This is a genomic window from Rhizobium sp. CRRU65, assembly GCF_048551595.1.
GTDB lineage: Bacteria > Pseudomonadota > Alphaproteobacteria > Rhizobiales > Rhizobiaceae > Rhizobium > Rhizobium leguminosarum_J.
In genome coordinates, this window is record NZ_JBLYZH010000028.1 from 1 (window position 1) to 55010 (window position 55010).

Sequence of the window (55010 nt, forward strand, 5' to 3'; positions counted from 1 at the left end):
GCCTTATAAAGTGGCAGGGCTGATAGCTATTGCGGTGTCGCGTCAGATGTCGACGACGAGGCCCTTGGCTTTCAGCACCGGTTCGAGATTGCTGACCTCGATGACCGATTTGCCCTGCTTATATGCTGCGATATAGCCGGCCTCGGCATCTTCGCGGGTCTGTGACAGCCTGGCGACTTCCTGCGCTTCCTGGCGACGCACGACCACCAGGCCGTCGGCATCACCGGCGATGATGTCGCCGGGATGGATGATTTCGCCGCCGACGATGATCGTGTCGTTCACCGCCGCGATGGTTTCCTTCACCGTCCCCTTGATGCAGACGCTGAGCGAGAAGACCGGGAAACCGAGTTCTCTCAGCTGAAGCGTGTCGCGCACGCCGGTGTCGGTCACCAGGCCGCCGATGCCCTTTGCCAGGCAGGCATTGGCAAGCACATCGCCGAAGGATCCGGCCTCTTCGTATTCGCCCGCCGATACGACGATGATATCGCCCGGCTTTGCGTAGTTGATGGCAAGCTGCAGCATGATGTTGTCACGCGGCGCGCATTTCACCGTGAAGGCCGGACCGCAGAGTTTCATGCGGTAGTCGACGGGCTTCAGACGGGAGGAAAGCGCTCCGCGGCGCCCTTGGGCTTCGTGGATCGTCGCTGGCGAAAATTTGGAAACGGCGTCGATATCGGCTTTGCTTGGCCGTTCGGCAATATCTTTAATATGGATCATGGATGCCTCCCATTTTTGGCTGACGGCGGGCATGTCCCGCCGTCTGATTTCGTTTGGATATCGTCATTGGAAGACGCCGAAGTCTTAAGGGATCGGGTCGAACTTCAGCTCCGAGAGCGATACGACCTTGTCGGTGCGTGTCATCTTGTATTCGGTATCCGGGCCGAGCCACTTGTCCCAGATCTTGTTGATCTCGCCCGATGTGTCGAGCTTGCGAAGGATCTCGTTGATCTTGGCGGTCAGCGCCGGCTGATCCTTGGCCATGCCGATGCCGATCGGCTGGTACAGCATCGGCTCCTCGATCATCCGCATTGCTTTGCCCTTGCTCTTCGATTCATTGACGAACTTGGTCGTCGTCATGGTGTTGGCCACCATGCCCCGCGCCTTGCCCTGCTGGACGGCGAGATAGGCCGAGGCGGTATCCTGGAAGGTCAGCGGGTCGGATTTGTTGAGCTTGATCGACATCTCGGAGGTCGAACCCTTGGTCGAAGCGATGCGCTGGCCTGCGTAGTCGGCCTTCGTCTTGCCGGCATCGTCCGCCGGTACGATCAGCATTTCCTTGGCGAGATAGTAGGGATCGCTGAACTGGATCTGCTCGGCGCGGCTCAGAGTATAGGCGAGGTTGGCAACGGTGATGTCGACGCGGCCGAGCTTGACCTCGGGCACGCGCGCCTCGACCGAAACCGGCTTGATCTCAGCCTTGACGCCCAGCTCCTTGGCGATGGCGCCGCAGAGATCGACGTCGAAACCGGCCATTTCGCGGGTCTTCGGATCGGGCGAAGCGAAGGGAGGAACGTCGGCGAAAGTCGCGCAGCGCAGGGTTTTCGCCGACATGATGTTGTCGAGCTGATCGGCTTGTGCGGGCAAGGCGGCCGCCATGCCGGCAAATGCGGCGGTGAGAGTTAGGCATTTCCAGTTCATTGCTGTTCTCCTTTGTTTTTGGTGGTTGGTATCAATGCCTGAGATCAGCGAGGAAACGCTGCGCCCGGGGATGGCTTGGATTGTTGAAGAAGTCCTCGGGGGTCGCCATTTCGAGGATCTGGCCGGCATCGATGAACCAGACCCGATCGGCGACGTCGCGCGCGAAACCCATTTCGTGGGTGACGCAGAGCATGGTCATGCCTTCCGACGCCAGGCTCTTCATGACGGCCAGCACTTCGCCGACCATTTCGGGATCGAGCGCGCTGGTCGGCTCGTCGAACAGCATCACCGGCGGTTCCATGGCAAGGGCGCGGGCGATTGCCACCCGCTGCTGCTGGCCGCCCGAGAGTTGGCCGGGATAGGCCCGCGCCTTGTCGGCAAGACCGACCCGATCGAGAAGCTTGAGGGCCTTGTCCTCTGCGACGTCTGGCGCCACGCCTTTCACACGGATCGGCGACATCGAGACGTTTTCGACCACCGAAAGGTGCGGAAACAGGTTGAAGTTCTGAAATACGAAGCCGATCCTGCTGCGCAGCGCATTGAGTTCCTTTGCCCGCATGGCGGCGTGGATGTTTTGCCCGTCGAGCGTGATCGATCCGCTGTTGATCTCCTCGAGGCGATTGATCGTGCGGATCAGCGTCGATTTTCCCGAACCGGACGGCCCGCAGATGACCACGACTTCGCCGCGCGAGACCTGCGCATCGATATCCTTCAGGACCGGATAGTCGCCGTAGCTCTTGCAGACCTGCGAAAGCCGGATCGTCTGCAATTCCTGTGCTGAAACTGACATGGTCATGGCTGCTCCGATATGATTTTCGATGGCGCGACCAAGGCGGCGGCAGGAAGGTTGGAAAGTCCCGCACGTCGCCGCGTGATGCTCCGCTCGAGGCGATTTGCGAAGTAGGTGAGCGTCCAGCAGATGGCGAAGTAGACGATCGCCAGAATGAGGAAGACCTGGAAAGGCTGCGTCAGGAGCTGGTTGTTGACCTGGCTTGCGGCAAAGGTCAGGTCCGGCACGTTGATCACGTAGCCGAGCGTCGTGTCCTTGATCGTCGAGACGAATGTCGAGATGATGCTGGGGATCATGTTGTAGAGCGCCTGCGGCAGGATGATGAAGCGCATCGCACCTAAATAACCGTGACCAAGCGCACGTCCCGCGTCCATCTGGCCCGGTCCGAGCGCAACGATGCCGGCACGCACGACTTCGCTCAGGAACGCGCTTTGATAGACCACGAGCGTCGTCAGCATCGTCACGAAGCTCGGCACATCGGCGCCGGTCAGCAGCGGAACGAGGAAATAGCTCCACAGGATGAGCATCAAGAGCGGCACGCCCCTGGTGAAATAGACGAGCGCGGTGACCGGCCAGCGCAGCAGCGGCGACCTGGAGAGCCGCGCCAATGCGAAGAGGATACTGACCGGAAAGGCGAGAGCGATGCTGAGTGCAGAAAGGATCAGCGTGTTGGCGAGCCCGCCAAGTGGCCCGTTCGGATATTGGCCGATCAGCAGCAGCAGCCAGTAGTCTTGGACGATGGCGATCATATCGTGGATCATGCTCGCGCACTCCTGGCAGGATCGGTGCGCATCGACAGATAGGCGCCGATGCTCATGATCACGAGCGAGAAGAAGAGGTAGAGAACCGTGCCGATCAGGTAGATCTCGAAGGTCCGGAAGCTGAGGTTCTCGATTTCCTTGACGGCATGCGTCAGTTCCGAGGCTCCGATGACGACAGCGAGACTGCTGTTCTTGAAAAGCGAAACGCTGTGATTGATGAGCGGCGGCAGCGCGTTGCGCACGCCTTGCGGCATGATGACGAAACGCATCGCCGAGACATAGCCGTGGCCAAGTGCGCGGGCCGCCTGCATCTGGCCGGGGCCGACCGAGCGCACGCCCGAACGAAGATCTTCGCTGAAATAGGCCGCCTGGCAGAGCCCGAGCCCGATCACCGCGAAGATGGCCTCGGCATTATGGACGGCCAACCATGCCGCTACCCCGTTCGGCATCAGGGTGAAAATCCCGAAATACCACAGCATCAGCTGAACCAGTGTGGGGACATTCCGGTGGTAGGAGACGTAAGCGGCGACTAACGGATCACCGAAGCGAAAGGGCGACAAACGCAAAGCCAGCAGCAGAAGTGCCAGCGCCATCGCCATCGACCAAGAGCCGGCGTAGATGATGAAGGTCATCTCGATGCCATGCAGCAGCATGGCGGTATATTCCGGATTTCCCAGGATTGCCGAAAGGTCGAAACCGCTCACGGGTTTGGCTCCCCGGATTGATCCGTCTTCACCGAAGGCTGGGGCTTTGCCGTCTGCAGGCCACCCATGACCTGCAGCGTCGGCGTGATCTCCATGTGCCCGATGTTGACGGCGACGGGGGCTGCTATCGCGAAGGCAATCGCGTCGGCGATATCGGCCGCCTGCGGCAGTTCGAAGCCGTCGATGAACCGTTCGCGGATGCTGGGGTCATCGCCGTGGACGTGATTGAAAATGTCAGTGGCGACCCGGCCGGGGCAGATTTCCGTGACCCGTACCCGCTTGCCGAAAGCGTCGATGCGCAGCTGGTTGGACAGCATGCTCACCCCTGCCTTGGTGGCGTGATAGGATGAGTTGCCGCCGAAATTATAGGCGCCGGCGATCGACGAGATGTTGATGACGTGCCCGCGGTCTCGCGCCACCATACCGGGCACGACCAGCCGGCAGATGTGCAGGACCGCCCGGAGATTGACGTCGACGATGAGATCGATATCGCCCTCGTCGGCTTCCAGGAATTTCTTTGGCCGGTCGACACCGGCATTGTTGACGAGAATATCGAACTCCACCCGACGTGTGAGCTCTGCCACGGCCTGACGGTCGGTCACATCGATGACGTGGGCGACGCAGCCCGTCCGCGTAGCCAGCTGCTGCAGCGCTTCGGCACTGCGGGCAACGGCATGGACCTCGATGTTTTCCCGGCGGAACCGCTCCACCACGGCTGCGCCGATACCGGAAGATGCGCCGGTCACCAGTGCGGTCTTGTAGTCGGAGAATGGCATTGTCGTTCCCTTGTTGTTGATTGAAACAGTAGCGAAGCTTAAACCCCTTGCCTAAGACCGATTATCTCTGGAGCAATAAGCAACGGTTATGGAGCCGGCGCAGGCTGCTGAAGAAGAAAAGAGCTGGTGCTGGGCATCACCTCGCGGCTTCCGGGCGTCAGGAAAGCAGCGACGGCGTCGCGTTGCAAAAGCAATGCGTGTCTGCAAATGTAAGCCGCGCAGATCAGAACGGTACCCCGATCCTCATGGACATCAGACGCCTCAAATCTTTCATCGTGATCGTCGACAGCGGCAGCATCACGCGAGCGGCGGACCTTTTGCATATCGCCCAGCCGGCGCTCAGCCAGCAGCTTGCCGCACTTGAGGAGCATTTCGGCCACAAGCTGCTGATCCGCAGCCAGCAGGGCGTCAGCATGACCGATGCGGGACATGCGGTGTATCGTCATGCGCAGATTATCCTTCGGCAGATGGAGCAGGCGCAAGCGGATGCCTCGGCAGCCGGCAATTCGCTTGCCGGCCGTGTGTCCGTCGGCCTTGTGCCATTCAGCAGTGCCGCCACGCTGTCGGTCGACCTCCTGGCGGAGACCCGGAAACGGCATCCCGGTATCCTGCTGCACCTGACCGAAAGCGTCGGCCAGACCTATAGCCAGATGATCATGAACGGCCGGCTGGAGATGGCGCTTCTCCATGGAACCGGACCGATCAAGGGTGTCCGGTTCGAGCCGATCCTGAGCGAAGAGTTTTTCCTTGTCGCGCATCGGGACTTTGCGATCGAGGCGGATGCGAAACCCGTTTCGGTCAATACTCTCGACGGGATACCGCTGCTGTTGCCGCCGGCCTATAATTTCGTGCGCCGCGCGGTCGATACCGCCTTCACGCGCACCCGCACCAATTTGAAAGTCGTGGCGGAAGTCGAAATCGTCCGCACGCTCGCCCGCGCGGTGGGCAGCGGTCTCGGCGCGACGATCATGCCCAAAGCCATCGCCGACCGCATCGTATCGGAATCGAGCGAGCCGCTGATCTGCCGGCTCGTCTCGCCGCGGATCGAAGAAACCCTGTCGCTGTGTGTGTCCGATCAGAATCCCTTGTCCGAACCGGCCCTTGCCGTCCGCGACATCCTTCTCGAGCTGACGGCGCGGTTGAAACGCTAGAGCATGATGCCGAAAAGTGTGAGCGGTTTTCGGACGACATCATGCTCCATTTCTTTGCTTTAGATCCGAATTCAGATCTAAAGCGCGTTGCCGATCAGCGCATATCCCTGCAGAACTGGGCTATGTGCGCGCATCCTTCGCCGAGTTTCTCCATGCTCGTGGCGTAAGAAATGCGAAAGAAGGGGCTCATTCCGTAAGCCGCCCCTTGCACGGTCGCGACATGATGCTCGTCGACGAGCGCCATGACGAAATCGACATCGGTCTCGATCTTTCGCCCGCCCTTGCTGGTCTTGCCGATCAGCCCCGAGATATTGGGATAGATGTAGAAGGCGCCTTCGGGCCTATGGCAGCGCAGCCCTTCCACCTCTGACAATCGGTCGAGAACGAAGTCGCGTCTTTCCTTGTAGATCGCGGCACGCTCCTTCAAGAGATCCTGAGGCCCATCGAGCGCCGCGGTCGCCGCAGCCTGCGTCAGCGTCGCGATGCCGCCACCATTCTGTCCGTTAACGTTGCTGATGGCGGAGATCAAGTCTTTCGGCCCGGCACAAAAGCCGAGCCGCCAGCCTGTCATCGCGTAAGCCTTGGAGACGCCGTTCATCGTCAGGACGCGATCATAGAGCCTGGGCTCGACTTCGGCGATCGTGCAGAACTGGAAGTCGTCATAGACCAGGTGTTCGTAGATATCGTCGGTCATGATCCAGACATTGGGATGTCGCAGCATGACCTCAGCGATGGCAGCCATCTCCGCCCGGGAGCAGGCGGCTCCGGTCGGATTGTTCGGGAAGTTCAGGAAGAGCCATTTGGTGCGCGGCGTGATCGCCGCCTCCAGATCCTCGGGATGCAGCTTGAAGCCGGTCTGCTCGTGGCACGGGACGGCGACCGGGACACCGCCGGCGAACTTGACGATATCCGCATAGCTGACCCAGGAGGGCGTCGGAATGACCACCTCGTCGCCGGGATTGCAGGTTGCCAGCATGGCATTGAAGATCACCTGCTTGCCGCCGCCCGAGACGACGATCTGGCTGGCATCATAGTCGAGATTGTTGTCCCGTTTGAACTTCCGGATGATGGCCGACTTGAGCACCGGCGTACCGTCCATCGGAGGATATTTCGTATCGCCTGCAAGAGCTGCCGCATAGGCCGCCTCGATCGCGTGCGCCGGAGTGGGGAAATCCGGCTCGCCCGACGAGAGGCTGACAACTTTGATGCCTTTGGCGGCCAGTTCCCTGGCGCGCTGGGTCATGGCGGCGGATGCGGAGATGGAGACGTTTTTCAGGCGGTCAGCGATAACGGACATCGACATGGTCCTTCGATGGGAGATGGGAACGGGAAACGCCCGCGGGCGATCGGGATTGCGTCAGTCGGCGAGTTCGGCGGCAGGCGCGAGCGCAGCACCCGTGGCTTCGATCTCGCCGCGCACGATGCCGGCAAGCTCGAGAGCGCCGGGCGTGTCGCTATGGACGAGAATGGAGCGGGCCGGCATTGCGATCACCGCTCCGTCGATCGTCTCGACAGTTCCTTCGAGCAGAAATTTCCGTACGCGCGCACGCACCGATGCCTCGTCCTTGATGACGGCGCCAGCGAGCCCGCGCGCGACAAGTCTGCCGCCAGCGTCATAAGCCCGGTCCGCAAGGAAAAGCGCCAGCGTCTTCAAACGCGCGCGCCGAGCTGCCTGCTGGATCTCGCTGCCTGAAGTGACGAAGACGACGAGGCCCGCATCGACCGTGGCGATCGCATCCATCATCAGATCGGCCAGCACAGGATCGCGGTTGACCATATTGCCCATAGCCGCGTGGAAGCTGATATGGGAGACAGTGACACCCTCGGCTTTGGCGATCGCCATCAGTGCGCCGAGCTGATAGAGCATCTGCTGGCGAAGCTCGTCTGCCGGAAACGGTATTTCGCGCCGGCCGAAACCCGGCCGATCAGGCAAACCGGGGTGCGCGCCGATGCCGACGCCGTTCAGTTTCGCAAGCCGGACCATGCGTCCCATCGTATCCGGGTCGCCGCCATGGAAACCGCAGGCGATGTTGGCCGACGAGACAAGTTTCATCATCGCTTCGTCGTCGCACAGCCGGTAGGGACCGAATCCTTCGCCCATGTCGGAATTCAGATCGATCTTCATCAGTTCCTCCTTTTGACGGCCTTTTGGGCGACACGCATTAGGCCATCGCCTTCAAGGCGCGCTTGACCAGTCGGGATGTCTGCCTGACGTCTTCGACATAGCCGGCGACAGCCTGTTCAACTGAGCGCGCCTCCGCATGCGTCGAGCGAACGAACTTCAGGCGGGCGCCGATCCGGGCTTGGCCGAGCCGCCAGAGATCGCATTCGATCACGCCGGCGATCTTCGGATATCCGCCGGCGGTGTTGGCATCGCTCATCTGCACGATCGGTTCGCCGCCGGGCGGAACCTGGATCACGCCGGGCACGACACCGTGGGAGCGCATCTCGATGGACGCTGTCGGCTTGATCGGCTCGCCGGACAGGCGATAGCCCGTCCGGTCGCTTCGCGAGGAAATCCTCCAGGTCTGGCTCCAGAAGGCTTCGCCATCTCCGGCGAAAAGATCATGCTCGCCGGCCGGTAGGCCGCGGATCGGCAGTGTGCCGTCGACAGCAGCCGGGAAGACTTCGCGCAGCGCCACGGCCGGTTCGACGACGGCGAGCCCGGAGGCCGGCAGCATAATCATTTCTGCGTCCTCCCCGACCGCGATCCGATCGCCCTTCGCCAGAGGCCGGCCTGCATTGCCCCCGAAGCTGCCGCGCAGCGACGTGCTTTGCGAACCCATGACAACGGGGATGTCCAGCCCGCCTCCGAGCGAAATATAGGAGCGCGCCAGTAGCGGCGGCTGTTTCAGTTCGAGAAGCTGTCCGGGCTCCGCGATATAAGCGCACCAGGCAAGCAGTTCCGATCCGTCGAGATGAGAATTGCCGTCCGCGCCGGTCACGGCAAAGGCGATGCGCCGTTCGAAACGCAGGCTGAACGGGAAGGTCTGCACCTCTACCGCGGCTGCGTTTTCGTCGTTGCCGACGAGAATGTTGCCGATCCGGACCGCAAGCGGATCCATCGCGCCGCTCGCCGATACGCCGATGTCGCGATAGCCGGGGCGCCCAAGATCCTGCACTGTGTTGAACGGACCGCTTTCCATGATCTCGATCATAGCTCGATCCTTTCCGGCAGGAACCGCACCGTATCTCCCGGCGCCATCATGGCGGGGCTCGGCAACATGGGGTCGAACATCTCAAGTGCCGCGAAGCCGATGGAATTCCAGCCGTTGGGACCTGTGAGCATGGCGACGCCGGTCTGCATACCGCCGATGGTCACGCAGCCCTTCGGCATCTTCAGCGAGGGCACGGTCTTTCGCGGCATGTAGATACGCGGATCGAGACCATGCAGATAACCGAAACCGGGAGCGCTGCCCAAGGCGAAGACACGGTAGGTCGCTTCATGATGGATGCGGACGACCTCGCGGTCGCTCAAGCCCGAGAGATTACAAAGGGCCGGAAGATCCGTCGCAAATTCGCCGCCATAATGGACAGGGATCTCGATGGTCTTGCCGTTGAGATCGATGCTGCGGGCATTCTCCCATGCCTCCAGCAGCCGGGCGACCACCGCATCAGGATCCTCGGGCGTCTCCTTGAAGATCACCAGCAGATTGGTCATGCCCGGAATGTTTTCCGCAAGGTCCGCCCAACCTTTCACGGTCTGGGACAGAGCCCAGATCCGCCGCTGCGCGATGAGATCGAAGTCGCCGGGCGCCTCGAGCAGGAAGGATCTGGCGCCGATCGAGGAAACCCGCGCCAGGCTTTTGGTGGCCGGAACGATCTCGCGTTGCGATGCATGTCTGTTCGTCGTGACGATCATGACTGGAGCTCGATTTCGAACAGAGGATCACCGAAGCTAACCAGCGCACCAGGCTCGGCGAGCAGCCTGGTCAAAACACCGGAACGTCCGGCGCGAAGGGGAAGCAGGATGTGCCCTACCCCGACAAAGCCGACGATATCCGCATCGGATACGGAGCGCGGCAGATCTTGCGGCACGGCGGAGGCGGCCGGGTGCTCGACACAGAAGCGGCCGGCCATCGGCGCCTTCACGACGGCCGATGCGGAGCCGGGAGCCAAACCGGGAGCAGGAGACGTCGCCCCGGTCGAGCTGATCCGGGAGCCGCCTTTTCCGGCGACGACGATGCGAAGCTGCCCGCCCGGCCGGGAGATTTCGAGACCGTCCACACCGGCGGCCGTCAACGCCTCGGTGAGCAATGCAATCGTCGCCGGATCGCTGAAATCGATCGCGCTCATGCCCCCCTCCGCAGTTTCAGCCATTGTTCGAGATAATGGATATCCGTCTCGCCGCGCGCGAACGCGCCATCCTCGAACAGGGCGCGCAGGAAGGGGATGTTGGTGGAAATCCCCTCGACCTCAGTGCCCGCAAGCGCCTCGCGCATTCTTGCCATCGCTTCCGCCCGCGTCGGCGCATGGACGATCAGCTTGGCGATCAGCGAGTCGTAATAGGGCGAGACCTTGTAGCCGGCATGAATATGCGTATCGACGCGGATGCCTGGTCCCGTCGGCAACGCCAGATGGGTGACGACACCCGCCGACGGCAGGAAATTTTCCGGATCCTCGGCGTTGATGCGGCATTCGAAGGAGTGGCCCTCGCATGTCACATCGCCTTGGGTGAGATCGAGAACGTGGCCCTGCGCCGCCCTTATCTGCGCCTGGACGATATCGACACCACTCGTCAGCTCGGTGACGGGATGCTCGACCTGAAGTCGCGTGTTCATCTCGATGAAATAGAAAGCGCCGTCCTCATAGAGGAATTCGAAGGTTCCGACGCCCCGGTAGCCGATCTGAAGGCAGGCCTTTACGCAAGCCAGACCGACCGGCTGGATGATGTCGGGTGCGATCCCCGGCGCCGGCGCCTCCTCCACCACTTTCTGATGGCGGCGCTGCATCGAGCAATCCCGGTGGCCCAGCCACACGGCATTGCCGTGATCGTCGCAAATAACCTGGATCTCGATGTGGCGCGGATGCTCTAAGAATTTCTCTATGTAGAGCGAGGGGGAACCGAAGGCCTTGCGGGCCTCCTCCCGTGTCAGCGCAATTGCTTCATGCAGCAAATCGGCCTTGGGCACGACACGCATGCCGCGCCCGCCACCGCCGGCGGCTGCCTTGATGATGACGGGATACCCGATTTCCAGCGCTATGCGCTCGATCGTGGCGGGGTCATCGGGCAGCGCCGTGTCCGGACCAGGAACGCAGGGCACGCCGGCCGCCATCATCGCGCGCTTTGCCGCGATCTTGTCGCCCATAATCGCAATCGATGACGCGGTCGGACCAATGAAGGTCAGCCCCGCCTTTTCGATGGCGTCGGCGAAGGCGGCGTTTTCAGACAGAAAACCGTAACCTGGATGGATGGCGCCTGCACCGGCAAGACGCGCCGCCAGAAGGATGGCATCCTGATTGAGATAACTCTTGGCGGCGGTCGATGGGCCGATGCAAAGAAAGCTGTCGGCGGTGCTGCCGTAAGGCGCTTGCCTGTCGGCCTCGGAGCAAATGGCGACCGTCTTCAGGCCGAGCTCATGGCAGGCGCGCTGGATCCGGGCTGCGATCTCGCCACGATTGGCGATCAGAACAGTATCGAAGCGGTCGGTCGCGGATTGTTCAGTCGTTTCCGGCATCAGGCAATCTCCGCCAGCAGGTCGCCGGTCTCGACCTCGCCCTCGTCGATTTCGGTAAGGTGCGTAATGCGCCCTGACCGCGGCGCAGCGATCGTGTTGAAGACCTTCATCGCCTCGATGATGAAAAGCGTCTGCCCCTCCTCCACCTCGTCACCGATTGCAATGAATGGCGGTTCCCCGGGTGCCGGGGTCCGGTGCAGAACGCCGAAGACAGGCGCCTTCACCGCATAGGAAGTTTTCTCGAGCCTCGACGACGCATCGGAGCCGGCATCATCGGCAAAGCTCGTCGTCGATCCTGCCTTTTGCGCGGGCTCGGCAGCAGCCTCCTGACCCGGCGACGTGCGGAAAATCCGAACCGTCACGTCCTTTTCGGTCACGGTCAGCTCGGCAATGTTCGATCGTCCGACAAAGTCGATCAGCGTCTTGATCTTCGAGAGGTCCATATGCGTGCTCTGAATTTCAAAATTCCACCGCGCAGACCCGAAGTTTCAAGTCGCCCGGTGTTGTGATTTTTCGTAGCACGACGCGTCGACTGATGGGGTCAGACGAAGTTTTGATGGAGTGCAATCGGCACCCACTACGATATATCGCCGAACGTTAGCGACCTTCCCTCGACGGCAGCCGGAAGTGGCAGAATCCCCGCAATGGATTCAATGAAGGGACAATGTTTGTTGGCCGAAAGTGCTATATGTAGGTAAATACCTACATGAGGCAGCCAACTATGACCATTACGACACTTTCCAGCCGTGAACTCAATCACGACGTCAGCAATGCCAAGAAAGCCGCCAGAAAAGGGCCAGTCATCATCACTGACCGCGGCAAACCTTCCCATGTCCTTCTGACATACGAGGAATTTCAGCGTCTTTCCGGTAGGAGCCAAAGCTTGGTCGATGGGCTTTCCATGCCGGGCCTGTCGGAAATTAATTTCATGCCGTCGCGGGTCGAGATCAAAACCCGCGGAGTTGACCTGTCTTGAGTTATCTGCTGGATACGAATGTCATTTCCGAACTGCGCAAGATTGGTGACGGTAAGGTTGATCCGGAAGTCGTGGCATGGATCAAAACGGCAAACGCTTCTGATTTTTATCTCTCTGCAATGACCATTCTCGAATTGGAACGGGGCGTGCTTGCTGTCCAACGACGCGATGCCCGGCAGGGTTCACGCCTGCGTACATGGCTTGATGATCACGTGCGTCCGCAGTTCGCCGGCCGGATACTGCCGATCGATGATGCCATCGCCACGCGCTGCGCGCATCTGCATATTTCCGACCGGCGCAACGAGGCAGATGCGCTAATTGCTGCCACTGCACTGGTGCACAATCTTACCGTGGTCACGCGAAACGTGAGAGATTTCGACGGCACCGGTGTGGTCATTGTCGATCCTTGGCAGGGTCAAGCAATGTAGGCGCCTTAAATGGATGCAAGTCGCAGCGTCCATTACAACGTCGGCGTTTCCACACGGATGCGCGGCCGGCTTCCGTCATCGTCAGCTCTTCGTGGGGCCGATGCTCTCCCGCAAGATCAGGCTGCTTCGGATGACGGTGCGAACCGCCGCCGTATTCTGCCGCTGGTCAATGGCGTCGAGCAGAAGATCCACCGCTGCGCGCCCCATCTCTTCCACCGGCTGCTTGATCGTCGAGAGCGGCGGCGAGCAGAATTCGCAGACCGGGGAGCCGTCGAAAGAGACGACGGACAGATCACCGGGAATGCGCACGCCTGTCCGCTGGACACGGCTGACGAATGAAATGGCCATGTCGTCGCTGGTCGCGATGACGGCTGTCGGTTTCTCGGTCAACTCGGCGAAATCATCCGCCGCCTGGACACCAATGTCGAAGCCGTGCTGATAATCGAGATGACCACCCGAGCGATGCACCGCCTCCTCGGACAATCCTGCCGCCTCGAGCGCCTCGAGCACGCCGCCGTAACGCTCGACATCGTGATAATTGCCTTCAGGCCCTGCAAGATAGAAAAACCGCCGATGACCCAATCGGATCAGTTCGGCAGTAACGTCGCGCACGGCTTCGCGGTCGTTCGTCACGACGCTCTGCAGGCCGGCATCGCTCATGTCGAGCAGCATCGACACGATCGGCAGACCGGAATTGGCCAGCGACCGCCCGTCGACCTCCGGAAGCTTCGACGACAGGATGATGGCCCCGCGTACGCTGCCGCCGAAGGCGAGGTCGAGGATATGCCGTTCGGAAATCTCGTCGCGATCGAGGTTGGCAATCATCAGGTTGTAGCCGCCCTGGATCAGCGATTGATTGATACTCTGCAGCACCTGCGGAATGACCTGGGAAGCACCATAGTAGAGCGATCCCGGCAGAATGATCATGATGATGTTGGATTTGCCGACCCTGAGGCCGCGCGCCATCGCGTTCGGCGTATAGCCCAGTTGCCTGGCTGCGGCATTGATCCTGGCGCGCGTCTTCTCGTTGACTCGGCCGGGATTCGCGAGCGCCCGGCTGACTGTCGATATCGCAACGCCGGCGAGCCGCGCGACATCGGCCATCAATGCACCCGATGGCTCCTCTCCCACCACATCCTTGTTTTTATTCATGTTTATTTCGGTCTCCCGGATGCTTCGATTTGCAACTCTAAGGCAGGGAGCGGTTTATAGCAAACGTTTGCCAAAAATCGCTTGCTTAAAAAACCGGCTTGGCTATTATCTAGCCATGGCAAACGATTGCCATTTCTTAATGCGTTGAAAACCCATGTTTTATTGGATGCGGAACGGCACTTCCGCACGCTGGTAGGTCATGCCTCGAGAAATGGACAAATTATGGCTACTGACAGGCTGCGCTTCGGTGTCGATCTCGTGACATTCTTTCATCCCGGCTTCTGGGGCGTCGACAGCCATGAGGCGATCGTCGGCTACGCCCGCGCCGAGCCCCGTGCCTTCTGGGACAAGATACTCGACAGCGTCCAGGCCTCCGGCGTTGCCGGTGTCGAGCTGACGTTCTCTCCCTTCAACTGGCAGGACGCCATCAAGACCTATGGTTCCGTCGACGCCTTTGCAGCCGAACTGGCAAGACGCGGCCTGACGCTCTGCAGTGGCTTCTTCGCGGAACTGGAGGCGGCCGGCGATTTCGCTGAGCCCGAGGCCCAGCGCGCGCTGATCGACAAGGCGGAACGATATGCCGACTTCCTGAAAGCCTGCGGCAGCGACATCATGGTGATCGGCGCGCCGCTGCGCCAGACGCTCGGCGCCCAGCCGGTGCAATTCTACGATTTCGACCGCGCCAAAGTGATTGCCGATTTTCTGAACCGGCTTGGTGCGACCCTCTATGCCAGGGGCGTGCGGCTGGCGCTGCACACCGAGGCGCACTCGATCTTTGCCGCCGCGCGCGACGTCGATCTGATGATGCTTTTGACCGACCCGGCCTACGTGCACATGTGCCCGGACACGGCCCATATCATCGTTGCCGGCTCCGATCCCGTCCAACTCGTCGATCGCCATCACGAGCGCATGATCATCGCTCACTGGAAGGATGCGATCGGCCCGATGCCCGCCGATACGCCGATCGACAAGCACATCCATGAACGCCACCAGCCCTATTTCTGCAGCTTCGGCCTCGGACGGGTCGACTGGCCATCCTGGATCCGGCTGCTGCGCGACCGGGCCTATGAAGGCTGGGCGATCCTCGAACTCGATGCCGCGCCCGATCCCGTCCGCGACATCGCCAACGGGCTCACGCTCGTCCGGCAGGCGCTCCTGCCGATCTATCGCTGACAGTCATCCCTAAGACAACGAACGCCCCGCAAAGAGGGCATTTTCAAGAGGTGGAACAATGAAGACCATGATGAAGCTTTTTCTTGCCGGCGTGGCATTCGCCGGTCTCTTCGCCTCGGCCCATGCCGAGGACAAGCCAACGATCGAGATCATGTCGTCCTGGACGTCGGGCGGCGAAGCTGCCGCCCTCAACGTCATCAAGACCGAGTTCGAAAAGCGCGGCGGCGTCTGGAAGGATTCCTCGATCGCCGGCTTCGGTGCGGCCGATGCCGCCTTCCAAAACCGGATCGTCGCCGGTGATGCGCCCGGCGCCAAGCAGGGCGTCATCGGTCTCGCTGCCGCCGATTTCATCAACCAGGGCCTGTTCAATCCGATCGACGACGTGGCGGCCGCCGGCAAATGGGCTGACGCCCTGCCGAAATCGATCCATGATCTCATCACCTATGACGGCAAGGTCTACCTTGCGCCGACCGGCGCCCATGGTGAAAGCTGGCTCTTCTATTCCAAGGAAGCCTTCGAGAAGGCCGGTATTTCGCAAGAGCCCAAGACCTGGGACGAGCTCTTTGCCGATCTCGACAAGCTGAAGGCTGCCGGCATGGTTCCGGTCGCCTGGGGTGGCCAGCCCTGGCAGCAAACCAAGGTCTTCAACATGATCCTGCTTTCGCAGGTCGGGATCGACGGCTTCCTGAAGATCTATGTCGATAAGGACAAGAGCCCGGCATCCGTCGAAGGCGTGAAGAAGACCCTCGAAATCCTCGGCAAGCTGCGTGGTTATGTCGATGCCGGTGCCGCCGGCCGCAACTGGAACGACGCGACCGCCATGCTGATCACCGCCAAGGCCGGCGTGCAGTTCATGGGCGATTGGGCCAAGGGCGAATTCACCGTTGCCGGCAAGGAGCCGGGCAAGGATTATGGCTGCATGATCGTGCCGGAATCGAAGGGCATGGTTTATATCGCCGACTCCCTCTGGTTCCCCAAGACCGGCAAGGCCGAGACCGACAAGGCGCAGAAACTTCTCGCCGAAGTCGTCATGGATCCGGCCGTCCAGGTCGAATTCGCCCTCAAGAAGGGTTCGGTTCCGATGCGCGCCGACGTCGACAAGTCGAAGCTGGACGTCTGCGCCCAGAAGGGTGTCGAGCTGATGGCAGCCGGTGCGATCGTGCCGGACCAGGCGATCGTGCTGACGCCCCAGCAGGTTGGCACGCTCGATGACTTCGTCGACGAATACTGGAGCGGCGGCTCGGACGATACGGCCTCCACAGCTGGGAATTTCTTCGCCATCTTCGAGTAGGATAGTAGCCCGTGGCGTCGACCTGATGTCGGCGCCACGGCTGCCAGCCGCCGCCTCGCGCGGCGGCGCGCCCTGCTTTCCACTCCGTCAACGAGCTGGCCGATGTCCATCAAACGCAAGCCCAATCTTTCCGCGACCATCGCGCTTTTGCCGACATGGTTCGTCGCGGTCGTGGTCTTTATCGGCACCATGGCCTGGTCGATCCGCCTGTCCTTCACCAATTCGACGCTTTTTCCATCCTCGACCTATGTCGGCTTGGCGCAGTATTCGAAGCTCTTCTCTTCTGCCAAGTGGCTGGCCTCGCTGCAAAACGTGTTGATCTTCGGCGTCCTATACGTCGCAGGCTGTTTGCTGCTGGGCTTCCTGCTGGCTGCGGCGCTGGACCGCAAGATCCGCTTCGAAAGCGCCTTCAGGACCATATTCCTCTATCCCTACGCCATGTCCTTCGTGGTGACCGGGCTGATCTGGCAATGGATGCTCAATCCGACGCTCGGCATCCAGGCGAGCGTGCGTTCGCTCGGCTGGGAAAGCTTCGTCCTCGACTGGGTGGTCAATCGCGACATGGCGATCTATGCGCTGGTGCTTGCCGGCGTATGGCAGGGCGCGGGGCTCGTCATGGTCATTGCGCTCGCCGGCATGCGCGGCATCGAAGGCGAGCAATGGAAGGCGGCGCGGATCGACGGTATCCCTGTCTGGCGGATCTATGTCTCGATCATCCTACCCCAGCTCGGGCCGGCGCTGGCCGCGGCCGGCATGCTGCTCGCCATGGGCGTGATCAAGACCTATGACATCGTCGTTGCCATGACCAATGGCGGCCCCGGCAATGCGACGGAGGTGCCGGCGAAATTCATCATGGACAATCTGTTCGGGCGCCAGAACCTCGGCCTCGCCACAGCCGGCGCGACGGTGCTTGTCCTCGGCGTGATCATCGCAGTCGCCCCGTTCCGCTACATCATGCACATGCGTGACAAAGCCAAGGGAGCCGCGTGATGGCACGTCTTCATCCGAACGGCCCGAAGCCGGCACAGATCACCGCCGGGCGCATCGGCCTCTATGCCTTCCTTGTCGTCGCAGCGCTTTTCTTCCTTTTGCCGCTCTACACCATGGTCGTTACCTCGCTGAAATCGATGCCCGAAATCCGGCTCGGCCAGATCTTTGCCCTGCCGGCGACGCTCGATTTTTCTGCCTGGGCAACCGCCTGGTCGGGGGCCTGCATGGGAACCGTCTGCGTCGGCATTCGCAGCGGCTTCTGGAATTCGGTGGCGATCACCCTCCCCTCGGTCGCGCTCTCGGTCTTCATCGGCGCCGTCAACGGCTATGCGCTGTCGCTCTGGCGGCCGCGCGGGGCAAACCTGCTCTTCGGCCTGCTGATGGCCGGCGGCCTCATCCCCTACCAGATCTTCCTCTATCCGATGGTCCGGGCGATGGCGAATATCGACCTTTATAATTCGCTGGCTGGCATCATTCTCGTGCATGTCATCTTCGGTCTGCCGCTGGTGACGCTTCTTTTCCGCAACTATTTCCTCAGCGTGCCGGAGGAGCTCTGCAAGGCGGCGCGCGTCGACGGCGCGGGCTTCTGGCGCATCTTTTTCGAGATCATGCTGCCGATTGCCGTGCCGATGGTCGTGGTGGTCTCCATGCTGCAGTTCACCGGCATCTGGAACGACTTCCTGCTCGGTCTCGTCTTTGCCGGCCGCGACAACCTGCCGATGACCGTGCAACTCAACAATATCGTCAACACCACGATGGGCGAGCGGACCTACAACGTGAACATGGCGGCGACGATCCTCACTGCCATCGTTCCGCTCGCCATCTATTTCCTGTCCGGCCGCTGGTTCGTGCGCGGCATCGCGGCCGGCGCAGTCAAGGGGTAACACTTCCATGCAATCTGCCGTCTCCGTCAAGGACCTGAAGATCGCCTACGGCGACCATACGGTGATCGAGAAGATGTCGATCGACATCGCGTCGCGAGAGTTCCTGGTGCTGCTCGGCCCTTCCGGCTGCGGCAAGTCCACGCTTCTGAACGCCATTGCCGGTCTCCAGGACATCACATCAGGCGAGGTCTGGATCTCGGGCAGGAACGTCAGCTGGGAGGAGCCGAAGGACCGCGGCATCGGCATGGTCTTCCAGTCCTACGCGCTCTATCCGCGTATGTCGGTCCGCAAGAACCTCTCCTTCGGGCTTCGCGTCGCCGGCCTGCCGAAGGCCGAAATCGAGGCCCGTGTTTCCCGCACCGCCGCCCTTCTCCAACTCGACAAGCTGCTCGACCGGCGTCCGGCCGAGCTTTCCGGCGGCCAGCGCCAGCGCGTCGCCATCGGCCGGGCGCTGGTGCGTGAAGTCGATGTCTTCCTGTTCGACGAACCACTGTCGAACCTCGATGCCAAGCTGCGCAACGAATTGCGCGTCGAGATCAAGAAGCTGCACCAGCGCCTCGGCAATACGATGATCTATGTCACCCACGACCAGGTCGAGGCCCTGACGCTGGCCGACCGGATCGCCATCATGCGCGACGGCGTCATCCAGCAACTCGCCTCGCCGGCCGAGATCTACCGCCGCCCGGCCAATCTCTTCGTTGCCGGCTTCATCGGCGCTCCGGCGATGAATTTCATCGAGGGCCGGATCGAGCCCGGCAACGGCGCGCCGCTCTTCCGGAGCAAGGAGTTCACTGTCGATCTCTCCGGTTATTCCTTCCGAGCGGACGCAGCAGAAGGGCCTGCTACTCTCGGCTTTCGCCCGGAACACCTTGTGCTCGATGGCGCCACGAGCGGCCTGCCAACCATTCCGGGGCGCGTTTCCGTCGTCGAGCCGATGGGTTCGGACGCCGTCGTCTGGTTCGACTGGGCAGACCAGAGCCTATCGCTCCGGCTGATGGGCGATGTCACGCTTGAGCCTGGCGATCCCGTGGCTCCCGGGCTCGATATCGCCAAGGCGTCCCTCTTCGGCACTGACGGATCGCGGCTGTGACGCGCCACCCCTTTGTTTCCCCGCAATTCCTGGCGCTTTTCGTGCCGTTTTGAGGATTGCTCAAGGACAGGATTAGAAAAGACATGTCTGAGATCGTCTATGATGCGCTGGTGATCGGTTCCGGCGCGGCGGGTTCATTCGCGGTAAAGGAACTGACGGCACAGGGATTGTCGGTGCTGCTGCTCGAGGCCGGCCCCGCCGTCGGACCGAAGGATTTCGATCCCGTCCGCAAGAAGGCGCCGGCAAGCAGCATCAATATCTGGGAGCGTGCGCGGGCCACTCTCAAGGGCCAGCCGATCCAGGCGCGCGCGGCGTTTTTCACCGAGCGCTTCAGCCACTTCTTCGTCAACGACCGCAAGAACCCCTATACGACGCCGAAGGGCGAACCCTTCCTCTGGATCCGCGGCCGCCAGGGCGGCGGGCGCCTCCACAGTTTCGGCCGGGTGCTGCTGCGCTGGACCGACGACGATTTCAAGATCCGCTCACGTGCCGGAAAGGGTGTGGACTGGCCGGTCTCCTATGATGAGTTGGCGCCTTTCTACGACGAGGTCGAGGCCTATCTCGGGCTCTATGGCAACAAGGACAACGTGGCCACGCTGCCGGATGGCATCTATGCGAAGCCGGCAAGCCTGACGCCCGCCGAACAGATCTTCAAGCAGGCGGTCGAAAACCGCTGGCCGGAGAGGCACGTCGTCTCCTGGCGCTACATCGCGCCTGACGCCGACCGGATGCCGCGACCGCTGCGAGATGCAAACGCGACCGGTGAGCTGACCATCCGCTACGACGCCGTCGTTCGCCGCATCACCACGGACGAGAAGACCGGCCGCGCTACCGGCGCCGAATATATCGATCGCAACACCGGTGCGGTATCGACGGTTCGCGCCGCGACGGTGGTGCTTTCGGCCTCGCCGATAGAGAGCGTGCGGCTGCTCTTGAATTCGGCGTCGGCGAAACATCCTGATGGGCTCGGTAACAGTTCGGGCGCTCTCGGCCGCTATTTCATGGACCAGCTTCCATGCCTCGCCTTCGGCTCCTTCTCCAAGGCAAAGGGTTGGGCGCCCGACGAGTCCGCGCCGACCGACCCGTTCTATAATCCGTCGGGCGGGATCTTCATTCCCCGCTTCGGCGAGAGCGACGCGGCCCGCGGCGATTTCGACTACCAGGGAAGCGTCGGCCGCGCGCCGGTCTCCGTGGACACGGATGCACGTCTCGCCTTCTTCGGCTTCGGCCGCATGCTGCCCTATGCCGACAATCGCATCACGCTCGATGTCAGGCGTAGGGATGCCTGGAACATTCCCGTGCCGCATATCCGCTGCGTCATGCAGGAGGAGGAGCAGGCGCTGCTCAGAAGGCAGGAAGAAACGCTGATCGCATTGATCAAGGAGGTCGGCGGCGACCTCGAATTCATCGGCTCGCCGACCGGCCTCAAGGAGATGGGCAAGGGCGCATTTCCCGAAGCCGATGTCTTCAGCCGCTTCATGTTCCGCAAATGGTTTCGCAAGACCATGTGCATGGGAGCGGCAATCCATGAGACGGGCGGCGCGCGCATGGGCGAAACCCGTGAGGCTTCGGTTCTCAACCCCTATAATCAGCTCTGGGATGCCCCGAACCTCATCGTCACCGACGCCAGCGCCTTCCCCGGCAGCGGCATCGCCGGCACCACACTCACCGTCATGGTCCTGACGATCCGCGCCTGCCGGAATCTTGTCGACCAGTACCGGACAGGACGGCTGTAGGCGCCCGCAACGGCTGAACTGCTAGATCGTTCACGCCGCTTTGGTGTTTCGGCGCTCGGCAAGGATCTGTTCGAGGAGGTACATCGTCACCACGGGACCGACAGCTGTGCCTGCCGCAGATGCATGCGCAAGATGAGCGACCGCATTATCCGCATTGCCAACGGCAAACACGCCCGACCTGCTGGTCCGGCCATCCTTGTCGGTCCTGGCGAGACCGATCTCATCGACCTCGCAGAGGGATGCGGCGAGGCCCGATGCAGCCCGAATCTCCGCCGCGATCCATGTCGCATCGCAGGCGATTTCCCCGCCGCCGCTCGCCGTCGAAACGCCAACAAGCTTGCCGTCTCGATGGACGAGCCCGGTGATTTCGTCCGGAATGATGTTGATATCGAGAAGCCGCAAGCGTTCCGCGTCGGCTTCATTGAACCTGTGCCGTGAGACGATAGTGACATCACGCGACCACATCCAGACCCAGGACGCCATATGCGCCAGGCGTTCCGGCAATCCGAACACCACGAAACGCTTGCCTCGAACTTCATAGCCGTCAAAACAGGGGCAGACACGCACGTCACGCCCCCACGCTTCCGGCAAGCCTGACAGTGGTGGAAGGTCGTCTATCACTCCCGTTGCCAAGACGATCGTGCGTGCTGCGACTCTGGATCCCGTGGCTTCGACCCAGAACAATCCGTCCTCACGAGGCACGATGGAATGGACGTGCTCGGATCTGATGTCCGCACCGTAACGGACGGCTTCCGCACGCGCTTGCGCCATGAACGCTGCTGTCGGCATGCCGTCGAAGCCCAGATGCTCCCGCACCTCTTCAACGCTGAAAATGCGCGATTTACCGCCGTCGAATACAAGCGTCGATCGGCCGGCTCTTCCCAAAAAAAGGGCGGCGCTGAGCCCCGCGGCCCCGCCGCCGACCACCACCGTATCGACTACATCATTCATAACCTTGGCCTTCGATACCCGTGTGATTTCCATGACACTGACACGATTGGTAACATATCCCGTTATTCGACACAACAAAAGTTACGAATAGCGCTTTGTGCAGAACTAAAGGTCCGGATGTGCGTTCTTTGCCGAGAATTTGAAGGACGACGCATTCTCGCCCCGTTGATTACACCTGATGTAATTGAGGGCATTCCCTGTCCCGCGATATTAGTGAACGGCCTTCCTGCAGGAGGAACAATCCTGTCAACAGAAGCGGCCGACAACCGATGTCGATGGCTCAACTGCCGTCACCCGTACAAAGCGGCCGAGGAGAACGACGATGACGACCATGAATTTTACCAAACGAGAACCCCCTGAATGGCTGTTGGCCTTCTGGAAGGAGATCGATGACAAGACCTTTGGCGGAGGCTTTGACTGCCTGGCACAGGATGCGACCTGCAATCTAGGCGTCGCCGACTGGAAGGGGCGAGACTCCATTCGTGAGAACCTGCGCGCCTTCATCGACACGGGTTTCTCAGCGCTTCACGACGTCGCGGAATATTGGGACGGCGGCTCGCTGAAAATCTTTCGCGGGACTGTCACAATGACGCCCGACGACGAGGCTCAACCGGTTGTCAAACCGGTGATGACACACTTCTTCTATATGGATGAACGAGAGCCGACCAAAGTTGGCCGCTGGTACGGATCGGTTGGCCCGGTTGCTTTCTGATCGATATCGCAGCTGGCGGGAGCGTTATTGCCCCCGCCGGCCATTAGCCGCACAGACGGAGATCGCTATAAGATGAGCTCGACGCACAGTCATTCAAGCGCAGTATCGAACGAGCTTGGCATCCAGTTGCGCGCCTGGCGCGACACGCGCGGCAAGAGCCAACTGGATCTCTCACTCGACACCGGCATATCGCAGCGTCAGATCAGCTTCATCGAAAGTGGCCGAAGCACGCCCGGCCGCCACAATCTGCTGCATCTCGCCGACGCCCTTGATGTGCCGTTGCGAGAGCGCAATACGTTATTGCTCGCCGCCGGTTACGCCCCGATTTACGCCGAAGGCGGTATCGACGATGTTGAAATGAAAGGCGTCACGGACGCGTTAAGGCGCATGCTTGTTCAGCACGAGCCGTTTCCGGCAGTTGTCATGGATCGGTATTGGAACGTCGTCATGACGAACGACGCGACGCAGGGCTTCTTCAATAACTTCATTGACATGGCGGCACGGGAAAAACCGCGCAATCTGCTGCATCTGATGTTCGATCCGGCCGGTTTGCGGCCCTTCATCCCAAACTGGGAGGAAACTGCAAAAAGTCTGATGGCGCGGGTATTCAGAGAGTCCGTGGGCCGCGTCATTGACATGCACACGAAGGCGCTGATCGATGCGCTCCTCGCCTATCCGGATGTGAACAGTGCCTGGAAGGTCTCGACGACAGCGGACAGCACACCCGTCATCCCCTTGTCCTTCGTCAAGGACGGGCAGGTTCTGAGCTTCTTCTCGCTGGTGACCACGGTCGGCACTGCGCAGACGATAACGACCCAGGAATTGAGGATCGAGTGCATGTTCCCGTTGGATGATGCCACGGAGGTGGAATACGCCAAGCTGATGAAGCAGGCTGCCGCGCGTTGGCGCCAGACCGGGAAGTGAGACATCGCCGTCAAGGCCGTGGCGTAGGACATCCAGCTTTCCGTACCTGAACCGTCACACAAACTTCGCAGTGACATGCTCCTGTCAAAAAAAGCAGGAAGGGAAAGCCCATGTCTCAAACACCTCAGGACCAACTCAGCCGTATAAAGGCCGAAATCGCCGACAGCTTCGATGAAGAGCTGGAAATGCAGATGGAGGAAGACCGGCTCGACGATCTGGTCGCCGAAGGAATGTCGGAACCGGCAGAGCAGACGCTCGAGCGAAAGATCTACTTCCGGGAACTTTTCCGTCTGCAGCACGAACTGGTGCGGCTGCAGGATTGGGTTCAGCACAAGAAGCTGAAGGTGGTTGTGCTTTTCGAAGGCCGGGATTCGGCCGGAAAGGGAGGCGCGATAAAGCGCGTGACCCAGCGGCTCAATCCGCGCGTCTGCCGGACGGTCGCGCTGCCCGCTCCTACAGAGCGGGAACGCCATCAATGGTATTTTCAGCGTTATGTCCCGCATCTTCCGACCGCTGGCGAAATGGTCCTCTTCGACCGAAGCTGGTACAATCGCGCCGGTGTCGAGCGCGTGATGGGTTTCTGCACCGACGAAGAACTCGAGGAGTTCTTCCGCTCGGTGCCTGAATTCGAGCGGATGCTGGTCCGTTCTGGTATCGTGTTGATCAAATACTGGTTTTCGATCACCGACGAGGAGCAGGAATTTCGCTTCAAGATGCGTATCCACGATCCGCTGAAGCAATGGAAGCTCTCACCGATGGATATGGAAAGCCGGGTCCATTGGGAGGAATACACCAAAGCCAAGGAAGAGATGCTGGCGCGGACACACACGGAGGATGCACCTTGGTGGGTGGTGCAGGCGGTAGACAAGAAACGGGCGCGTTTGAATTGCATCGCCCATCTTCTCGAGCAGATCCCTTACGAGGATGTTCCAAAACCCGAGATCCAGTTGCCGGACCGCATCCGTCACGCCGATTACAACAGGGCGCCGGTTCCGCCTGAAATGCTCGTGCCGGAGCGCTATTGAAAGCATGGCATTCGCCGCGCCCTGATCTTCAGGGGGCGGCTCTCGCGGCGTGCTGCCTCTGGACCATTCCCCGCCCGACACTAGGTTCCGCTTCAAGAGTGAGGTTCCGTCGACCGTGCCTCAGAGTGGACGAGTGAGGGAAATGCTTGCTTTCCAGTAGCCGATTTTACGCCGATAGACGTGCCACGTGGGGATACGAACTAAGTTTCGACGGCGCCCTCATCGCATGGTGGGGCTCCAAACGCGGCGCTCGCGCCGTCTTCGTCGGAGAATTTTCCGGCGGAGAACTCAACATCATCGCCACGTTCAAAGGTGCCCTTTCCCACTTTGGCTGGCGGCAATACGCTGACCTTTTGGTTCTCACCGAGAAAGACCGTCTGTGGGAAGTAGATCCCAGGCGACCCGGGGCACGCACCGACGTTACTCCACGAGATTTCCAAACGTGGCAGGTGATCGTCGACCCTCGACACGCCGCAGACAACCAATTCCTGGTTTCCTACGATCGCAGCCCCGCTGTCGCCGATCTCTATGCAACCAGTGCGGATGGACGCGACAAGCGGCTCTTGGAACAAAACAACGGCTCGACCGAAAGCTGGTTGTTGAATGAGGCGCAGGTTCCATGCATTCGCGTCGAGCTGACTGCCTCGGGAATGAGGCGATACCTTCACCGAATTAACGCCGACACGCCGTGGCGAGAGATGGCGGCACTCGAGCCGGATGACACGCTGGTCATCTGGCGTACGGACAGGTCAGGCAATGCCTTCGAGGCGCTTTCCAACCGTCAGCGGGACAAGATCGCGTTAGTTTCGCTGGACCCGGTTACCGGTAGAGAAACCGTGCTGGTCGAGGACGGCGATGTCGATGTTTCAGACGCGCTGCGCTTCACGCCCACCGAACCGGCTGACGTCGCCGTCATTCGCGACGGCTATCCACGATATATCGCCCTTTCGGAAAGAGGAACGATCTTCACTGAGCTGGTTCTGGATCGCAACGGGCATGCCGACGTCGAAATCTCAGGTTCTTCCAAGGCTGGTGCGCTGCTCACGGTCGCGATCTCCTATGATGAACGACCCTACCAGCACTATCTGTTAAACTTGGCGGATAAGAGCAAGACGCTGCTTTCCGCGCCGGCGGAAAAGCGCAAGTCGGCATTTTCGGCAGTTACGAAGCCTGTCTACTTCACGGCCGGAGATGGTGAGGAGATACCAGCATTGTTGACGCTTCCGGCTGGCTCACCTCATCCTGTGCCGACCGTCGTAATGGCTCACGGCGGCCCGGCGCGCCACGACAGCTGGGGTTACAACATCGAGAAGAGCTTCCTCGCAAGCCGCGGATACGCGACCCTGTCAGTCAACTATCGCGGCTCGACCGGCTTCGGGAAGAGGTACCAATCTCTGGGCTATCGGCAGTTTGGGCGAAAGATGCAGGACGATATCGCCGATGCCGGGCGATGGCTGCTCGCCCAAGGCATCGCGGCTGAAGGCAAGCTTGCGGTCGCCGGCGAAAGCTACGGAGGTTTCATGGCCGCGCTGGCAATGGCCGACGACAAGCTCTTTTCCGCGGCAATCATCGACTACGCAATCCTGGATCTGCCCTACCAGATGCAGAACAACCCGGTCGGCTGGGGGTTGTTCCTCGGCCAGGTCATCCGCTACTTCGGCAATCCTGATGATCCCGGCGATCTCACGCAGATGCAGGAATTCTCGCCGCTCCACAATGCAAAGAAATTGCGCGGATCGTTTCTGCTCACCGCCGGAATGGAAGATCCGGTCGTCGGTTGCCAACAGACGAAAGCCTTCGAGAAGGCGTTGCGCGAGACGGGTCGCGATGTCACGGCGCTATACTTCGATCGGGAGGGCCATGGCTATGCCGGCTGGCAAACCAAACTGGTGCGCGCCCGCGAAATCGAGCTATTTCTCAGCCGCAAACTCGGCGGCAAGGCAAAAAAAATCGATCCGCTGGCCTTCTTGTCAAAGCACTGGATTCAGGGGCGTTTCGGCAATGGCGCGCGAAATATGCTCGCTCGCCGAGTATAAACCGCGAGAACAAAGCCTTGATACTCTCCCTGATTGCTCTAACCTCCCCTTGGCGCGCCGGATATGGCGGGTTTTGGCTTTACCTCGGAGGCACCTATGGTTGACGTTCAGAGTGTTAATGCAGATACCAGCGGATATTACATCCATCCCCTTGAAGATTTTGAAATCGACGCCGTGAACGGTGCCGGCTCATGGGTCGGCCATGTCGATCGTGGGCTGATAGGCGGAACATACGCAGCCGGCGGCACTTTTGCGACCACCGGAAGTCTGGGCAAAGCCGGGATTGCCGGCACTGCAGGGTTCGCAGCAGGGGCGTCGGGCAGCATATATAATGGCGGCCTCTCCGGCGGCGGCAATAGCAGCGGTCGTGTCATCTGCACGCATTTCTTCCGACGCGGCATGCTTGACCGCGATCTTTGGCGGGCGGATCTGGAATTCACCTATCAGTCTCTGTCGCAAACGACGGTTCGTGGATATCAATATTGGGCGATCCCCTATGTCCACCTGATGCGCCGAAGCCCGCTCGCGGAAAAAATCATGTATCCTCTCGCCAGAGCGCGGGCTCTGGAGATTGCCTACCAGGCCGGGCGCCGTCCGAAGGGCTCGCTTGGCGGCAAGGTGGTGCGCCTTATCGGCGAGCCGCTATGCTTCCTGATCGGCAGCGTGGTGAAGCAGAAGGACTGGGCTCCGCTTTGGGTGGAGAAGACCGAGGCGACAGGAGGTCAATCATGACAGCCTTCTCAAAATTGATCGTGCAGGAAGTTGCGTTATCGGCGGTCTTGGCGGCAGGCGCCGTCATCGGCATTCCCAAGCTGACCGACCCGAATGCCGCTGCCAATTATCCGCTGGCGATCGGGGTTTTCCTGGCAATGGTCGCGACCTTTGTCGCCTACGAGCTTTTCGTCAAGAAATCATCCTGATGTTATCGTCTGGCTTGAAAGGCCTGTGACGTTTTCAACGGCCGGGAGGCGTAAATCTCCCGGCCGTTATGATTGAATCCTATATTTAATCCTGTCCCGGTCTTCAAAAGTCATCGTCTGCAGGTTGACGCTTTCTTGATGCTACCTAATTTTCCCGTGCACGTAGTGTTTTCGACTACCTTCCCGAAACAAGCAAATGGTGAGTTAAGTGCAGGGTATCAAAGAACTTTCCAGCGCCGAGATGGAACACGTATCCGGCGGTGGCGTCAGCTCCGGTGTTCGGGGCGCAATCGACGGGGCAGCCGCACTCGCAGGTGGTGGCGCTCTCGGGTACGCCGCGGCGATCGGCGCGGGCGTGGGCATTTCCGCCTTCGGCGTCGGAGCGCTTGCGGTCGGTGGCGCTGCCCTTGGCGTCTACGGTGTCTACAGACTGGCGAGAGCCTTTGCCTAAGCTTTAAAACATGGGGCTCCGCCGCAATGGCGGGGCACCCTTCCTTCCCCTAACGACCATATCTGATCTCAATGAGCCTGTTTCGCCGAGAAGCCCTCGAACGGCAGTCCCAGCGTTTAACGGGAACGGTGTCGATGGCGGTACCAATGGGGTGGCACGTCACCGGCTATCTGATGGCCGGCGTCCTCATCGTTGTTCTGATCTTTCTTTCCATCGCAAGCTATTCCCGCATTGTCACCGCAACCGGCATTATCCAGCCGGACAAGGGCGTGGCGGTCGTCATGCCCTCGCGCCCGGGCGTCATCATGAAGATGATGGTCGCAGACGGCGATCAAGTCGAAGAAGGCCAGGAACTGGTGGCCGTGCGCTCCGAGGACTACCTGGTCAGCGGTGAATCAGCCTCCGAAAAAGTCGCCGAAATGCTCGACCGGCAGAATGCGAGCATCAGCGAGCAGCTGGCGGAAGTCAAAAATGATGAAATTGCCCAAACGGCGCAATTTAGCGCCCAGATATCCGGCTACCAGACGCAGATCGACAAGCTTCAAAGCCAGATCGCCTTGCAAAAGGAACTGATCACCTCGATCGAGAAAGATGTCGAGCGCATTCGCGGCCTGGTCGACAAGGGTATCGTTCCACGACGAGACGTGACTTTGAGAGAAGATTCGCTCACCGAGCGGCGCCAGCAAATGGCGGTGCTGGAAAGCACGTTGACGGAACGGCGGTCGGATCTCTCCGATGCCGAACGAATGCTCGATCAGGTCAAGGCGCGCTCAAACGAGAAGGTCGCAGCACTCCAGTCGCAGCGTGAGGATATCAATCGCGGCCTCGCCACCAATGAACAGTCCCGTGCCTATGTGATCAGATCGCCGATCGGCGGTACGGTTTCTGCCCTCACGGCCAAGATCGGCGAGCCGCTGAACACGCAGCAGGCGCTCATGAGCGTCGTGCCGCTGAATGCAACATTGCATGCGCAACTGGACGTGCCCAACGCCGCCGTCGGTTTTGTCGAGGTCGGGCAGGAGGTACGGCTGGCGATCGATACCTTCCCTTACCAGAGCTTCGGGACGATCGCAGGTCGCGTCAAGAGCCTGTCGAAAAGCCCGATCAACCGTGGCAGCGGCGCGAGCACCAACCTGAACTATCTCGTGACGGTCGACCTTGAGCGACAGAGCATCACGGCCTTCGGAAAGCAGCAGGCGCTGTTTCCCGGCATGACCTTGTCCGCCCGGATTGCGACCGCGCGCCAATCTCTACTGGAATGGCTGTTCGAGCCGTTGTTCGCCCTTCAACGACGATAGGACCTGCGATTGTCTTCCAAAGCACTTCAGGCCGGGTTCTTTTCAAATTCACGAATTCGTCTCATTCGTCAGAATGAGGTCAGCGAATGCGGTCTGGCCTGTCTGGCAATGATGGCGAGCTTTTACGGGCACGACGTTGATCTGGCGACGATGCGCCGACGTTTCACCCCGTCATTTCGGGGAGCCCCGCTGTCGAGCCTGATCAAGATCGCAGACCAGGTCGGCCTCCTGCCTCGCGCCGTCAAGCTGCCGCTGGAAGAGCTGCCCAATCTCGCATTGCCGGCGATCCTCCACTGGAACATGAACCATTATGTCGTCATCGAGCGGGTTTCGGGTGACAAGGCGCTGATCCACGATCCGGCTGGTCGCAGTGAATGGCTTCAAATGTCTGAGGTATCGGACCACTTTACCGGCGTTGCGCTGGAGTTGAGGCCAAACGAAGCATTCGAGAAGAAAACGGAGCGTACGGTGTTGCGCTGGTCGCAGCTCTGGACGCGGATCAACGGGCTCGGAAGCTCGTTCCTTCAGGTCATCGTCCTCAGCGTCGTGCTCCAGATCTACGTGCTTGCCCTGCCCTACTACCTGCAGGTCGGCATAGACAACGCGCTGCCGGCGCTCGACCACGATCTGCTTGCGGTGCTTGCGCTTGGTTTCGGGCTCTTCACCGCCTTCAATACCAGCGCGAGTTTCCTTCGCTCCTTCGTGATCCTGGCGGCGGGCTCCGCGTTAGGTTTCGGCATCGCCTCGAATATCGCCAGGAAACTGTTCCGGCTGCCGCTCGACTGGTTCCAGAAGCGGGAGGTCGGCGACATCCTGTCCCGCTTCCAGTCGGTGACGCCGATACAGAAGATGCTGACGGAAGGCGTTGCGGGAACGCTGGTGGATGGACTGCTTGCGCTGACGACACTGGCAATCATGTTCTTCTACAGTGCCAAGCTCGCAGTGATCGCCTTGACCGCCTTCTTTCTCTATTTCGTCGTTCGCCTGATATCCTTCTCGTTCGAACGCCGCGCGCAGGAAGGCAGTATCATCGCCCACGGCAAGGAGCAGACAGCCCTTATCGAAACGATACGCGGCATCCAGACCTTTCGTCTCTACAATAGTGAAACGATGCGGCATGCCATGTGGCAGACGTTGTTGACGGATGCCGTCAACGCCAACATCCGCTCCTCGCGCATAGGCATCTGGCAAACGACCGGCAATGCCTTGTTGTTCGGCCTGGAGAATGTCGTCACCATCTATCTGGCAATCGGCTTCATCATGAATGGCGGCTTCAGCGTCGGCATGGTTTTCGCCTACCTCGCCTATAAAGGTCAGTTCCTCGACAAGGCCGGCAATCTCGTCGATCAGGGCATGGCGTTCTTGATGTTGCGGCTGCATCTGGAACGCTTGGCCGATATCGCCCTGGAGGAGGATGACAGAAGCTTTGCCGCCGGTTCCATGGCCGTCACGGAATTAAAAGGACGCATGGAGCTCAAAAGCGTTTCCTACCGCTATTCCCCAACCGACCCCTTCGTTCTCCAGGAGATCGACCTTTCCGTCGAAGCCGGCGAACATGTGGCCATCACCGGGCCGTCAGGCATGGGTAAATCGACGCTCCTGAAGGTGATGCTCGGGCTGCTGTTGCCTCAATCCGGCGAGGTGGCCGTTGACGGTCTCCCCCTCCAGCAGTTCGGTCACAAGAGCTTTCGGGATCAGATCGCAGCCGTCCTGCAGGACGACAATCTCTTCGCCGGGTCGATAGCGGACAATATCACGCTGTTTGCCGAGCAGGCCGATCCCGCAGCCATCGCCGATGCCGCACGCGCTTCGGCAATCCACGACGAGATCATGAAAATGCCGATGCAATATGAAACCCTCGTCGGCGACATGGGATCGAGCCTCTCCGGCGGCCAGAAGCAGCGCGTGCTGCTGGCGCGCGCGCTTTATCGAAAGCCGAAAATGCTTTTCCTGGATGAAGGCACGTCTCACATGGACGCCGCCAACGAGGCGCGCGTCAATCATTCCATACGCTCACTCGGCATTACGCGCATCGTCGTCGCTCACCGGCAGGAAACTATCGCTGCCGCCGACAGGGTTCTTTACATGGACGGCGAGGGCCTGCGACCTCTCGCTCCACCAACGGAAGTCATCAGCCTGCAACTGGGCGAAAGCCTGAGCACGCGTTAAGAGCGTGACGTCGCGCCTGCGCTTTCGGAGTGCCTCAGGCGGCGCTGCCAGCAACGCCGTCCAACTGCTTGAGAGCCTCATCCGGCAGCACGAGCCCGGCGGCGGCGAGGTTTTCTCTGAGATGGCCGACGGACGAAGTGCCGGGGATCAGCAGGATGTTTTTCGCCCGATGCAGCAGCCAGGCGAGCGCCACCTGCATCGGCGTGGCATTGAGCCCTGCGGCGACATCAGACAGAGTGGAAGACTGCAGCGGGCTGAAGCCGCCGAGCGGAAAGAATGGTACATAGGCAATGCCGTGGTACGCCAGATCGTCGATCAGGGCATCGTCGGCCCGATGCGCCAGATTGTACTGGTTCTGCACGCAGACAATCTCGGTGATCCCACGCCCTTCGGTAATCTGCTTGGATGTGACGTTGCTCAGCCCGACGTGACGCACCAGGCCCTGCCGCTGCAGATCGGCGAGCACCGTTAGCGGCGCTTCGATCGACCCTTCGGCCGGACCGTGCACGTCGAACATGATCCTGAGGTTGACGATATCAAGCACATCGAGGCCGAGATTGCGGAGGTTGTCGTGCACTGCCTCCGTCAGCTCTTCGCGCGAGAAGGCCGGAATCCACGATCCATCCGCGCCGCGCCGGGCGCCGATCTTGGTGACGATGACAAGATCGTCGCGATAGGGGTGCAGTGCTTCGCGGATGATCTGGTTGGTGACGTGCGGGCCGTAGAAGTCGCTGGTGTCGATGTGGTTTACCCCGCTCGCGACCGCTTCTCGCAAGACGGCCAAGGCCGCACCATGATCTTTGGGTGGTCCGAACACGCCGGGCCCGGCAAGCTGCATGGCGCCATAGCCGAGCCGCTTCACGCTGCGGCCGCCGAGGTTGAACGTGCCGGACTGATCGATAGTGGACATGAGTGTACTCCTTTCAATAGATGACACCCCCAAGATAAACATTGTCGGGGCGTATGAAAATTGGCTATAATCTGCACGGGCTGTGCGGAGTGGCGAACAGTGAAGACAGATCTGGGCGATCTCAATGCTTTCGTTGCGGTGGCGCGTGCCGGTGGTTTCCGCGAGGGCGCGCGCGTCAGCGGCAGCAGCGCCTCTTTCCTCAGTGAAGCGGTGCGCCGCCTGGAGGGCCAGCTCGGTGTCAGGCTGCTCAACCGCACGACGCGCAGCGTCGTGCCGACCGAAGCGGGCAAGGGCTTGCTGGCGCGGCTCGGCCCTGCTTTGAGCGAGGTGGAAGCTGCCCTCGACGTCGTCAATGGATTTCGCGACAGGCCGGCGGGTGCCTTGCGCCTAAATGTGCCGGTCAGCGCGGCGCGGCTGGTACTGCCCGCCATCGTCCCACCGTTCCTCGCCGCCTATCCCGATATTCGGCTGGAGGTGGTGACCGACGAGAGCTTTGTCGATGTCATCGCGGCAGGCTGCGATGCCGGCATCCGCTATGACGAGCGGCTGGAGCAGGATATGATCGCCATACCGATCGGCCCACGCATCCAGCGCTTTGCCATCGCAGCCTCCCCCGACTACCTGGATCGCCGTGGCCGTCTGCAACACCCGAGCGAACTGCTCGCTCACGCCTGCATATTGGGCCGTTTCGACAGCGGTGCGATGACGGCGCCCTGGGAGTTCGAGCGCGATGGCGAGATCGTGCGGGTCGATCCAACGGGACCGCTGATCGTGCGGGTCGGCGGCGCGACCGACCTGGCCGTCGATGCAGCGATAGCAGGAACAGGGATCGTCTGCCTCTTCGAGGACTGGCTGCGTCCGCATTTCGACAGAGGTGCGCTCGAGCCCATCCTCGAACCTTGGTGGCAGCGATTTTCCGGGCCGTTCCTCTATTATCCCGGACGTCGGCTGGTGCCGGCACCGCTTCGGGCATTCATCGACTTCGTCAAGGCATCAGCCAATCAGACTTGATATTTTTCGGCCAGAGGGAACGTCGTTGAGCGCTTCTATGCGTTAGAGCTTGATCTCGGTATTGTCGCCCAAGTCAGGTTTGCTGTTCGAGGCCGCGGCGGCGGCCATCTTGATATAGCTGATGATCGTGCCTGGACTGTCCCAATATTCGGCCGAAGACGGGGTCATCTTGAGGATGCGGATGGAAGGATCGTCGGGATTGTCCCACCAATGGCCACGATTGCTTTCACGTCACTTGGCTAGGTGTCCGTCTCGGCGAGGCTACACCCCTGCTCTCGCCAACCACTGGGTTTGCAGTTCTCATCCAATCGAGACAACTATTCACGGTGAAAGAATTCACGAAGCGATGGCTTTCTCGCCTTTAGGGATCGTGATACAAATCCTAGGACAACAGATCCCATTCTCCGAGCTTTTATATCAATGCCCAGTTCCGACACTCAACGCCAAATCGCCCGGACCGTGCTAACGGAGCGCGGAATAGCACGTTTGAGGGAACTGCGTAATGCAGGTGTGACAGGGGCCACCATGAGCCGAATGGAACGGGATGGCGAGGTGCTGCGGCTTGCCCGCGGTCTCTACCAACTTCCTGATGCGGAGCTTGATGTCAACCACAGTATGGCAGAGGTTGCCAAACGCGCGCCGAAAGCCGTTATCTGCCTCGTTTCGGCCTTGGCATTCCACGGCCTGACGGATCAGCTTCCGAGACAAATCTGGCTTGCCATAGGCCGTAAGGACTGGGCCCCGAAACCGGACGGTCCCGCTATGCGCATCGTACGTTTCACCGAAAGCCTTCTCACCGAAAGCGTCGAAACCCATGTCATCGAAGGCGTTCCCGTGAAGGTCTTTGGAATAGCCAAGACAATCGCCGATTGCTTTCGCTATCGCAACAAGATCGGCCTTTCGATAGCGATGGAGGGGCTGCAGGAGGCACTGCGGCAACGAAGGACTAGTCCTGGCGAAATCGCCAACCAGGCCGAACGCGGTGGCGTCGGATCCGTGATCCGGCCGTACCTCGAGGCGCTGACCGCCAATGGCTAAGGAAATCAGAAACGTCGGCGCCTCGGTGCGAGCCCGCCTGTTGCACCTCGCCAAGGCAAGCGGGCAAAGCTTTGATCTGGTCCTGACGCGTTTCGCTCTTGAACGGTTATTGTTCCGGCTCAGTCAGTCGCCCCACGCCAATCGCTTCGTTCTAAAAGGGGCGATGTTGATAATGAGTTGGTTCGACGACCCGCACCGAGGCACGCGCGACCTCGATCTTTTGGGTTTCGGTGATCCGAGTCCGGACCCGATGCACTTGAGACATTTCGGGAAATTCTGGCGCAAGAGGCCGACGATGGCGTCACGTTCGATCCCGATACGCTGCATGTGGATCGCATTCGCGAGGCGCTGGACTATGGTGGGCTCAGGCTGCGGGTGATCGCTACAATCAGCGGAGCCCGGATCAACCTGACGATCGACATCGGGTTTGGCGATGCGCTTGAGCCTGGAGTGGAGATCCTGGATTATCCTTCCATGCTCGATTTTCCGATGCCGCGGCTCCGGGCCTATGCGCGGGAAACGGTCATTGCCGAGAAGTTTCAGGCCATGGTGATGCTGGGGCGAGTAAACAGCCGCATGAAGGATTTCTACGACATTTGGATCCTCAGCAGGTCTTACGACTTCAGCGATGATCGGCTGGCGCGTGCAATCGCCGCTACCTTTAAGCGCCGCGAGACATCGATCCCCACCAACCTACCTGACGCCCTAACGGACGCCTTTGGCAAGGACCAGCAAAAGCAGCGGCAATGGCGCGCTTTCATCGAAGGCGTTGCACACAATCCTGGCCATCTGACAGACGTCATCGCGGAGATTGCCGCATTCCTGATGCCGCACGCGGTTGCAGCTGCGAGGCTGGACCAATGATCGGTTTGCTAGCAAGCTCTCTCACACTAACTTCATGCTTTTGGACTCGCGCTGAGTTCTCGCTCGACTGAACCTGCATCACGGGAAGTTTCTCGGGCACCGAGAGCCCATCGATCGCAAGCATGGTCATGACGTGGATGAGCCCACCAGGGTGCCGCCTGTTAACAGCCAATCAGGCTTGATATTTTTCGGCCGAGGGAACGTCGTTGAGCGCTTCTATGCGTTAGAGCTTGACCTCGGCATTGTCGCCCATGTCAGGTTTGCTGTTCGAGACCGCGGCGGCGGCCATCTTGATATAGCTGATGATCGTGCCTGGGCTGTCCCAATATTCGGCCGAAGACGGGGTCATCTTGAGGATGCGGATGGAAGGATCGTCGGGATTGTCCCACCACGCCTTCGCCGGCGTCGCCCATAATTCCCTGATCTTCGCCCGGTCGTTCTGCACCTCGGCCGTCCCCGATACGGAAACATATTTCTGTCCCTTGGTGTCGGCAAAGGCCAGGCACACGTTTGGCCAGCGGGCGATCTCATCGTCCTTGTGACTACTGACATCCGTCAGAAAATAGATCGCATTCTCGAGCTGCGCGGTGTAGGCGGACATCGGGCGGGCTCGCAGATCGTCGCCGCTGCGGGTCGTCAGCATGCAAAACCCGATCTTGTCGATCAATTCCCATACCCGTGTCGCCTCGTCGTTGTTAGCCATCATCATCTCCATCTGAGCAAGAGACGAGGTAACCATCTGCCGAGGTCTATGTTCCCGGTGGCGGACCTAATGAGCTCATTCCCGAGGCGGTCGAGACACACAGTCGATCAATGGACGCTCGGTGTTTTCATGACCATCGCAAAGTCTTCGGCCACCAGTTCGCTGACGGCGATGAGGATTTCCTCCAGGGAAAAGCCTGATGTCAGGGTGCGTTGGATCAAATCCTGCAAATCCGGCTCCACGACATCGCGGCAATCCTCGATGCGTTCTTCCGAAACGGTGAGGCTATTGAGTTCGTCCATTGTCTATCCTTTCAGGTAATGTAACCACCAAAGCCCGGGAAGGCCGGTGGGATGAGGCCGTTACCGGGCAGCGGCCGTCCGCTTCGGGCCGGGCAGCAGGCCTTCACGCTGCATCTTCTTGCGCGTAGCCTTGCGCTGCCGGCTGATCGCCTGCGCCTTTTCCCTGACGCGCCGTTCGGACGGCTTTTCATAGGCGCGCCTTTCCTTCATTTCACGGAACAGACCTTCGCGCTGCATTTTCTTTTTCAAGACCCTGAGCGCTTGATCGACATTATTGTCTCTGACGAGGACCTGCATTTCGAATTCTCCTTGTTGGATGGTGCTCTGATCGCCGCTCAGCCGAGCTGCTCGGCGATCAGTGCCTGCAATTCGCGGCGGGTGAGAAGGCAGGGAAACGGCTTCCAGTTCCTGGGAGCACTGCGGACAGCCTCGTCATCCTCACGCGGATTCGCCGCCGCAACCATGGTGGCTGTATGTGTGTTGTTCAAAAAGAAATCCTTTGCCAACCTTGGCCGGCGTTATCGATTGTTTGTGGGATTGCCCATCACGCAGCCTTAGGGCGCGCGCCGATGCATAAGCGCCTGAGTCACCAGCCGGCAACGGCTGAGATCTCCGCTTGGATCGGGTACGTCAGCAACATAGGGCTCGGCGAGCACAATTGCAACGCATAGCCCGGATGGCACGGCGCGGGCATCGCCAATCGCCTTCAGATATACTCTGCGCCATTTTATTCAAGTTAGCCGGGTATAGTTTCTACCGAATTTTCTTCAATTTGGCTTGAATGTGACATTATTTCGCCGGAATGGAAGCAACGGGGAGTTCGGCGTCGAAATTAACCTTCTGTTAAATAGGCCATTGACTTGTAGTATTAATAGGTTGTTAAAGGAGCCGCTCGCTGAGGTCGAAATTGACCCGCCAATAAACAATTTGAGGAGAGTGCAATGGCTTCGCCAATTCATGCAACTGATGATAGTGCAACATTTAAAGAAACCGACGTTATTTCCGGAAATCTGCTTTCCAACGATTCATCCGACAACGGCCATCTCTTCCTGCGCGCCTTCGATGGCGCGAGCGTTGGCGCCAAGGCCGGCAACAGCCAGGTCACCGAGATCCAGGGCGACTACGGCACCTTCTTCGTTAAGCCAGATGGCAGCTACACCTATGTCCTCAGCGACGCTGCCAAGATTGGCTTTGCCAACGGCGAATCGTACCAGGAGAAGGTTTCCTACAAGATTTCCGACGGCAGCGGTCATACCGATGTCGGCCTCTTCACCCTGAACATCCAGGGCGTAACCCAGGTAAAGCCGATTGCTGTCGACGACCACTACAGCTTCAACGAAGGTAGCGCCATCGGCGGCAACGTTCTGGACAACGACATTGCCGGCGACAACGGCAAGCTCTTCCTCCGTCAGTTCGACGGCACGAACGTCAGCGCCAAAAGCGGCCTCGACGCTGTTACCGACATCGTCGGCGACCATGGCATCTTCCACGTCAAGCCGAATGGCGAATTCACCTATACGCTGACGGAAGACCTGGCTGCCGGCCAGAACGTCACGGAAACCGTCCAGTACTACAAGATCTCCGATGGCGAAGGCCACACGGACGCTGGCATTCTGACGCTCAACATCACGGGCACCGACGCGCATCTTGCTTGATCAGTTGCAATAATCAGTGAGACACACCGCCCGCCGCGCAATCGGCGGGCGTCTTCGTATATCCGCTTGTTCCGCGCGCGGTAAAGGCGGGGTTCAATCATATTCGGTTGAAGGTCTGCAGATCGGCATAGCTCTTTTTAGCTAGTTCTTATAAATGCCGGCGTGGCGTAGTCTCGATGTTCGGAGGACACGCCGTTGACCGAACACATCGAACCCAGGCAAGTCGAAACAGACGATCTGACCAAAGTCTGGTCGGTGACGGAGTTCTGCGCTCGTCACCGCATAGATGCCGAGGAACAAGCGCTGCTGCTCAAACTCTTCGGGCCGTTCGCGACCGCCTCCGAATTGCTTCACAATGCCAAGCGCGCGCCAAGGTTCAGATAAGGCCTTCTCCATTTCTTCGATATCTTCGCACGTGACCGAGACGGTGGTGCAAGACACCGCCTGATCGGGTGACGCTCTTCATCCTGCCACGGCATTTTCCCTGGCCGTCGGAGAGACCGTCGCCTGCGGCCCATATCTGCGACAGCCGTCCACCCGGCTGGCCGATGCCATTGGCCAGGCTTTGCTGATCGCCGATGGCGAGGACACGCGGTTAGACGGGGCATTGCCGATCTTACGGCCATCGGGTCTGCCGCCTTATCTGGTCGGGATCACGCCGCTGGCATCGATAGCGGTTTCCATACGGGATGTGGTTGATAGGGCCACTGCATACCCTGATGGGTCCGAGCGATTTTCCTGAAATGCTGCTTACTCTCTGCACAAAATCTGCAATTCGGCGCGGCATTCTTCCGCCATGAGCAAGGACCCCATCCCGCCCGGCGTCACACCGCCCGCTTTGCCAGATCGCCTCCGCAATGACGGATGGTGGCTGACGGAGGCAGGCTGGCCGCGAGAAGCCGCCTCTAACGCCAGCCCGGTAGACATGCTCATCGTCATCGAAAAGCGGCATCTACGAGAGGAGCACCAATGGACACAACCGGCACGCTGACGGAAGCAATGCCCATCAGGCGTGGCACTAGCCGGATTGTCGGCCTGTTTGCGCTGGTGGCGCTGGCTGATTTTCTGATCTTTGGTGAGATGCCCGGCATAAACCTTTTCCTGTTTGCGCTCGCCGTCTGCGCCGGCATTCTACTTTTGGCCGGGAAGATCCGCGCGCCGTCAATCGCTGCTCTCCTGTTTGGTTTTTCGGTTCTGGCATCGGCACCTCTACTGGAAGCCCCCTCACTAACCGGCATCGCCCTTTGCCTCAGCGCGCTGATAGCGGTTGCTCTCGTCGGCGCCAGGCTTATGCCTCGCAATCTGACCGGTCTGCCGCTGGTGTTTCTCCGTTTCACTCTCATCATTCCCTTGCGGCTTGCCGACGATTTTAGGAAATATCTCAAGGCGCCGGCCAAACGTTTCTCCTTCACCGTCGTTTGGCAGGGCGTCGGCCTCTGGATCATGCCGCTCGCTCTCGCCGCAGTCTTCGTGTTCCTCTTTGCAGCGGCGAACCCGCTTATCGAGATCGCGTTGCGCAGTATCCGTTTTGCCGTTCTGTTGCAATTTCTCGACCTGTGGCGGATCGGCTTCTGGATGATGATCGCCGCTGTGATCTGGGCGCTATTGCGGCCGCGCCTGAAGCGTCGCACCGCGAGGTCGCAAGCCGGCAGGGCGTTCGTCATCGTGCCGACCAGGAATGCACCGCTCGGCCGGGCCTCCCTGCTGCGGTCGCTGTTCCTCTTCAACGCCCTCTTTGCCGTGCAGACACTTCTCGATCTCGTCTATCTCTGGGGCGGCGCAGACCTGCCCGATCACATGAGCCATGCCGAATATGCTCATCGCGGCGCCTATCCGCTGATTGCGACGGCGCTTCTGGCCGCCGGTTTCGTTCTCCTCGCCATGCGTCACGGCGGCCCCGGCGATCAAAGTTCGCTGATCCGCGGCCTCGTCCACGCCTGGATCGGCCAGAACGTCCTTCTCTGCCTGTCCTCGATGCTGCGGCTTGGACTTTACGTCGAGGCCTATTCGCTGACGGAACTGCGCGTTGCCGCCGGTCTCTGGATGGGCCTCGTCGCTATCGGCCTTGTCTTGATCCTGCTGCGCATTCTGCTCAACCGATCCAACGAGTGGCTGATCGCCGCCAACCTCGCTTCCCTGATTGCCGTGCTCTATATCAGTGCCTTCATTGATCTCCCTGATGTCATCGCCCGCTTCAATGTCGCCCACAGCCAGGAGATCAGCCACGATGGCCCGCCGCTCGATATTTATTATCTCTCCACGCTTGGCCCTTCCGCCATTCCGGCCCTTGATCTCCATATTCGCGCGCTACCGGAATACAGAACCGACAAGATCAGCGAAGCACAGCTTATCCGGGGCTCGCTCGTCTGGAAATTCGAGCATCGCCCCCGAGACTGGCGGAGCTGGAGTTTTCGTTCTTCGCGGCTGGAGGCCTATCTTCTGTCTCCCGCCGCCATTGCAAGATAGTGCGAGAACGATAACAACAGGCACGACATATCAACGCAGGACCGGTGATGGCGCCCCGCATTCTCGTCGTCGATGACGAACCTCACATCCGCGACGTGATCTGCTTCGCCCTTGAGCGGGCTGGCCTGGCCTGGATGGCAGCCCGCAACGGCACCGAGGCGATGGCGGCCTTCCGCCGTGGCAACATCGATCTCATCATCCTCGATATCGGCATGCCCGAGATGGACGGTCTGGAAGTCTGCCGCCAGATCCGCAAGACGTCGGGATTGCCGATCCTGTTTCTTTCGGCGCGTGACGAGGAGATCGACAGGATACTGGGTCTCGAAATAGGTGGAGACGATTATGTCACCAAACCGTTCAGCCCGCGCGAACTCGTGGCTAGGGTCAAGGCGATTTTGAAGCGCAGCAGCAATGGGGCAGAGCCTGACAGACGCCACGCCACCCTTGTCGCCGGTGAGCTCAGCCTGGATCGCCGCGGCAGGACGGTCATGTTTGGCGAGAACACCATCGCAATGACAGCGCTTGAATTCGCAATCCTGGACGCATTGTTGTCACGCCCCGATATGGTCTTCAGCCGCGAACAACTGATGGAAGCGGCCTATGGCGCCGGTACCTATGTCGCTGACCGGACGATTGACAGCCATATCCGCAACATCCGGGCCAAGTTCCTGGTGGCCGGCGGCCAGGTGATTATCGCAACCGTTCACGGCATCGGCTTCAAACTCGGCCGTGAAATCGGGAGGAAGGCCTGATGTCGGCACCGAAAGTCAGGACGAAATGGCGGCCGACACTGGCGCTGATTGTCTACGTCGTGCTTCTCGCGGTCATGGCGCTGCCAATCCTGATCGTCATCTGGTTTCGCGCCGTGGAAGCGAGTTCGAACCGGATGGCGCCGGCGGAAATCGGCGCCCTCGCCGTCGTCTTCATGCTGACGCTCGGCGTTGCTTATGTGCTGACGCGCACCATCACAGGGCCTATCGACGCTTTGATCGCCCGAACGGAAGAGATCGCCCGCGGCGGCAAGGGAGCAATCCGGCCGCTGGAAAGCTATGGAACGCGCGAGATCGCTGTGCTGTCGCAAAGCTTCCTTGATCTTGCCGGAAAACTGGTCGATCGCACCGAATACGTGCGTTCCTTTGCCGCCCATGTCTCCCATGAACTGAAATCGCCACTGACGGCGATCCGCGGCGCGGCGGAGCTTCTGCGTGACGATGATGCCGAAAAGCCGATGACGAAGGTGCAGCGTTTGCACTTTCTCGACAACATCGTCGCCGATGCCGTCCGGCTCGACGCGTTGTTGCAGCGGCTAAGGGAGCTTGCCCAGGCGGAAACGCCCGTGGCCGAAGGCAAAAGCAGCGTCACCGAGATTTTATCCTCACTGCGCGGACGGTTTCCCGCCCTCCGTGTTTCCGGCTCAGGTGATACGGAAATATCGGTTGCTCTTCCCCAGGAGGCAGCCGGCATCGTCTTTGCCAATCTTGCCGACAACGCTCTTCAGCACGGCGCCACGCTGTTGGAAATCAGAGTATCGACCGACGCCCGAGCTGCCGTCATTCTTGTCCGTGACGACGGCAGCGGTATCTCCGAGGTAAATCGCCAACGCATCTTTCAGCCGTTTTACTCAACGCGCCGCGAACAGGGTGGCACCGGTATGGGCCTCAGTATCGTCGGCGCCATGCTGAGCTCCCATGGTGGCGCGATCCGCCTGCTGCGAGCGACCGGCGCCGGTACCGAGTTCGAAATCACCATACCTTTGCAAATTTTATCTGGCTGAGGTCGCGCCGAAGCGATGTGCGGCGGAACTGACTGCGCTTCTCGACGCCGAGCCGCGATTTGTCTTCGAGACCCGCTCCACGGATTTCAAGCCCGCGCTGCCCTGAGGGAGGGATCAGTTTCCAGGGTCTATCGCCGTCAGCGCAGCCTTCGCGATGACGTCTGCAATGCGTTTGGACAGCGCCGGGTCGGAAGCAGCGCGGGCGAGGGTCACACCGCCACTGAGCATGGCGAGCAGCAAGATCGCCTGGTCTTCCCGGCGCGTTTGAGGTTGACCCGATACCTCACCCTCCGGCAAGCCGGCCGCAATTTCCTCGATGAGACGTTTGAGTTCCACCGTATAGGCGCTTCGTGTTTCATCGTCTGCGCGCACCACGTCGGGGGAAAGGCTCGGCAGAGCGCAGCTCTCACCCAGATCGCAGGTTCTTTTATAGCCGAGATAGTAGCCGACGAATGTCGCCAGCCAGTCTTTCGGTTGACTGGCCTTTAACCCCGCAATTCCTTGCCGCAGCTCTTCTAGGCCGGTTAGCACGGCGGTTCGAAAGGCTTCCCCCTTGGACTTGAAATGTCCGTAGAAGGCGCCGTTGGTCACGCCTGCCGCCTTGGTCAATGCATCGATGCCCGCACCGCCATAGCCTTCCTGTCTGAAAACCCGTCCAGCCGCGGCAATGACCCGCGTTCGGGTCTCCTGCTTATGCTCGGCACTGTAGCGCATGTCCGTCCTTTTTAAGAGCGAGCACTCTTTATGTCTTGCTAAGAGAGTGATCGATGTGTATGCATAAAGAGTGATCGGTATATATCAAAAGCGGTCATGGTTCAAACAGGGAGACAATCCGATGCCCATCACGCTCACCGTACCTGAAGGCCTGCTCTCGCTGGAGGGCCAGGCGCAGGCTTTTGCCGGATTGACAGACGCGTTGCTTGATGCCGCGGGCTTGACCGGCAACACTTTCATGACGGCCAATGTCATCGGCACCATCAACGTGCTGCCGCGCGAGCATGTGCTTGCTGCGGGAAAGCCGATTGCTGCGGCTTTCATCGAACTCAAGCTGCCTGAGATTGCGCTGGTAAGTGCAGAGACCAGGCAGGCCTTCTTCGAAAAAGCAGCCGACGTCGTCGAACAAGCCGCCGAGGGCCGGCTCAGGCGAGAACACATATGGTCGAACATCATCTACGCGCCCGAGGGGGCGTGGGGCATCGCCAGCCGCAGCTATAGCAATGCCGATCTTGTCGCCGCTATCCAAGGTGGCGCGACGCAATGACTGTGGAATGCGCAAAAGCCCCGGACCCGCTGCGCCGGGGCGCGGACACTGAGGCGTCATGGTCCGGAACGGTACGGGAGTGAAGCCATGCAGCTTGCCAACTACTTGTTCTTCGCCAACGGCTGCGAGCAAGCGCTTGCTTTCTACACCGAATGCGGGCTTGGCCAAGTCACGCAATTGAAGCGGCACGATGCAGACGGAATGTCCGCTGCCCCCGAAGCCATGCGCGGGAAGGTGATGCATGCCCGCTTCGAAGGACCCGACGTTCTGTTCTTCGCTTCGGACAATCATGACGCCGAGCCGATGCGAGGCTCCGCCCACATGCTGATCATGGAAGACCGCGACAGTACCGCCAGCCTCTTTGCACGGCTGGCCGAGGGCGGCAAGATCACGACACCACTCGCCGTCCAGCCATGGGGAAGCTATTATGGCAAGCTCACGGATCGCTTTGGCGTCCAGTGGATGCTGGATTGCCTAAATTAGAGCACGATGCCGAAAAACGGGAGCGGTTTTCGGACTGCGCGCGAGCGTGAGATGGTAAGGCCCCGATAGCCGCGAAGTGTCTGCATCTGTGTCACAATCAGAAGATCGCGCGGAGGACAATCGGCGGCTCGCACCAACCAAGCGGCTGCGAGCCGCCCTCCCCGTCTTCGGGTTTCAGCGCGTTGTATAACCGCCGTCGATAACCAGCACTTCGCCGGTGACATAACTTGCTGCCGCCGAGCAGAGGAACATTGCGGCACCCGCCACCTCCTCCGGCTGCCCGACGCGTCCCATCGGGGTCATGCTGCGCCAGGTCGGGAACCAGTCGGGATTGTCGATGCCGCCGCGCGACAGATCGGTCTCGATATAGCCGGGGGCGATGGCGTTGACGCGGATGTTTTCAGCGGCAACCTCGCTGGCGAGGCTCTTCGTCATCATGTGGACCGCCGCCTTCGAGGTGTTATAGGCGACCTGGTTCTGGGGAATGTTGGACACGATGCCCGATATCGAGCCGATATTGAGGATGGCGCCGCCGCCTTGGCGCCGCATCGGTGCTAATGCGGCGCGGCAGGCGCGAAAGACGGCGTCGACGTTGACCGTCATGATTTCGCGCCAGATGGCATCGGAGAATTCGCCGCTGTCGCCGTGAATGGCGATGCCGGCATTGTTGACGAGGATGTCGAGCCGCCCCGCCCGCGAAAGAGTCTCAGCGACGAGTTCGTCGGCAGCGCTTTCCTTCATCAGGTCGACGGCGATGAAATCGCAATCGACGCCGGCCCTGGAGAGCTGGTCTTCCGCGGCCAGATTGCGGGTTCTGCCCGTGATGATGACTTTGGCGCCCGCCTCGCCGAGCGCCTCGGCGATGGCAAGCCCGATGCCGCGCGTGCCGCCGGTCACCAGCGCCACCTGTCCGTTCAGGCGAAATCTGTCGAAGATCATGGCCGTTTCCTCTTGAGTGGGTTCGCGAGTGTTGAAGACGGATGCACTTTCGTCAGATGTCGGCGCTCTGCGGCAGGATGACGAGATCGCGGATCGTAATGTTGCGTGGGCGCGTCAGCATGAAGAGCACGGCTTCGGCCACTTCGTTCGCCTCCATCAGGCCGCCGGCTGCGAGTGCCTCGTCCAACTTCTCCTGTGGCCAATCGCTGAGAAGGGCGGTGACGACTGGGCCTGGAGCGACGGCGCCGACGCGCAAGCCATGCTTGGCCACCTGCCGCCGCAGCGTGTGGACGAATGCCTGGACCGCGTGTTTCGAGGCGGTGTAGATCGGCTCCCAGACGACAGGGATCATGCCGGCAACGGAACTCGTCAGGATGATATCCCCGGTCTTGCGCTCGACCATATGCGGCAGGACGGCATGCACCGAACGGAATGCGGCGTTGATGTTCAGATTGAGCATCCGGTCCCAGGCATCAGGATCTCCGCCCAGCACTTCGCCGCCGATATAAGAGCCGGCATTGGCGTGGAAGATATCCAGTTGGCCGGTTTTTTCCAGTATCTCAGGCATCATCCGTTCGACGCTTTTCGGATCGGTGAGATCGATGACCAAGGGAATGGCGTTGGCGTCGAGTTTCGAGCAGATTTCCCGCAACGCTTCCTCGTTACGGTCGACCAGCACCACCCGAACGCCGGCGGCAAGCAAAGCCTTGGCGCATTCCAGGCCGATACCCGACGCCGCTCCGGTGACGGCCGCGACTTTTCCAGACAGATCCTGTCCCATTTTCTTCCTCTGTTTTCTCAGTTGCTTTAGGCTCGGCCGTGCGAAATTCGCGAGCGGCGTGCCAGCGAGTCGACGATGACGGCGACGGCAAGGACAGCGCCGGTGATCATGTATCGAAGTGACGATGACAGATCGAGAAGCGTCAGCCCGCTGGCAATCGACTGAATGACGATGATGCCGAGAAGGGCTGAATAGGCACTGCCTCGCCCGCCAAACAGGCTCGTGCCGCCGATAACTGCTGCGGCGATGGCATTGAGATTGACGTCGCCGGTGCCGGCTTGCTGACTTGCCGTCGCCAGCCGTGCGGCGGAGAGAACGCCGCCGGTTGCCGCAAGCAGAGCGCACATGACGAAAGCGCTCGTATAGATGCGCGAGACGTTGATGCCGGAACGACGGGCGGCCTCCCTGTTGCCGCCGACGGCATGCATCGAGCGTCCCCATTTGGTGCGCGTCAGCGCATAATTCATCGCGCTGGTGAGCCCGACGAAAAGGCCGAACATCCACGGAATGCCGCGCGACTGGTTAAGATAGAACGTGACAGCTTCCACGGCGAGTGTGATGATGACGGCGCGTAGAAGCAGCCCGCGGGCCGATTTCGCTGACAGGCCGGCCGCCCGCCGGCGCGCCGAGGTGCGATAGCTAGCGAAGAAGAAGGCAATGCCGGCAAGTGCCACCAGCAGATAGGCGATCGGGTCCGGCATGACCATGATCTGACCGAAACTCACGAGCCAGGAACCATAGGGAAGATTGATCGAACCGGTCGCTCCGAGGATATAGAGCTGCAGGCCGAGAACCGCGAGCAGCCCGGACAGCGTCGACACGAAGCTCGGCATGCCGAAGCGGTTGAAGAGAAATGCGTAGAGCGAGCCGATCAGGACGCCGACGATCATGGCGGCGAGGACCGCGAGAACCACCGGCCAGCCCTGGTTGACCCAGAAGACGCCGACCAGTGCCGAGGCGAAGCCGCTGACGGAGCCGACGGAAAGGTCGATCTCACCCACCATCAGAATGCAGACGATGCCGAGTGAGATGACACCGACCGTCGAGCAGTCGAACAGCATGTTGACGAGGTTGCTGCTCGAGAGAAACACCGGATTGAGCGCCTGGAACACCGTCCAGATGATCGCCAGGCCGACAATGACCGGCAGCGAACCGAGATCGCCTGAGCGGATGCGATCCCCAAAGGCGCGGATCGAGCCGGTAAGGCTATCGTCGTGGCGTACTCTTTCGTCACTTCGGTCGAGCAGCGCAGGTGCCGCCGGCTCATTCTGGATGGTCTTCATCATGGCCTGCCCTCCTCGTTCTGTTGGCTTTGCGCCTGGCGGCGCGACGCGCGGCGGGAGACGGAATTGTTGGATGCACCGGTGATGGCGCTGACGAGCTGCTCATTGGATGCGTCGGGTAGCATGGTGCCATTGTTGCGGCCGAGCCGAAGGACGACAATTCGGTCGGCGACGGCACGAACATCCTCCATATTGTGGCTGATCATGATGACGGCGAGGCCGCGCTCACGCACGCGCTCGATGAGGTCGAGCACTTCGGCGGTCTGGGCAACGCCCAGCGCAGCTGTGGGTTCGTCGAGCATGATCAGTTTCGGCTCGAGCAGCAGCGATCGGGCGATCGCGACCGTCTGGCGCTGTCCGCCGGAGAGTGAGGCAACAGGTTCGCGCACGCTCGGAATGCGGGCCGAGAGCTCGTTCAAGAGCTTCCAGGCGGCAATCTCCATCGCAACCTCATCCAGCTGAAATGGGTTGAGTTCCTTGCCGAGGAAGATATTGGCGACGACGTCCAGATTTTCGCAAAGCGCCAGATCCTGGAAGACGGTTGCGATGCCGAGGTCGAGCGCAGCACTTGGGCTCGACAGGTTGGCCGGCTTGCTTTCGAAGAAGATCGTGCCCGAACTTGGCTGATGCACGCCGGCCAGGATCTTGACCAGCGTCGATTTGCCAGCGCCGTTGTCGCCCACCAGCGCCACCACCTCGCCGGCATACACGTCGAGGTCGATATCGGTGAGCGCCGACACTGCCCCGAAGTTCTTCGATATTCCACGCAGACTGAGGACAGGCTGACGGGAAGGGTCAGGAGTATGAGAGGTTTCAGACATCGCCTGGCCTTTCGAAAAAGGAAAAATCGGAAGCGCGACCGGTGGTCCGGCCGCGCATTCCCTTGGCTCTATTATTTGGTGATGCCGAGCTTCTTGCAGCCGTCGGCATAGCGGCCGGTGCACAGTTCCTCGGCGGTGTTGATCTTCTTGTCGATGATCTCGGCCTTGAGGTTTTCAGCAGTAACGACGGCAGGGACGAAGAGCTGCGCCGGCGTGTCGTAGAGCGTCATTTCGGCCTTGATCGTTTCTCCGGCCAGAAGCTTCACGGCGACGTCGGCAGCGGCAGCGGCGACGATTTCGCTCGGCTTTGAAATCGTATTGTACTGATCCCCTGCGATGATCAGCTGTAGAGCCGCGATCGTCGCATCATTGCCGGTGACCGGCGGCACCGGATCGACACCTGCTGCCTTGAAGGCTGCGATGGCGCCACCCCCAGTGCCGTCATTGGCAGCGACCACGCCGACGATCTGTTTGCCGAAACGGGTGATCTGGCCGCCCGCCCATTGCTGGGCGTTCGCGGGCTGCCAGTTCGGCGTGTCGAATTCGGCAAGCGTCTTGTAACCGCCGCTCGCCAGACCCTCGTGAATGCCGTCCTTGATCAGCCCGGCAGCCGCATCGGTCGGCGAACCATTGATCTGCAGGATGCCGCCGCCATCGGTCGGCACGTTCTGCGCCTTCAGATGCTGGACGAGCGATTCCGCAATTGCCTTGCCGATCGCCTTGTTGTCGAAGGAGACGTAAAAATCGGCCTTGCCTTTCGGGATCGGGCGGTCATAGGCAATGACCTTGACACCCTGGCTCTGTGCAAGCTGGACGAGCGATGCGGCGGCCGCCGAATCCACCGGGTCCAGCACGATGACCTTGGCGCCTTGCGTGATGGCCGAATTGAACTGTTGCTGTTGTTTTGCGATATCGGCATCGGCGTTCTGATAGAGAACCTTGCACGACGCACAAAGCTTCTTCATTTCCGCGACGAAGCCCGGGTGGTCGTGCTCCTCGTAGCGGGTCGATCCCTGGTCGGGCATGAGGAATGCCACTGTCGCATCCGCAACGGCGGTTTGCGCAAAGGCGGAAGTACCACCAAGCAAGGACAGGACAAATACCGCGGCGCCTGCCGCCTTTGTTGAGAATTTCATCATTTCCATCTCCTCCCGTTGAAAAAATTGTGTTGTGATCGCACTGTTCTGCTGTGGCCGTTCGGCTGAAGGAACGGTCGCGCCTGCCCCGGCGGTTTGACGTCTTTGAGGACAAGCATTTCCAATCGCGAGCCGCTCATCGCGTGCCCCCGTTCAAGTCAGTGTCAGTATTGGTTCCTCCTCCTCGTCCTCCCTCGTCCTTTGGACGTGCTCGTTCGGCTCCTCTAGGCCGCCTTTGCCACGTTGATATTGTCGCCCAACAACCGCCTGAAGCGAGAAGGCGTCATGCCCTTTTCCGCGAGAAACTGCCGGTTGAAGTTGGACAGATTGTTGAAGCCGACCTCGAAGCAGATATCGGTGATCGATGCGTGGTCATCGCTCATCAGGATCTGGCAGGCGAGATTGATGCGCAGGCGTTTCACATACTGTACCAGCGACATGCCGGTATGGCGGCGGAATGCGCGCGAAAAGGCGCCGGTCGACTGGTCAGCAATCGTCGCCAGATCGGCTTCGTCGAAGGATTTCGTCAGGTTCTCTCTGATATAGGCGAGCGCCTTGTTGATGCCGGCAGACATGTAGCCAGATGGATCGGGCAGATAGCTCGGGCTGGCGAGAAGCTGGGAATCCTGCGCCCGGCTGAGCAGGCCGACGATCATCATGAACAGCTCGATACGACGCACACCGTGTGCCTGCTGCACCTCGTTCATCAGGGGAGCCACCTGCCGGCTGGTATCGGCGCCGAAGAGCACGCCGCGCCGCGAGGCTTCAAGAACCGGATCGAAGGGCCCGAGTTCGGCCAGCACCTTCATAGTACCGCTGATGAAATTCTCGCTGAACTGGATGAGCTGGCATCGAAGCGGAATGCTCGATCCTTTCGGGACATCGCTGATCCAGTTATGGGGAAGATTAGGTCCGGCAAGCACAAGGTTGCCCGGTTCAAATTCGCCGATGAAGTCGCCGACGAAATAGCGTCCCGTCGTCGCCACGACGAGATGAAGTTCGTATTCCGGATGAAAATGCCAGCGAACCGTATGGTAGGGATAGCCATGCGCCTTCGTCGCGAAAGATTCGCCGGGCCGGATCTGAACCACTTCCAAGTCGGGTTCCATTGTTTCCTCCTCCAAGGACTGTTCCAGGCCGTCCGCCAAGTTCCCTTTTTGGCTTTATTGTTAAGGAGAGTGTAATGGTCTCGTGTCGTGCCCGCCACCACGATTCCCGGGTAAAACCGATACTTTTTTGACAATTGACACTGCGCAGCCGGTGTAAAGACGACAGCAACCCGCATGCACATCGTCCAACGGCGTACCTCAGGCGGCCAAGGCGGCAATCACGTTTCTGACCAGCGCAGAAGAGGACAGCCGGCTCGTGGCGCAGCTCGGAGCGCCGATCGCGCCGACACGCACGGAAACGCCACCACGCGCATTGGCGATCGCAAACATCGACTCGTCGGTCAGATCATCGCCAATGGTAATCGGCGAGCGGTTCTTGAACGGGTCGGACTGGAAGAACCGCTCCAGCGCATCGCCCTTGCTCGACCGTGCCGGGCGCAGCTCGAATACCATCTTGCCGAGCTGCAATGCCCAGTTCGGCCCGGCGAGCTCCGCATAGTGGTGCATGCGGTCTTCGAGCACCTTTTCATATTCCGGCGCCAGCCGGTAGTGGGCGGCAACGGCCGCGCCCTTGTCCTCGATCAGGACGCCAGGGTAGTGCTCGGCTTCAGCGGTCAGCGCATGTTTCAACGCCTGAAACTCGGGTGTCGCCTCGAGCGTCTGCATTCCGGCGGCGTTCCTGATTTCGGCGCCGTGCAGGCCTGCTGTCGGAAATGCAAAGGGTTTGAACAGCGCGTCTGCATAAGCAAGAGACCGTCCGGTGACCAGCGCCAAGGCGCCGCCGAGCTTGTTCGACAGGCGATGAAGTTGTCCAGGAAGCGCCTCTGGAACCTCTATCGCATCCGGTGTGGGTGCAAGATTGAGCAGCGTTCCGTCGATATCGAGAAACATTGCCCAGCGGTCCGGTTCCTCCAAGACCAGTGAAAGCATTTCCTGTGTAGCGGCATCGTCCTGCACGGCATTCTCCAAACTCTGCAATCATTGAAGCTAGGTCGCCAACCGGCAAGGGCAAGGTGATTTTTCAGAGTCCGGAACATCCAGAGGATAGTTCGCGTTGTATCTCGCCGCCCGTTCGAGCACTCGCGCCGTAGAAGGTACATTGATGGCCAAAAGCAGTTCCGATCCCCGTGATGAGATCAATGCCCCGTTGGCACATGGCGCTTTAAACCTGCCATTGGTAGCGATCGACGATTACAATAACGAACTGCGTGACAAGGATGGCTTCGTTGGCGACAACGCCAACAAAAAGACGTTCCAACAAAAGCTCGACGATTGGAGAAAACGCATCCGCAAGGTTGGAGACGACCCGATCGGCAAGACCGCGACGGAGAAACTCTCCAAGAAAAAAATCGACGCTATTTTGAAGGGCGATGATTTGGCGGCGGCGGCGTTGGTCATGGGGGCAGTGGAGGATTTTGCGCAAGACTTTGCCGATGTGATAGCAAAGTTTCTGAAAGACAAAGGCTGGGGAAAGACAGAACGCATCGTCGTTGGCGGCGGCTTTCGTCGGAGCCACTTTGGCGAACTGACAATCGCCAGGACCATGGTCATTCTTAAAGCGGCCGGCGTCGACGTCGAAGTCGTGCCGATCGTACATCACCCCGATGAGGCCGGACTGATCGGTGCGATCCACCTGATGCCGCGCTGGATGTTCAAGGGCCACGAGGCGATCCTCGCCGTTGATATCGGCGGCACGAACGTTCGCGCCGGCGTCGTTAAATTCGGAAAGGACGACGTGCCGAATTTCGCGGATGCAAGCGTCTGGGAATCCACCATCTGGCGTCATGCCGACGATGAGCCAAGCCGCACCGCCACGATCGAAAGGTTGGCGGCGATGTTGCGGGATCTGATCGGCAAGGCCGAGAAGGCCAATCTCAAGCCAGCGCCGATCATCGGGATAGCATGCCCCGGCATCATCAAAGCCGATGGTTCAATCGAACGTGGCGGACAAAACCTGCCGGGCGGAAACTGGGAGAGCGACAGTTTCAACCTTCCCGCCGCACTGATGAAGGCCATTCCTGAGATCGGCGACGACAGCACATTCGTGATGATGCACAACGATGCAGTCGTGCAGGGATTGTCGCAGATCCCTTTTATGAGCGACGTGTCGAGATGGGCCGTGCTGACCATAGGCACGGGGTTGGGCAATGCGCACTTTACCAATCGCGAGGGCACGAAAGTGCGATAGTGGAATGCCTGCCTCGCGCCACTCTACGTAAGGAACGCTGGAGCGGCCGCGATGCTTGCGATCCGCGATTAGGCTTTGCCGCCGGCGTGCCGCGTTATGGTAAATAGCAGGTAAACAAGAAGGAATTCCGTGGACGGAAGCGAACGCGCCAATAAGTTCCGCTAGAAGACGGCGGCTTTGCCAACCTGGAGGTGAGATCTGTCGCCCGGGCTACCAATAACGTCAGCAATATCTCGGTACGATCGCTGCGAGCACTGTCGATGATACTCGCCGAAACCTGATTCGCCTAGCATGCGCTGTATTCATCGTGGCGGTTGATGACAGCCTGGGATGTCTGCAACCCTGTTCGCGCTCAACCCGGCACGTGACTAGACTGGTGCCATCGACCTGGCCTGGCGATTATCGGATGTCTGTACCAACGAACCGGAACCCCTTGACGCCAGCCGCTCCCAGTATCTCACCGACTTCGATCGGCACGAAAATTCGGGCTGCGGGTCCCCTCCCCCGTTGGTCCGCAGCAGCACCCTTGCCCGTGGTAAAACCCATATCGCAGTCTCCGAATTCTGGTGCCGCATGATCTGCGATAGCCTAGTTCGCCGGTGCCGATAAGATGGGGCCTTTCGCATGTCAGGCCGCTCCTGCGCGCCCCTCTTCTATCCTTGCGCGGGGAAGAGACCCGAGCGGCGAGCGTCGCCGCCAAAGGCCGCGTTTCGGATCGGCGCTTGAAGATGGGGCTCTCCCCTCCCCTTCGCGCGTGCTTGGAAAAGATGGTGATAACGCCGGCGGGCGGTTCTCGGCGGCTTCAAATTGCGCTTATCTCCAAGGCTTCACGCAATCGATGCGCAGACGAAAGATGGATCATGAATTTCAAGGGAATAAGCGCTCCGCTCAATGCTGGCCGTCTCGAACAAATGCTCGGCCTTGCGCAGCCACGGCGCGATGCCGCAACCCAGGACACAAATGACAAGTCCGCCGGCAACGAACCTGTCCGCGGGATGGAAACCGAAGGCCTGTGCCGTTCATCTGCCTATAAATGAGAAACGGATTGTCTGGTCCGACGTGCTCAAGCAGTGGATGTTGTTTTCCGGTGAGTCGGCACCTGCGTTAGCGTCTGGCATCGACGGGTGCGGGCACCGCCGCCATTGTCAGCTGACAATTGAGCTAAGATTCCGGAATTCCACATGATTTTTTCGTTCAATCCTGTCTGTTATCCATTGGCTAACCAAGAAATCGCTTGACGGAATCGGCAGACTCACGATCATTTGCGCAAAATGACCCGATTTATCAGGATTTGCGTGAATGCCGACTAAGGCCGCGATTGTTGAGAAAGCCAAGAGAGCGAGTCGAGTCTCGATCGACGAGACCATCGCGCAGGACTCGACGATGCTCAGCAGCCAATTGCAGGTGCTGTTCGAGCGGTTGTTTTCGCCCGACGCCCGCAAATCGCTACGGCGGTTCAGCAGCACCGAGACTGCCAAGCTGCTCGGCGTTACCGACAGCTATGTTCGCCACCTTGCCGCCCAGGTGGAAAGCATCAATCCGGAAAAGACGGCGGCCGGTCGACGGGTCTTCTCGCTTGAGGAAATCCATGCGATGCGCCACCATCTCGGGCGCACCAAACCGTCCTATCTGCCGATGCGCCGGCCGGGTGACCATCTCCAGGTGATCGCCGTCACCAATTTCAAAGGTGGCTCCGGCAAGACGACGACATCAATCCACCTGGCGCAGTTCCTGGCTCTTCGCGGCTACCGCGTGCTCGCCGTCGACCTCGATCCGCAGGCGTCGATGTCGGCGATGCTCGGATATCAACCCGAATTCGACGTCGGCGAAAACGAGACGCTTTACGGTGCCATCAAATATGACGAAACGCGCCGCGACGTAGCCGACATCGTCCGCCAGACCTATTTTCCGGGGCTCGATCTCATTCCCGGCAATCTCGAACTGCACGAGTTCGAACACGATACGCCAAAGGCGCTCGCCGACACCAACCGCGACGACAAGGACATGTTCTTCATGCGGGTCGGCAATGCGCTGCATTCGCTGGAGCAGAGCTACGATGTCGTCATCATCGATTGCCCCCCCACCCTCGGCTTTCTGACGCTCTCTGCTCTTTGTGCCGCCACCTCCGTCCTTATCACCGTCCATCCGCAGATGCTCGACGTTGCGTCGATGAACCAGTTCCTGACGATGACCTCCGACCTTCTGGCCGTGGTCAAGCAGGCAGGCGGCAATCTTGATTACGACTGGATGCGCTATCTGGTCACCCGCTATGAGTCCAATGATGGACCGCAGGCGCAGATCGTTGCCTTCCTGCGCAGCCTGTTTGGCGAGCGTGTGCTGACCTCGATGATGGTCAAGTCGACAGCGGTCTCGGATGCTGGCCTGTCGAAACAGACGATCTACGAGGCCGGACGCGAAACGATGCATCGCCAGACCTATGACCGCGGGGTGGAATCCGTCGACAGCGTCAATGCCGAGGTCGAGCAACTCATTCGCAGCGCATGGAGCAGGACATGAGCCCAAAAGGACGCGACATCCTGAAAAGCATGGTCGGCGCTGTCGAACCGACACGGCCGGACGTG

Annotated in this window: 59 protein-coding genes and 3 pseudogenes (1 of these 62 running past the window's edge); 33 read left to right on the forward strand and 29 right to left on the reverse strand. The window is 60.2% G+C overall.

The window, feature by feature from the left end:
* Positions 1 to 42: 42 nt before the first annotated feature.
* The 6 genes from ACM5SV_RS34905 to ACM5SV_RS34930 all read right to left on the reverse strand — a co-directional run bounded on the left by ACM5SV_RS34905 (position 43) and on the right by ACM5SV_RS34930 (position 4669).
* Positions 43 to 717 (reverse strand): 4-carboxy-4-hydroxy-2-oxoadipate aldolase/oxaloacetate decarboxylase, encoded by a 675-nt coding sequence (locus ACM5SV_RS34905; protein WP_011654448.1) that lies wholly within the window; start codon positions 715 to 717, stop codon positions 43 to 45.
* Positions 718 to 801: 84 nt separating this feature from the next.
* Complete coding sequence (locus ACM5SV_RS34910; protein ID WP_131620573.1) at positions 802 to 1638, reverse strand: ABC transporter substrate-binding protein; 837 nt, start codon at positions 1636 to 1638, stop codon at positions 802 to 804.
* A 31-nt stretch (positions 1639 to 1669) separates the two neighbouring features.
* Positions 1670 to 2434: an amino acid ABC transporter ATP-binding protein gene (locus ACM5SV_RS34915; protein ID WP_419425497.1), complete on the reverse strand. Its 765-nt coding sequence runs from the start codon at positions 2432 to 2434 to the stop codon at positions 1670 to 1672.
* Positions 2431 to 3189 (reverse strand): amino acid ABC transporter permease, encoded by a 759-nt coding sequence (locus ACM5SV_RS34920; RefSeq protein WP_003555458.1) that lies wholly within the window; start codon positions 3187 to 3189, stop codon positions 2431 to 2433. Before ACM5SV_RS34920 ends, ACM5SV_RS34915 begins: the two co-directional genes overlap by 4 nt.
* On the reverse strand, positions 3186 to 3893 hold the full coding sequence (locus tag ACM5SV_RS34925) for an amino acid ABC transporter permease (RefSeq protein ID WP_419425498.1): 708 nt from the start codon (positions 3891 to 3893) through the stop codon (positions 3186 to 3188). Before ACM5SV_RS34925 ends, ACM5SV_RS34920 begins: the two co-directional genes overlap by 4 nt.
* Complete coding sequence (locus ACM5SV_RS34930) at positions 3890 to 4669, reverse strand: SDR family oxidoreductase (protein ID WP_419425499.1); 780 nt, start codon at positions 4667 to 4669, stop codon at positions 3890 to 3892. Before ACM5SV_RS34930 ends, ACM5SV_RS34925 begins: the two co-directional genes overlap by 4 nt.
* Before the next feature lie 245 nt (positions 4670 to 4914).
* Here ACM5SV_RS34930 and nac point away from each other — a divergent pair, with 245 nt between their 5' ends.
* Positions 4915 to 5820 (forward strand): nitrogen assimilation transcriptional regulator NAC, encoded by a 906-nt coding sequence (gene nac, locus ACM5SV_RS34935; protein WP_419425500.1) that lies wholly within the window; start codon positions 4915 to 4917, stop codon positions 5818 to 5820.
* A 94-nt stretch (positions 5821 to 5914) separates the two neighbouring features.
* Here nac and ACM5SV_RS34940 read toward each other — a convergent pair whose 3' ends face one another.
* Genes ACM5SV_RS34940 through ACM5SV_RS34970 form a run of 7 tightly spaced genes read right to left on the reverse strand, consistent with a single transcriptional unit; the run spans position 5915 to position 11941 of the window.
* On the reverse strand, positions 5915 to 7117 hold the full coding sequence (locus ACM5SV_RS34940; protein WP_419425501.1) for a pyridoxal phosphate-dependent aminotransferase: 1203 nt from the start codon (positions 7115 to 7117) through the stop codon (positions 5915 to 5917).
* A 60-nt stretch (positions 7118 to 7177) separates the two neighbouring features.
* Positions 7178 to 7945: a 5-oxoprolinase subunit PxpA gene (locus ACM5SV_RS34945; RefSeq protein ID WP_003555453.1), complete on the reverse strand. Its 768-nt coding sequence runs from the start codon at positions 7943 to 7945 to the stop codon at positions 7178 to 7180.
* A 37-nt stretch (positions 7946 to 7982) separates the two neighbouring features.
* Complete coding sequence (locus ACM5SV_RS34950; protein ID WP_419425502.1) at positions 7983 to 8978, reverse strand: biotin-dependent carboxyltransferase family protein; 996 nt, start codon at positions 8976 to 8978, stop codon at positions 7983 to 7985.
* Positions 8975 to 9682, reverse strand: a complete 708-nt coding sequence (gene pxpB, locus ACM5SV_RS34955) for a 5-oxoprolinase subunit PxpB (protein WP_419425503.1) — start codon at positions 9680 to 9682, stop codon at positions 8975 to 8977. The genes ACM5SV_RS34950 and pxpB overlap by 4 nt, the downstream gene beginning before the upstream one ends.
* The gene (locus ACM5SV_RS34960; protein ID WP_003555448.1) at positions 9679 to 10116 is read right to left on the reverse strand and encodes an acetyl-CoA carboxylase biotin carboxyl carrier protein; all 438 of its coding nucleotides are present in this window, start codon (positions 10114 to 10116) and stop codon (positions 9679 to 9681) included. Before ACM5SV_RS34960 ends, pxpB begins: the two co-directional genes overlap by 4 nt.
* Positions 10113 to 11498, reverse strand: a complete 1386-nt coding sequence (gene accC / locus ACM5SV_RS34965; protein WP_419425504.1) for an acetyl-CoA carboxylase biotin carboxylase subunit — start codon at positions 11496 to 11498, stop codon at positions 10113 to 10115. Before accC ends, ACM5SV_RS34960 begins: the two co-directional genes overlap by 4 nt.
* Entirely contained in the window at positions 11498 to 11941 is a 444-nt protein-coding gene (locus tag ACM5SV_RS34970) for an acetyl-CoA carboxylase biotin carboxyl carrier protein (RefSeq protein ID WP_003555446.1), read from the reverse strand. The genes accC and ACM5SV_RS34970 overlap by 1 nt, the downstream gene beginning before the upstream one ends.
* Before the next feature lie 278 nt (positions 11942 to 12219).
* On the opposite strand from ACM5SV_RS34970, the gene ACM5SV_RS34975 reads away from it, so the two are divergent.
* Together ACM5SV_RS34975 and ACM5SV_RS34980 are read left to right on the forward strand one after the other, a co-directional pair.
* Complete coding sequence (locus tag ACM5SV_RS34975) at positions 12220 to 12474, forward strand: type II toxin-antitoxin system Phd/YefM family antitoxin (protein WP_033184308.1); 255 nt, start codon at positions 12220 to 12222, stop codon at positions 12472 to 12474.
* A complete protein-coding gene (locus ACM5SV_RS34980) occupies positions 12471 to 12902 on the forward strand; it encodes a type II toxin-antitoxin system VapC family toxin (protein ID WP_033184307.1) in 432 nt (143 codons plus the stop codon). Before ACM5SV_RS34975 ends, ACM5SV_RS34980 begins: the two co-directional genes overlap by 4 nt.
* Before the next feature lie 81 nt (positions 12903 to 12983).
* On the opposite strand, the gene ACM5SV_RS34985 is transcribed toward ACM5SV_RS34980, so the two are convergent.
* On the reverse strand, positions 12984 to 14054 hold the full coding sequence (locus ACM5SV_RS34985) for a LacI family DNA-binding transcriptional regulator (RefSeq protein ID WP_033184306.1): 1071 nt from the start codon (positions 14052 to 14054) through the stop codon (positions 12984 to 12986).
* A gap of 222 nt (positions 14055 to 14276) precedes the next feature.
* Here ACM5SV_RS34985 and ACM5SV_RS34990 point away from each other — a divergent pair, with 222 nt between their 5' ends.
* From ACM5SV_RS34990 to ACM5SV_RS35015, 6 genes are all read left to right on the forward strand, one after another.
* Positions 14277 to 15227 carry a sugar phosphate isomerase/epimerase family protein gene (locus ACM5SV_RS34990; RefSeq protein ID WP_128449400.1) on the forward strand — a complete coding sequence of 317 codons (951 nt, stop codon included), beginning with the start codon at positions 14277 to 14279 and terminating at the stop codon, positions 15225 to 15227.
* A gap of 58 nt (positions 15228 to 15285) precedes the next feature.
* The gene (locus tag ACM5SV_RS34995) at positions 15286 to 16518 is read left to right on the forward strand and encodes an ABC transporter substrate-binding protein (RefSeq protein WP_222015425.1); all 1233 of its coding nucleotides are present in this window, start codon (positions 15286 to 15288) and stop codon (positions 16516 to 16518) included.
* A gap of 102 nt (positions 16519 to 16620) precedes the next feature.
* Positions 16621 to 17508, forward strand: a complete 888-nt coding sequence (locus ACM5SV_RS35000; protein ID WP_003555441.1) for a carbohydrate ABC transporter permease — start codon at positions 16621 to 16623, stop codon at positions 17506 to 17508.
* Entirely contained in the window at positions 17508 to 18392 is an 885-nt protein-coding gene (locus ACM5SV_RS35005; protein ID WP_003555439.1) for a carbohydrate ABC transporter permease, read from the forward strand. The genes ACM5SV_RS35000 and ACM5SV_RS35005 overlap by 1 nt, the downstream gene beginning before the upstream one ends.
* 7 nt (positions 18393 to 18399) lie before the next feature.
* Positions 18400 to 19482, forward strand: a complete 1083-nt coding sequence (locus ACM5SV_RS35010; protein ID WP_012760633.1) for an ABC transporter ATP-binding protein — start codon at positions 18400 to 18402, stop codon at positions 19480 to 19482.
* An 83-nt stretch (positions 19483 to 19565) separates the two neighbouring features.
* On the forward strand, positions 19566 to 21218 hold the full coding sequence (locus tag ACM5SV_RS35015) for a GMC oxidoreductase (protein ID WP_419425505.1): 1653 nt from the start codon (positions 19566 to 19568) through the stop codon (positions 21216 to 21218).
* A gap of 30 nt (positions 21219 to 21248) precedes the next feature.
* Here ACM5SV_RS35015 and ACM5SV_RS35020 read toward each other — a convergent pair whose 3' ends face one another.
* Entirely contained in the window at positions 21249 to 22169 is a 921-nt protein-coding gene (locus tag ACM5SV_RS35020) for an NAD(P)/FAD-dependent oxidoreductase (RefSeq protein WP_012760631.1), read from the reverse strand.
* A 322-nt stretch (positions 22170 to 22491) separates the two neighbouring features.
* On the opposite strand from ACM5SV_RS35020, the gene ACM5SV_RS35025 reads away from it, so the two are divergent.
* The 9 genes from ACM5SV_RS35025 (at position 22492) to ACM5SV_RS35065 (ending at position 31704) form a co-directional block, all read left to right on the forward strand.
* Entirely contained in the window at positions 22492 to 22881 is a 390-nt protein-coding gene (locus ACM5SV_RS35025; protein ID WP_419425506.1) for a nuclear transport factor 2 family protein, read from the forward strand.
* 72 nt (positions 22882 to 22953) lie between these two features.
* Positions 22954 to 23805 carry a helix-turn-helix domain-containing protein gene (locus ACM5SV_RS35030; protein ID WP_419425507.1) on the forward strand — a complete coding sequence of 284 codons (852 nt, stop codon included), beginning with the start codon at positions 22954 to 22956 and terminating at the stop codon, positions 23803 to 23805.
* A 110-nt stretch (positions 23806 to 23915) separates the two neighbouring features.
* A complete protein-coding gene (gene ppk2, locus ACM5SV_RS35035; RefSeq protein ID WP_003555172.1) occupies positions 23916 to 24830 on the forward strand; it encodes a polyphosphate kinase 2 in 915 nt (304 codons plus the stop codon).
* A gap of 146 nt (positions 24831 to 24976) precedes the next feature.
* Positions 24977 to 26866 carry an alpha/beta hydrolase family protein gene (locus ACM5SV_RS35040; RefSeq protein WP_419425508.1) on the forward strand — a complete coding sequence of 630 codons (1890 nt, stop codon included), beginning with the start codon at positions 24977 to 24979 and terminating at the stop codon, positions 26864 to 26866.
* A 63-nt stretch (positions 26867 to 26929) separates the two neighbouring features.
* Complete coding sequence (locus ACM5SV_RS35045; protein ID WP_244432325.1) at positions 26930 to 27598, forward strand: hypothetical protein; 669 nt, start codon at positions 26930 to 26932, stop codon at positions 27596 to 27598.
* On the forward strand, positions 27595 to 27786 hold the full coding sequence (locus tag ACM5SV_RS35050; protein ID WP_003555180.1) for a hypothetical protein: 192 nt from the start codon (positions 27595 to 27597) through the stop codon (positions 27784 to 27786). Before ACM5SV_RS35045 ends, ACM5SV_RS35050 begins: the two co-directional genes overlap by 4 nt.
* A 208-nt stretch (positions 27787 to 27994) precedes the next feature.
* Entirely contained in the window at positions 27995 to 28237 is a 243-nt protein-coding gene (locus tag ACM5SV_RS35055) for a hypothetical protein (RefSeq protein ID WP_003555182.1), read from the forward strand.
* Between the two features lie 134 nt (positions 28238 to 28371).
* Positions 28372 to 29535 (forward strand): HlyD family efflux transporter periplasmic adaptor subunit, encoded by a 1164-nt coding sequence (locus tag ACM5SV_RS35060; RefSeq protein WP_419425509.1) that lies wholly within the window; start codon positions 28372 to 28374, stop codon positions 29533 to 29535.
* Between the two features lie 9 nt (positions 29536 to 29544).
* Entirely contained in the window at positions 29545 to 31704 is a 2160-nt protein-coding gene (locus ACM5SV_RS35065; protein ID WP_128406768.1) for a peptidase domain-containing ABC transporter, read from the forward strand.
* Between the two features lie 34 nt (positions 31705 to 31738).
* On the opposite strand, the gene ACM5SV_RS35070 is transcribed toward ACM5SV_RS35065, so the two are convergent.
* Entirely contained in the window at positions 31739 to 32614 is an 876-nt protein-coding gene (locus tag ACM5SV_RS35070) for an aldo/keto reductase family oxidoreductase (protein WP_419425510.1), read from the reverse strand.
* A 99-nt stretch (positions 32615 to 32713) separates the two neighbouring features.
* Here ACM5SV_RS35070 and ACM5SV_RS35075 point away from each other — a divergent pair, with 99 nt between their 5' ends.
* Entirely contained in the window at positions 32714 to 33625 is a 912-nt protein-coding gene (locus ACM5SV_RS35075; RefSeq protein ID WP_003555190.1) for a LysR family transcriptional regulator, read from the forward strand.
* A gap of 42 nt (positions 33626 to 33667) precedes the next feature.
* Here ACM5SV_RS35075 and ACM5SV_RS35080 read toward each other — a convergent pair.
* A pseudogene (locus ACM5SV_RS35080) lies at positions 33668 to 33835 on the reverse strand (pyridoxamine 5'-phosphate oxidase family protein); the annotation flags it as partial.
* 210 nt (positions 33836 to 34045) lie between these two features.
* Here ACM5SV_RS35080 and ACM5SV_RS35085 point away from each other — a divergent pair.
* Both ACM5SV_RS35085 and ACM5SV_RS35090 read left to right on the forward strand, forming a co-directional pair.
* Positions 34046 to 34663 (forward strand): type IV toxin-antitoxin system AbiEi family antitoxin domain-containing protein, encoded by a 618-nt coding sequence (locus tag ACM5SV_RS35085; protein WP_003555192.1) that lies wholly within the window; start codon positions 34046 to 34048, stop codon positions 34661 to 34663.
* Positions 34656 to 35527, forward strand: a pseudogene (locus ACM5SV_RS35090) (nucleotidyl transferase AbiEii/AbiGii toxin family protein). Before ACM5SV_RS35085 ends, ACM5SV_RS35090 begins: the two are co-directional and overlap by 8 nt.
* A 223-nt stretch (positions 35528 to 35750) precedes the next feature.
* Here ACM5SV_RS35090 and ACM5SV_RS35095 read toward each other — a convergent pair.
* The 4 genes from ACM5SV_RS35095 to ACM5SV_RS35110 all read right to left on the reverse strand — a co-directional run bounded on the left by ACM5SV_RS35095 (position 35751) and on the right by ACM5SV_RS35110 (position 37020).
* Positions 35751 to 36230 (reverse strand): pyridoxamine 5'-phosphate oxidase family protein, encoded by a 480-nt coding sequence (locus ACM5SV_RS35095; protein WP_003555195.1) that lies wholly within the window; start codon positions 36228 to 36230, stop codon positions 35751 to 35753.
* A 107-nt stretch (positions 36231 to 36337) separates the two neighbouring features.
* Positions 36338 to 36532, reverse strand: coding sequence for a hypothetical protein (locus ACM5SV_RS35100; protein ID WP_003555197.1), 195 nt, complete (start codon positions 36530 to 36532; stop codon positions 36338 to 36340).
* Between the two features lie 60 nt (positions 36533 to 36592).
* Positions 36593 to 36829 carry a 30S ribosomal protein S21 gene (gene rpsU / locus ACM5SV_RS35105; RefSeq protein WP_012760619.1) on the reverse strand — a complete coding sequence of 79 codons (237 nt, stop codon included), beginning with the start codon at positions 36827 to 36829 and terminating at the stop codon, positions 36593 to 36595.
* A gap of 38 nt (positions 36830 to 36867) precedes the next feature.
* Complete coding sequence (locus ACM5SV_RS35110; protein WP_222004535.1) at positions 36868 to 37020, reverse strand: hypothetical protein; 153 nt, start codon at positions 37018 to 37020, stop codon at positions 36868 to 36870.
* 453 nt (positions 37021 to 37473) lie between these two features.
* Between ACM5SV_RS35110 and rapA2 the strand changes: the two genes are divergently transcribed.
* The 6 genes and pseudogenes from rapA2 (at position 37474) to ACM5SV_RS35140 (ending at position 42427) form a co-directional block, all read left to right on the forward strand.
* Positions 37474 to 38187 carry a calcium-binding lectin RapA2 gene (gene rapA2 / locus ACM5SV_RS35115; protein WP_003555201.1) on the forward strand — a complete coding sequence of 238 codons (714 nt, stop codon included), beginning with the start codon at positions 37474 to 37476 and terminating at the stop codon, positions 38185 to 38187.
* Positions 38188 to 38382: 195 nt separating this feature from the next.
* A complete protein-coding gene (locus tag ACM5SV_RS35120; protein ID WP_003555203.1) occupies positions 38383 to 38571 on the forward strand; it encodes a hypothetical protein in 189 nt (62 codons plus the stop codon).
* Between the two features lie 107 nt (positions 38572 to 38678).
* Positions 38679 to 38887, forward strand: a pseudogene (locus tag ACM5SV_RS35125) (helix-turn-helix transcriptional regulator); the annotation flags it as partial.
* 269 nt (positions 38888 to 39156) lie between these two features.
* Positions 39157 to 40653 (forward strand): DUF4153 domain-containing protein, encoded by a 1497-nt coding sequence (locus ACM5SV_RS35130; RefSeq protein WP_419425511.1) that lies wholly within the window; start codon positions 39157 to 39159, stop codon positions 40651 to 40653.
* A 47-nt stretch (positions 40654 to 40700) separates the two neighbouring features.
* The gene (locus ACM5SV_RS35135) at positions 40701 to 41405 is read left to right on the forward strand and encodes a response regulator (protein ID WP_419425512.1); all 705 of its coding nucleotides are present in this window, start codon (positions 40701 to 40703) and stop codon (positions 41403 to 41405) included.
* A complete protein-coding gene (locus ACM5SV_RS35140; protein WP_419425513.1) occupies positions 41405 to 42427 on the forward strand; it encodes a sensor histidine kinase in 1023 nt (340 codons plus the stop codon). Before ACM5SV_RS35135 ends, ACM5SV_RS35140 begins: the two co-directional genes overlap by 1 nt.
* Before the next feature lie 114 nt (positions 42428 to 42541).
* Here the strand turns inward: ACM5SV_RS35140 and ACM5SV_RS35145 are convergent, their stop codons facing one another.
* Positions 42542 to 43141, reverse strand: coding sequence for a TetR/AcrR family transcriptional regulator (locus tag ACM5SV_RS35145; protein WP_017997569.1), 600 nt, complete (start codon positions 43139 to 43141; stop codon positions 42542 to 42544).
* A 121-nt stretch (positions 43142 to 43262) separates the two neighbouring features.
* Between ACM5SV_RS35145 and ACM5SV_RS35150 the strand changes: the two genes are divergently transcribed.
* Both ACM5SV_RS35150 and ACM5SV_RS35155 read left to right on the forward strand, forming a co-directional pair.
* Complete coding sequence (locus tag ACM5SV_RS35150; RefSeq protein ID WP_012760611.1) at positions 43263 to 43688, forward strand: hypothetical protein; 426 nt, start codon at positions 43263 to 43265, stop codon at positions 43686 to 43688.
* Between the two features lie 87 nt (positions 43689 to 43775).
* Positions 43776 to 44171, forward strand: a complete 396-nt coding sequence (locus ACM5SV_RS35155; RefSeq protein WP_128406758.1) for a VOC family protein — start codon at positions 43776 to 43778, stop codon at positions 44169 to 44171.
* 174 nt (positions 44172 to 44345) lie between these two features.
* Here the strand turns inward: ACM5SV_RS35155 and ACM5SV_RS35160 are convergent, their stop codons facing one another.
* The 7 genes from ACM5SV_RS35160 to otsB all read right to left on the reverse strand — a co-directional run bounded on the left by ACM5SV_RS35160 (position 44346) and on the right by otsB (position 51218).
* Positions 44346 to 45110, reverse strand: coding sequence for an SDR family NAD(P)-dependent oxidoreductase (locus ACM5SV_RS35160; protein ID WP_419425514.1), 765 nt, complete (start codon positions 45108 to 45110; stop codon positions 44346 to 44348).
* 52 nt (positions 45111 to 45162) lie between these two features.
* Positions 45163 to 45891, reverse strand: coding sequence for an SDR family oxidoreductase (locus ACM5SV_RS35165; RefSeq protein WP_003555218.1), 729 nt, complete (start codon positions 45889 to 45891; stop codon positions 45163 to 45165).
* 26 nt (positions 45892 to 45917) lie between these two features.
* Positions 45918 to 47177, reverse strand: coding sequence for a sugar ABC transporter permease (locus tag ACM5SV_RS35170; protein ID WP_419425515.1), 1260 nt, complete (start codon positions 47175 to 47177; stop codon positions 45918 to 45920).
* Positions 47174 to 47995, reverse strand: coding sequence for an ATP-binding cassette domain-containing protein (locus ACM5SV_RS35175; RefSeq protein WP_012760606.1), 822 nt, complete (start codon positions 47993 to 47995; stop codon positions 47174 to 47176). The genes ACM5SV_RS35170 and ACM5SV_RS35175 overlap by 4 nt, the downstream gene beginning before the upstream one ends.
* A 71-nt stretch (positions 47996 to 48066) precedes the next feature.
* Entirely contained in the window at positions 48067 to 49140 is a 1074-nt protein-coding gene (locus tag ACM5SV_RS35180; protein ID WP_017997565.1) for a sugar ABC transporter substrate-binding protein, read from the reverse strand.
* Positions 49141 to 49355: 215 nt separating this feature from the next.
* A complete protein-coding gene (locus ACM5SV_RS35185) occupies positions 49356 to 50240 on the reverse strand; it encodes a helix-turn-helix domain-containing protein (RefSeq protein ID WP_012760604.1) in 885 nt (294 codons plus the stop codon).
* Between the two features lie 198 nt (positions 50241 to 50438).
* The gene (otsB, locus tag ACM5SV_RS35190; protein WP_206615926.1) at positions 50439 to 51218 is read right to left on the reverse strand and encodes a trehalose-phosphatase; all 780 of its coding nucleotides are present in this window, start codon (positions 51216 to 51218) and stop codon (positions 50439 to 50441) included.
* Positions 51219 to 51342: 124 nt separating this feature from the next.
* Here otsB and ACM5SV_RS35195 point away from each other — a divergent pair, with 124 nt between their 5' ends.
* The 4 genes from ACM5SV_RS35195 to repB all read left to right on the forward strand — a co-directional run.
* Positions 51343 to 52428 (forward strand): ROK family protein, encoded by a 1086-nt coding sequence (locus tag ACM5SV_RS35195; RefSeq protein WP_012760602.1) that lies wholly within the window; start codon positions 51343 to 51345, stop codon positions 52426 to 52428.
* Positions 52429 to 53288: 860 nt separating this feature from the next.
* On the forward strand, positions 53289 to 53465 hold the full coding sequence (locus ACM5SV_RS35200) for a hypothetical protein (protein ID WP_419425516.1): 177 nt from the start codon (positions 53289 to 53291) through the stop codon (positions 53463 to 53465).
* A gap of 262 nt (positions 53466 to 53727) precedes the next feature.
* Complete coding sequence (gene repA, locus ACM5SV_RS35205) at positions 53728 to 54945, forward strand: plasmid partitioning protein RepA (protein ID WP_222079418.1); 1218 nt, start codon at positions 53728 to 53730, stop codon at positions 54943 to 54945.
* Positions 54942 to 55010: the start of a plasmid partitioning protein RepB gene (repB, locus tag ACM5SV_RS35210; RefSeq protein ID WP_222027061.1), read on the forward strand. It continues 921 nt past the right edge of the window; 69 of the gene's 990 nt are visible here — the first part of the coding sequence; its start codon is at positions 54942 to 54944; the stop codon falls past the right edge of the window. The genes repA and repB overlap by 4 nt, the downstream gene beginning before the upstream one ends.

Bases quoted from the DNA above. Each gene is read 5' to 3' on its own strand.
- ACM5SV_RS34970 (WP_003555446.1), bottom strand. From the start codon at position 11,941: ATGGACCTCTCGAAGATCAAGACGCTGATCGACTTTGTCGGACGATCG.
- ACM5SV_RS35100 (WP_003555197.1), bottom strand. From the start codon at position 36,532: ATGGACGAACTCAATAGCCTCACCGTTTCGGAAGAACGCATCGAGGAT.
- ACM5SV_RS35050 (WP_003555180.1), top strand. From the start codon at position 27,595: ATGACAGCCTTCTCAAAATTGATCGTGCAGGAAGTTGCGTTATCGGCG.
- ACM5SV_RS35150 (WP_012760611.1), top strand. From the start codon at position 43,263: ATGCCCATCACGCTCACCGTACCTGAAGGCCTGCTCTCGCTGGAGGGC.
- ACM5SV_RS35155 (WP_128406758.1), top strand. From the start codon at position 43,776: ATGCAGCTTGCCAACTACTTGTTCTTCGCCAACGGCTGCGAGCAAGCG.
- ACM5SV_RS34910 (WP_131620573.1), bottom strand. From the start codon at position 1,638: ATGAACTGGAAATGCCTAACTCTCACCGCCGCATTTGCCGGCATGGCG.
- ACM5SV_RS34985 (WP_033184306.1), bottom strand. From the start codon at position 14,054: ATGAATAAAAACAAGGATGTGGTGGGAGAGGAGCCATCGGGTGCATTG.
- ACM5SV_RS35130 (WP_419425511.1), top strand. From the start codon at position 39,157: ATGGACACAACCGGCACGCTGACGGAAGCAATGCCCATCAGGCGTGGC.
- ACM5SV_RS35095 (WP_003555195.1), bottom strand. From the start codon at position 36,230: ATGGCTAACAACGACGAGGCGACACGGGTATGGGAATTGATCGACAAG.
- rpsU (WP_012760619.1), bottom strand. From the start codon at position 36,829: ATGCAGGTCCTCGTCAGAGACAATAATGTCGATCAAGCGCTCAGGGTC.
- ACM5SV_RS35005 (WP_003555439.1), top strand. From the start codon at position 17,508: ATGGCACGTCTTCATCCGAACGGCCCGAAGCCGGCACAGATCACCGCC.
- ACM5SV_RS35135 (WP_419425512.1), top strand. From the start codon at position 40,701: ATGGCGCCCCGCATTCTCGTCGTCGATGACGAACCTCACATCCGCGAC.
- ACM5SV_RS35060 (WP_419425509.1), top strand. From the start codon at position 28,372: ATGGCGGTACCAATGGGGTGGCACGTCACCGGCTATCTGATGGCCGGC.
- ACM5SV_RS35000 (WP_003555441.1), top strand. From the start codon at position 16,621: ATGTCCATCAAACGCAAGCCCAATCTTTCCGCGACCATCGCGCTTTTG.
- ACM5SV_RS35170 (WP_419425515.1), bottom strand. From the start codon at position 47,177: ATGATGAAGACCATCCAGAATGAGCCGGCGGCACCTGCGCTGCTCGAC.
- ACM5SV_RS35030 (WP_419425507.1), top strand. From the start codon at position 22,954: ATGAGCTCGACGCACAGTCATTCAAGCGCAGTATCGAACGAGCTTGGC.
- ACM5SV_RS35140 (WP_419425513.1), top strand. From the start codon at position 41,405: ATGTCGGCACCGAAAGTCAGGACGAAATGGCGGCCGACACTGGCGCTG.
- nac (WP_419425500.1), top strand. From the start codon at position 4,915: ATGGACATCAGACGCCTCAAATCTTTCATCGTGATCGTCGACAGCGGC.
- accC (WP_419425504.1), bottom strand. From the start codon at position 11,498: ATGCCGGAAACGACTGAACAATCCGCGACCGACCGCTTCGATACTGTT.
- ACM5SV_RS34905 (WP_011654448.1), bottom strand. From the start codon at position 717: ATGATCCATATTAAAGATATTGCCGAACGGCCAAGCAAAGCCGATATC.
- ACM5SV_RS34945 (WP_003555453.1), bottom strand. From the start codon at position 7,945: ATGAAGATCGATCTGAATTCCGACATGGGCGAAGGATTCGGTCCCTAC.
- ACM5SV_RS35195 (WP_012760602.1), top strand. From the start codon at position 51,343: ATGGCCAAAAGCAGTTCCGATCCCCGTGATGAGATCAATGCCCCGTTG.
- ACM5SV_RS35010 (WP_012760633.1), top strand. From the start codon at position 18,400: ATGCAATCTGCCGTCTCCGTCAAGGACCTGAAGATCGCCTACGGCGAC.
- rapA2 (WP_003555201.1), top strand. From the start codon at position 37,474: ATGGCTTCGCCAATTCATGCAACTGATGATAGTGCAACATTTAAAGAA.
- ACM5SV_RS34940 (WP_419425501.1), bottom strand. From the start codon at position 7,117: ATGTCCGTTATCGCTGACCGCCTGAAAAACGTCTCCATCTCCGCATCC.
- ACM5SV_RS35020 (WP_012760631.1), bottom strand. From the start codon at position 22,169: ATGAATGATGTAGTCGATACGGTGGTGGTCGGCGGCGGGGCCGCGGGG.
- ACM5SV_RS35180 (WP_017997565.1), bottom strand. From the start codon at position 49,140: ATGGAAATGATGAAATTCTCAACAAAGGCGGCAGGCGCCGCGGTATTT.
- ACM5SV_RS35200 (WP_419425516.1), top strand. From the start codon at position 53,289: ATGAATTTCAAGGGAATAAGCGCTCCGCTCAATGCTGGCCGTCTCGAA.
- ACM5SV_RS34995 (WP_222015425.1), top strand. From the start codon at position 15,286: ATGAAGACCATGATGAAGCTTTTTCTTGCCGGCGTGGCATTCGCCGGT.
- ACM5SV_RS35025 (WP_419425506.1), top strand. From the start codon at position 22,492: ATGACGACCATGAATTTTACCAAACGAGAACCCCCTGAATGGCTGTTG.
- ACM5SV_RS35070 (WP_419425510.1), bottom strand. From the start codon at position 32,614: ATGTCCACTATCGATCAGTCCGGCACGTTCAACCTCGGCGGCCGCAGC.
- ACM5SV_RS34920 (WP_003555458.1), bottom strand. From the start codon at position 3,189: ATGATCCACGATATGATCGCCATCGTCCAAGACTACTGGCTGCTGCTG.
- ACM5SV_RS35165 (WP_003555218.1), bottom strand. From the start codon at position 45,891: ATGGGACAGGATCTGTCTGGAAAAGTCGCGGCCGTCACCGGAGCGGCG.
- ACM5SV_RS35175 (WP_012760606.1), bottom strand. From the start codon at position 47,995: ATGTCTGAAACCTCTCATACTCCTGACCCTTCCCGTCAGCCTGTCCTC.
- ppk2 (WP_003555172.1), top strand. From the start codon at position 23,916: ATGTCTCAAACACCTCAGGACCAACTCAGCCGTATAAAGGCCGAAATC.
- ACM5SV_RS35145 (WP_017997569.1), bottom strand. From the start codon at position 43,141: ATGCGCTACAGTGCCGAGCATAAGCAGGAGACCCGAACGCGGGTCATT.
- repA (WP_222079418.1), top strand. From the start codon at position 53,728: ATGCCGACTAAGGCCGCGATTGTTGAGAAAGCCAAGAGAGCGAGTCGA.
- ACM5SV_RS34960 (WP_003555448.1), bottom strand. From the start codon at position 10,116: ATGAGCGCGATCGATTTCAGCGATCCGGCGACGATTGCATTGCTCACC.
- ACM5SV_RS35015 (WP_419425505.1), top strand. From the start codon at position 19,566: ATGTCTGAGATCGTCTATGATGCGCTGGTGATCGGTTCCGGCGCGGCG.
- ACM5SV_RS35185 (WP_012760604.1), bottom strand. From the start codon at position 50,240: ATGGAACCCGACTTGGAAGTGGTTCAGATCCGGCCCGGCGAATCTTTC.
- ACM5SV_RS34950 (WP_419425502.1), bottom strand. From the start codon at position 8,978: ATGATCGAGATCATGGAAAGCGGTCCGTTCAACACAGTGCAGGATCTT.
- ACM5SV_RS34975 (WP_033184308.1), top strand. From the start codon at position 12,220: ATGACCATTACGACACTTTCCAGCCGTGAACTCAATCACGACGTCAGC.
- ACM5SV_RS34990 (WP_128449400.1), top strand. From the start codon at position 14,277: ATGGCTACTGACAGGCTGCGCTTCGGTGTCGATCTCGTGACATTCTTT.
- ACM5SV_RS35085 (WP_003555192.1), top strand. From the start codon at position 34,046: ATGCCCAGTTCCGACACTCAACGCCAAATCGCCCGGACCGTGCTAACG.
- ACM5SV_RS35045 (WP_244432325.1), top strand. From the start codon at position 26,930: ATGGCGGGTTTTGGCTTTACCTCGGAGGCACCTATGGTTGACGTTCAG.
- ACM5SV_RS35160 (WP_419425514.1), bottom strand. From the start codon at position 45,110: ATGATCTTCGACAGATTTCGCCTGAACGGACAGGTGGCGCTGGTGACC.
- pxpB (WP_419425503.1), bottom strand. From the start codon at position 9,682: ATGATCGTCACGACGAACAGACATGCATCGCAACGCGAGATCGTTCCG.
- ACM5SV_RS34930 (WP_419425499.1), bottom strand. From the start codon at position 4,669: ATGCCATTCTCCGACTACAAGACCGCACTGGTGACCGGCGCATCTTCC.
- ACM5SV_RS34915 (WP_419425497.1), bottom strand. From the start codon at position 2,434: ATGACCATGTCAGTTTCAGCACAGGAATTGCAGACGATCCGGCTTTCG.